This is a genomic window from Brevibacillus sp. MER 51, from assembly GCF_023714195.1.
In the GTDB taxonomy this organism is placed as follows: domain Bacteria; phylum Bacillota; class Bacilli; order Brevibacillales; family Brevibacillaceae; genus Brevibacillus.
The window spans coordinates 1-57,671 of record NZ_JAMAUS010000009.1 but is presented as its reverse complement, the minus strand read 5'-3'; the positions used below and the strand labels follow the sequence as shown (position 1 = coordinate 57,671).

Here is a 57,671-nt window from a genome sequence, read left to right as displayed (position 1 = left end):
AACAACCTGAACCGGATCATTCAACAATTCATCAAGGATCAGGTGGAAATCCGCTCCGTTGAAGAGCAAGCGCCGAATCTGGAGACTGTGTTCTTGACCTTAACCGGTCGAAACTTGCGAGACTAGAGGAGGGGCTTTGCCATGAACATATGGAATATCGCTGTAAAAGAAATCAAGTCCAGCCTTCGCGAAAAGAGAACGTTTATGTTTATGCTAGCGCTTCCCATCATTTTGATGCTGATATTAGGTTCCGCCCTTTCCAATGCCTTCGACGATACGAGGACCGTAGGAGACATGCGCTTGTTGTATAAAAGCAACGGGACGAATGCGCAAATGTCTGCGGCGTGGAACGCGTTTACCAAAGCATTGGGTGATAAAGGAGTGGAGGTCGCTCAAGTAAGTTCAGGCATGAACGGGCAGGAGGAAGTTCGTTCGGATCGCTATACGGGGTACGCAGTCGTCAGTGATATGGGGATTGAGTTTTATGGAAGCAGCAAGAATGCGATAGGAAGCAATATCCTTGCGGGGATGCTAACCGTTTTTGCAGATCGGTACTCGCTCGCATCCGCAGCTTATCAGGTAGATCCCGAATCTGCTTCGGCAATAGTCCAGGGGATTGGACATCGTGATGATTTTATTCATGAAACGACCTTGAATCCAAATAAAAAACCGGGGGCAATCGATTATTACGCGATTGCGATGACGACCATGATTGGGCTCTACTCGATGTATTCTGCGAGTTATTTGTTCACCAAGGAGCGGACGAACAAAACGTCCACACGGTTAATGGCAGCGCCTGTCAGCAAAGGTGTCATTTTTACCGGCAAAATTATCGGCAGTACGTTCGTCAATTTATTTTTCGTACTCGTCGTGTTCCTAGTCAGCAAGTTCGTGTTCCAAGCAGATTGGGGCAACCACTACGGAATGGTGATCCTCGTGCTTTTGACAGAGGTACTGCTTGCGGTCAGCCTGGGCCTGGGGATCAGCTTTCTTTTCAAAGGGGAAGGAGTAAGGGCAATCAACAATATTTTTACGCAAGTCGCCTCCTTTGTAGGCGGTGCCTATTTTCCCGTTGATCAATCGGCAGGTTTCTTCAGCCTCTTGGCCAAATTCTCTCCCCTTCACTGGGCAAATACAGGACTGCTGCAAATCATCTACACAGACAATCCAAGAGGCGCATGGTTTGCGATTGCGATGAACGTGAGCATCGCCACGGCGTTCATCATCATTTCTGTTATCACGATGCGCAGACGGGAGGGTGCTTTCGTATGAGTGAAATGCTATGGCTAATTAGGAAAACCCTGATGGAGACGTTTCGCAGTAAAAAAAGCTGGTTCACCTATTTGGGTTTGCCGATCGTTGGGGTTCTGCTTTCTCTTACCCTCTACAGCAATGCAGGCAGCGGCACGATTCATGTAGGAATTATCAATCAGGACGGGGACCAGGTGATCACGCAGGACACGATCCGTTTTATCGAGAAATTGGAATCTATCAAAGTCACAGTCATCGACGAACAAACGATGCGTGAACAAATCGTTTCCGGTGAGCTGGATAGCGGAATTGTTTTCGAGGCAGGGTATGCTGCCAGTGTTCGGAAAGGGGCGCCGGCACACTTGAATATTGTATCCGTAAAAGGTGAACAGGTTACTGCCTACGTGAAGGCCATGCTGCACAGTTATATCGGCAATCTTGCCGCGATTGGAAAAGCGGCACAGGCGGATGAGGCTAAGTTCACGAAGCTGTATACGGCATACCATGAGCAAAGCTACAAGCTAAATACGGCAATGCTTCAAGACACATCGAACGTGACGCGCATGACGAATCAATCGATTGGATTTCTCATTATGTTCATGATGTTTTCGGCTGTGAACATGTCGGAGATCATTTTAAAAGAAAAAGAGAATCGCACCTTTTTGCGACTCCTTTCTTCGCCGATGTCGGCTAGATCCTATGTATTCTCGAATATTATCGTCAGCATGTTTATTTTGCTGCTGCAAATCATTGTGACCTTGCTCGTCATGAAAAACGTCTTTGGCATAGATGCAGGCGTCTCGTATGGTCAAATGATTCTGCCGTTGTTCGTGTTTGCGCTGGGAGCAATCGCCCTTTCGCTGATGACCGTTGCCTTCGCGAAGAGTAGAGCAGGTGCTGGAGCGATTTCCAACCTGATCATTGTACCGACATGCCTACTGGCCGGCTGCTTCTTTCCAATGGAAATCATGCCGGATACCGTGCGCAAAATTTCAACATTCTTGCCCCAGCATTGGTTGCTCGATACGGTGAATAAGCTGCAACAAGGGTACAGTCTGGGGAGCTTGTATTTGCACATAGCTATTTTACTCGCATTCGCTATAGTTTTTGCCTTGATCGCCATTTATCGGTTTGGGCGGAATAACGATAGTAGGCAGTTTGTGTGAGAAAATAGGACTGTGGAACTGCAATTTGACAAGGGATAATCCGAAGTGTGTCGAAAGATGCATACTATGATAAAGCGAAGCAACCATAATCGGAGTCATTCAAAAGCACTCATAAGTAAGTATCTTTTGATTCTTCTCTTGTTTTTAGCATTTCTACTAGGGCTTCGGATGTTCTGGTTTTCGTTTCATACGTTTCCAGAGCATCCGCCTGTAGTTCAAGGGGTTCTTGATATGCGCGGGTGGGACTTCGAAAATTCCCCGTCCATTTCACTGGATGGGGAATGGGAGTTTTTCCCTAATTCGTTCGTCACGCATGAAGAATTCAAACAATCATCCAATGACGAGCGGCAATATGTTCAAGTGCCTGGCGATTGGAGCAGCGCTTTTTCCAGGGACTCTCCGTCACCGTATGGCTATGGAACATACCGTTTACGGATCTTGGTCGATCAACCACTAAATCAGCCATACACCTTATGGGTTCCGCAAGTGGAGGCATCTTCTACCGTAGAGGTTAACGGAGAGATATTAGCCAGAGTTGGAGTGCCTGCGACAACAGCGGAAGCGTACACGCCGCAGAAGGCATCCTTCACGGTTACATACAATGCAGGTGATGCAAAGGTCATTGAAGTGCTTGTCCGAACGGCCAACTACCATAATCCAATCGAAGGGGGCATCATCAGATCGATTTACTTCGGGTCGCAGGCAGCTATTGACACCGAACGTTGGTATTCTATCGGTTTCCAGATGGCAACCTTCCTCATCTTGTTGCTTCATGGCTTGTATGCCGGCATCCTGTATGTGTTGAATGCCCGCTACAAAGAGTTTCTCGTGTTTTTGCTGTTGCTTTCCTGCGTGGGGATAAAAGTTGTGTCGGATTATGACAATCTACTGTTACTTTGGATCCCGATCGATTATACATGGTCGATCAAGGTAGAAGTGCTCGCCTACATATGGCAGCCTTTGCTGATGATTTTATTGGTGAGAAGTCTATCTGATCAGGGGGAGAAAGAAAACTCTAGGCCGTTTAGGGCGTATCTTTCCGTGCTCAGTCTTTATTCGGCAGTCATCGTGCTGGGAACGGCACAATGGGTGTATATATTAGCCGGAACGCCATTTTTAGTCATTATTTATTTCGGCCCGTTGCTATTGTTTATTTTCAGAATCAGCCGCATGCTCATCCAAAACAAGCATGATGCTGTATTCTGGCTCATTGCTGCAACGAGTATTTTTTCCAATGTCATATGGTCGGCAATCATGGAATATCAAATCATCGATATCAAGTACGTGTTTTATCCGCTCGACCTGATTGCTGCTCTTGTCAGCTTCTCTGCCTATTGGTTCAAGCGATTCTTTCGCAATGCAGAGGAAAAAGTAAAGCTAACGGAGCAATTGAAGGAAGCGGACAAGCTCAAAGACCAGTTTCTTGCCCATACCTCGCATGAACTGAGAACGCCATTGCACGGTATCATGAACATCGCCCAGACTGTCGTCAACAATGAAAAGCATGTCATGGGTGGTCGGAGCACGCAGGATATGGAGCTCTTAATCACGATCAGTCGCAGAATGTCGCATTTGCTGGATGATTTGCTAGATGTCGTGCGTTTGCAGGACAAGCATATCGTGTTGCAGAAGAAGCCATTGCATATTCAATCAGTTGTTTCTGGAATCATCGGCATGCTTACTTACATGGTAGAAGGCAAGCCTGTTCAACTGAAAATGGACATACCAGAGTCCATCCCGCCAATCTTGGCAGATGAGAAGCGGCTAGTCCAGATTCTATTCAATCTTGTTCACAACGCACTGAAGTTCACGGAAGAAGGATCTGTCGTCGTTTCTGCTGAGAACGTAGACGGACAGGTGGCGATCTATGTATCCGATACAGGAATTGGGATGGATGAACATACCAAGGCACGTATATTTTTGCCGTATGAGCAGGGAGCTCAAGCAACGAACGGTGGCGGAGGAATCGGCCTCGGTCTTGCTATTTGTTCACAGCTGGTCGAGCTGCATGATAGCGAGCTAAGAGTCGACTCTGAACCGGGCAAAGGTTCGGTATTTAGCTTCTGGCTGCCCGTGATTAGTACAGATGAGATGAAAGCAGCAGAGAGCCAATATGTGGAGCAGATAGATAAGAACAATCAAGTGACGGCTATCAACCAGATGAGGCATAGCGAGGCTCCAGATGTCTTGGCTTTTCAGCAAACGGCAGCACATGCGTTTGTAGAAAGAAAGGCGAACATATTGGCGATTGATGACGATCCGGTTAACCTAAGGGTGCTGGATCGAATGCTCTCCTCCTCGCAATACCAAATCACGACGTGCACATCGCCAAGAGACGCGCTCGATCTGCTTTTTACAGAGCAGTGGGATTTGCTTATCATCGATGTCATGATGCCGCATATGTCAGGCTATGAGCTGACGCAAAGGGTCAGGGAGCATTTCTCTGTTTCTGAGCTGCCGATCTTGCTCTTAACGGCGCGCAGCCAGTCTGAGGATGTATACACCGGGTATTTGTCTGGTGCGAATGACTATGTTTGCAAACCAGTCGATGGCTTGGAGCTGAAATATCGCGTCTGGTCGTTGACGACGCTCAAGCAAACCGTCGATGAACGACTGCGTATGGAGGCTGCCTACTTGCAGGCGCAGATTCACCCGCACTTCTTGTTCAATACACTTAGCTCGATTATGGCGTTGAGTGACATTGATACGGAGAAGATGCGTAAACTCGGGGATGCGTTTACCGCCTTCTTGCATATCAGCTTTGACTTTTTGAATACAGGAAAACAAGTTGCACTCTCCCATGAGCTGGAGCTTGTCCAAGCCTATCTTTACATTGAAAAGGAACGATTTGGCGAGCGGTTACAGGTCGTGTGGGAGGTTGAGCCTGATATCGATTTGTTGATCCCGCCACTGACCATTCAGCCGTTGGTGGAGAATGCAATCAACCATGGTCTTCTTACCCGAATAGAGGGTGGAACTCTCCATATACGCATTGTCCGGCAAAAAAATGCCACCCTTTTTGAGGTGAAGGATGATGGTATAGGAATGGAGGAGGAGACTGTAAGGCAAATTCTCGATTTGTCTAAGAAGGAAAGAGGCGGAATCGGAGTGTCCAATACGAATCGGAGACTGACGCAAATGTACGGGAAGGGCTTGCGTATTACGAGCAATCCGGGAGAAGGAACGACGGTTTCCTTTTTCATACCGGATCGGACACAATAGCGAGAGTTGCTGTTTTGCACCCTGCATCACTGTTAATGGTGAAGCAGGGTGCTTTTTCGCGTTTTCTATACAGAGGAACGCCATTCACCCGCCCCTACATTCTGCGGAATTACAATAGTTACAGTCATAGTCACCAAACCGATTACCATATATGGCACATCTACTACAATGGTAACAACAAAAAGCCCCGCTCGGATTATTCGGATTCAAATCATTACATTCATCTCTAAGATGATTACTTAGGTCTCTGCGACGCTCCAGATAAGGTCCATATTGTACCAAGCGTCCCAAGACTTTTTTGAGCCTTTTCGATTTTTTTCTTTTCAAGAATGCCCCCATCCTTTCATGACAATCTAACACAGAATATGCCATGTTTTTTTCATTGATTGGACATTGCGGCTACTTCCGTAGAAAGGTGGGGTGAAAATTGTGGGGAAATCGTAAGAGATTGAAAAACGACATTAATGTCGTTTATAATGATCTCACCAACAAAAACGACATCAATGTACATTTTGTTCAAAGGAGGCAACCTCAAACCCCATGGCCCCAAAAGTAAGCGACGAATACAAAACCAAAAAGAAAATCGAACTGCTGCAAGCGGCAAAGCGTGTGTTCATCACAAAAGGCTACACACGGGCCACCATGCAAGACATCATGGACGAGGCTGGCGTATCACGAGGAGCCTTGTACGCCTACTTTGATAACCTGGAGCACCTATATTTGGAGCTGCTGCAATTCAAGGATCAACAGGATGCACAATTTTTCGCGCCTGTTTCTGGTGAAAGGTCTTGGCAGCAAATCACCAAATGGGTTAACAAGCAACAGGGCGAGATCGAGAAAATCGATCAAACACTGTCCAAAGCCAACTCAGAGTTTTTCCTGTCACTGAAGGATCAGCAGAAGCAACAGAGCTATCCATATATCACGACTCGCTATGAAAAAATGGTCGACGTGTTGACAGCTTTCTTCGCGCATGGGACAGCGACAGGTGAGTTTAAGCCACAGCTACCACCTGAGGTGATCGCTCGCTATTTCATCTCGGTTATCGATGGATTAATGCTGGATACCGCGCATTTGGGCCCAGACAAAACGAAGGTGCCCGAGCAGATGGAAGCATTGTTGTTTTCATTGAGAGCGATGCTGGGACCGACTCAATAAGGAGGGGTTCGAATGATGTTTCAAACAGAGAGAATTTATTTGAGAAAAATGACGGGGGAGGACGTGGACGTCTACCACAGGTGGAGAAATGACGAAGAAGTCATGCGGACAACGAATCCGTCTATGGACGTCTACACGTGGGAAGATACGAACGGTTTTGTGAACCAGGTCATTCTGCATGCAAGCTCCTCGAAGAGCTATATGATCGTAGACAGCCAAACCCATCAACCGATCGGGATTACCTCTCTCATCCAGATCGACCTGAAAAACCGCAATGCGGAGTGCATCATCGATATTGGGGAGAAGGAGTATTGGGGAAAAGGGTATGGACGAGAAGCGCTGAAGCTGCTGCTGGATTATGCATTCTTGGAAATGAATCTGCATCGGGTATCGCTGCGTGTTTTTTCTTTTAACGAAAGGGCGGTCAAGCTGTATGAGAGGCTCGGATTCAAGCAGGAGGGGATCTCGCGGCAGTTTTTGTTTCGAGAGGGGAAATGGCATGATATTGTCCACATGGGAATTTTGCAGCAGGAATATATCGCGTGAAAAAGAGGCTGGCGGTACGATGTGTACCACCAGCCTTTTGCATATGAAAAGCCCTTATTTTCCGGAGTAAATCGGTACTTCCCACTCTACATTTTTGTGTTCAACCATTCGTTTCTCGGATGAAATGATCAATTGCTTTGGCAGGGTTGTGAGGTTTTCCAAGAAAACCTTACCTCCAAAAATCGCCCGATCATTTTCAAACTCAGTCTTATCGATTAAGTACTGGATGTCTTCGTACTTTTTCCCGGTCTCGTCTGTAATGGTCCAGTATTGGTAGGGACCCATAGCGGCAGCATCTGGAGCGAGAGTTGCCTCGAATGCCAGGTGGTAGCCTTCCAATTTCGTGGTAGTTCCATCGTCGTTCACGCGGTAATGGCCGTCATAGCCTTCAACATCAACAACCGCGTTTGGATCCTTTTGATCTTTTTTGAAAGTAAACTGATCTCCCTGGTCTTCCGCTGTGATGACTTCTTTCTTCTCGAGGCGATTGGTGTCCAATTTCGCGTTTAAAGTAGCCGCTTCCTCTGTATAAACAGATCTGAGCTTGAAGGTGAGATTTTGGCTTTCGTCAATGGGATAGAAGTAATGGAAGTCTCTTGCTCCACTTTCGGTGGATTGGGTATGCTCCCATTTCACATCCCTGGTCACATTACTTCTTTTATTGGCTTCATGAATAACCGCAGTCGAATCCCAAGCAGCGACCACTGTGCCCTTGTCGTTCACCAGCTCATAGCTGTATGCGTTATTCTCGTTAGCAGCAAGGGCTCGATCAATGACCATCTCCACTCCGCTTGGCGCAAACGTAATTTGTTTGACGTTCAGCTTGAGTCCTTGCGGGGTCGTGTAGGCTTTGTTAATTTCATGGGTCTTCATTGCTGCTTTTGCTTTTTTCATATCTACAGGTACGGACAGCTTCCAGTTCCCCTTGATGCTGTCCAGTTGCTTGATGTTAAACTCTACGATCAGCTCGTCAGGCACCTTGTTTAGATCATCAAAATAGCTTCGTAGCTCGCGATCCAAGATCATAACACCATTATCGACAAACATGGAATGATCCCATTGTTTATTGGGGTATTGAGCATTTTTTTCCTTAGAGGGTATAAGGATGTTTCCTTGTTTGTCTTTGATGATGATAAGTGGCTCTTTGGTAGATCTACTCACCATTTCCGACATAAAGCTGTCTAATGCCTTTCCGTTCTTGTCTTTTAAAGAAGCTGCTATGCTAATCCGCAGCGGGTCAGCCATCACTTCATGCACGGCAAAAGTGAGGCCTTGATCGGTCGTGCTAACATCAACGGACTGCGCGAATCCATTCTTGGCTGCTTGAGCAATTCCTTTGTCCGCTAATTCTTGCAAAAAGCTATTGCTTACAGGTGCTACAGGATCAGCCTTGCCTATTGGGCTGTTCGTAAAAGCAGCATGGACATAACTGGCAAAGGTCGGGGAGACGAGCATTCCTCCCGTTACGATGATGGTTAATGCAGCGGCGGCAATCGTCATTCTTTTCATGATCGTGATACTCCTTTTTTTCCACGCAGGTGGTTGGTGTGAAGGGGTAGCAGGGTTCAATACTCTCACGGGATGAGGCGAGAGCATCTGAATAATCTTTTGATCCATATTTGCTGAGAGAGAATCTTCCCATATCGTTTCTTCTGTTTGGTGCAGCTCATCGATCCATTGCTCCAGCTGGTGCTGGCAGTGTGTGCAATGATCGAGATGACTTTCGATATTTTGTTTGTTCACTGGTGATAAACGATCTTCCATGTAGGCGATCAGCTGTCTTTGCGTAAGGCAGTTCAAAGCGGGGTACCCCCTTTTTTCTCCGGCTTGCTTAGCTGGTCTCGCAGCTTTTTCCTGGCATAGGAGAGGCGCATTCTGACAGTATCTACGGACAAAGATAGTTTGTTGCCGATCTCTCGGTAGCTTAGGTGCTGGAGATAATGTAAATCGAGAAGCGTCCTGTGGTTTTTGTCCAGTGTCATCATCTGCTGTCGCAAAGCATGACGCTGTTCTTTTTCCAAATAATCTTCCTCCGGGATCGGACATTCGTCTTTGACCTCGATATCTATCTCCGTTACGGAAGGCATCCGTTTTCGCTTCCGCAGCTCGTCAATCCCGCGATTAATTGCGATTCGATACAGCCAGGCAGAAAAGGAGTACTGGGGTTTATAGTCTGGCAGACTGTAGTACGCCTTGATAAAAACCTCCTGCACCATGTCTTCGGCATCATGAGAATGGTGGAGCGTACGCTGGAGAATCGAAGCGATTTTTCCCTTGTATTTATTGACGATCAGAGCATAAGCCTCTTTATTTCCCTGAAGAACCTCCGCAATGACCTCTCGATCGTCCTGCATGTTTGTTACCTCCTTGCAAAAAGGTGCTGCGCAGCTTTCCTTTTTGTGAAAAACGTCTCGACGTTTTTCGATTGTGGTCAAACAAAACGGACAAAACCGTTTTGCTGTTCACTACTATAGACGATGAGGAGAGGGGACCCCTCTCAAACTTTTTTCATGTTTTTTTCAAAATGGCATAGGAAGAGGATGCCTCTCTTCGTTTGATAGAAGGGCATCCTCTTGATCTGTCACGTAAGCCGCGAAAACTTAAATGGAGCAGGAAATGTACATAATTTTGCAGTAATACTATAAGCATAGATGCTTCGAATTTCGTAAAGGAGTATATGACCTTGAGCCAAAACAACCATTCCATCGCGGTGATCTCCGACATACACAGCAACGCTTATGCATTGGAGGCCGTGCTGCACGACATTGATTCCCGCGGTATTCAAACCATCGTGAACCTGGGCGATACGTTGTTTGGACCGCTTGATCCGATCAAAACGGCAGAGCTCTTAATGGAGCGATCTTCTATTACCCACATCATGGGTAATTGTGACAGATATTTACTGGAAGAGCAAATGGAGTCCATCACGTTCGAATACGTGAAGCCACTGCTGACACAAGAAATTCTTAGTTGGATCGGGGCATTCGAAAAGCAGTGGACGTTGGATGATCTCTTGTTTTGTCACGGCACACCTTTTGCCGATGATGTGTACTTATTGGAGAGTGTCGCTCCATATGGAATCGAAGACAAAAGCGCAAATTCCTTAATGATCGAGCTTACTGGCATTCAGCAGCAGGTCATTTTTTGCGGACACTCACATGTGCCCAAATCCGTATGGCTGCCAGATGGCAAGCTCGTGGTAAATCCGGGGAGCGTAGGGCTGCCAGCGTATTTTGAGGAAGCGCCGTACCCGCATTCGATGGAATCGAAGACACCCCATGCCAAGTACGTCACGGTAAAAAAACAAGGCGGCTCGTGGTTGGTTGAGCATGTATTGGTTCCGTATGACTTCGAGAAGGCAGCGAGAAGAGCAGAAGAAAACGGACGCAGAGACTATGCCTATGCGATCCGAACGGGAAGAGCAGAGCTATAGGGTGTCGACCGTCGAGCAGCCAGATATTCTTGCAGATTAACCCCATGAAAAAAAGGAAGAGGACAAGTGCCCTCTTCCTTTTCCTATTAAGCCTTTCCTGCTTTGCCCTCCGGCTTCTGTCCCATCTTCCCACTACGCAGTGGAATTTCCTTCAGGAACAGCGCGATGATGACCGCGATTCCTGCTACAATCGCCCCAGTCAAAAACGTAGTCGTAATTCCATAGCTCATCGCTTCCCGGATCATATCCAGCATGTGAGTAAACAGCGGCTGCAAATCCGGTGGCAGACTAGCCAGCGTGGCTTCAATTTTCGGCTGATCCAACAAATTTTGCGGATTCGTAAAGAGCGACAGCTTCTCTGCCAGGGCAGGATCAGCTGCTGCGGGATTGTTCACCTGACCCATGGCTCCCGACAGTTGCGTCATTTTCGCAGACATGCTGGCACTCATGACGGTTCCCATGACAGCAATTCCAATGGTCCCACCGAGGTTACGGAAAAGCTGCGACGTTGCTGTGGCGACACCCAATTGCTGCGGTGCGACTGCATTTTGCACCGTCAAAGAGAAGACTGGCATCGCAATCCCGATCCCCAACCCGAGAATGATCATGTAGATCACGAGCAAGTAAATCGGTGTGGTTGGCGACATGAAATACATCAGCACCATGCCCAAGGTCATGACGAGAAGTCCTCCCAGCGCCATCTTTTTATATTTTCCCGTCTTGGTCATGATTTGTCCGGCGATTGCAGAGGTCGCGAGCATGGCAATCGACATCGGCATCGCCACATAACCAGCCATCGTCGGCGAGATGCCTTTGACCCCTTGGACAAAGAATGGCACATAAATGATAGCGCCCATCATCCCCGCGTTGAGGAAGAATCCGACCAGATTGGAGACAGTGAAAATACTGTTTTTGAACAAGCCCAGCGGAAGAACAGGAGTCTTTACTTTCCTCTCAATCATAATAAACACGATCAACGCAATGATTGTGGCGGCAAACAAACCAATAATTTGCCACGAGCCCCAGGCGTGTTTGCCCGGGCCATTACCTGCCCATGAGAAGGCGAGCAGCATCGGTACGATGGTGAGCGTCAAGAACAGCGAGCCGAAGTAGTCGACAGACTCTCCTTCTTGCTTCGGTACTCTTGGGAAATGAATCATGATCAACAGAAAGGCAATCACGCCAATCGGCAAGAAGATCCAGAACACCCAGTGCCAGTCGAGATGGTCGACGATATAGCCGCCCATCAGAGGACCAAGCACACTGGATACGCCGAAGACGGCACTCATAATTCCGCCCCATTTGGCACGCTCGCGGGGTTCGTACAAATCACCCATGGCGGTAAAAGCAGTGGACATGATGATCCCTGCACCAGCCCCTTGAATGCCACGATACGTAATCAGTTGAAAAATATCGGTAGAAAACCCGGACAACAAGGCCCCGATACTAAACAACGCGATACCCGTCAAAATAAACGGTTTTCTTCCGTATATATCGGAGAGCTTCCCAACCAGCACAGAAGCGACGGTTGAGGTCAGCAAATAAATCGTAATCGCCCACGAATAGTAATCCATGCCTCCCAGCTTCGAAATAATACGCGGCATGGCAACCCCGATAATGGTCTGGTTGATCGCGGCGAAAAACATAGCCGTAATAATCGCGATCATAATCGTTACTTTCTTTTTCTCTGTCAGCTGTTGCAATCTTGATTCTCCTCTCTTTGTTGATCTATATTCTTCAGAACCTGGTGATAGATGCGGACTAAATGTTGTTTGTCTTCATCAGACACGCCTGCAAAAAACTGTTCAATGGTATTTCTCACGATGATTTTATATTTCCGCAGGATTTCTCTTCCTTCATCGGTTATGTCCAGTTGCACGACGCGGCGATCCGTACTGTCACGATTTCTGGTGGCATAGCCGCAAGCAATCAATTTATCAGCGAGACTCGTAACGGCTCCGGGGGTAATATTCATTCGTTCTGCAATAGAAGATGCCTTCTGCGGGCCGCTCATATCTAGGATTCGCAAAAGCATCGCTTGTGATCCTGATACGAGTGGGTCCAAACGCTTGTGTGACTCAGCCGAAACCTTTCGCTGGAGTTGTATATAAAGTTCTTCAAAATTGACTTGGCTTTGCATCGTACCCTCTCCTGTTTTCATTGCTTAATTATATACGGTGTTAAATGTTTACCCCCTAAAACATTTATGAGTATACATCGATTCATGAAGGAGAGTCAAATTAACCTTTTACCAATTTGACCAATTCAAGTGGTCATTATGTGATCAATTTCGTCATAAATCGGGGAAAAATACTATTTTTCGACCGGATTTCATGGAATTTTCAGAGTTGCGATGCTACAATCAGTTTTGGCATTCTTTTCATCTTAGATAAATAGATAGGTGGGATCTTAACGTGTTTGGAAAAAAATTAACCAGCGCCTTACTCGCCACAGCGCTGATGAGCCCGATGTCGGCTTTTGCCGCCCAAGAGACAAAACAGCCAGCAGATGTCGTGTTAACGAACGGCGCGGTTTACACAGTGGACAATAAGAACAGCTGGGCGGAGGCCGTGGCTATTCGCGGTGATAAAATTGTCTTTGTCGGTGCAGATGAATATGCGAAAGCACACATCGGCAAGGATACGAAAGTAATCGATCTGAAGGGCCAAATGGTATTGCCGGGCTTTATTGACAGTCATACGCATGCAAGCAAAACGACGGGACTCATTTACTCCATTGATTTGTTTGACGGAGGCTCTGTCGAGGAGTACGTTGCGACCATCGAGAAATTCGTCAAAGAGCATCCAAATGAACCAGCATTGCAAGGACGGGGCTGGAGCAATCCGGTAGTGCCTGGTATTGGTCCGCGCAAGGAAGTTTTGGATAAAATCGTGCCTATGACTCCAATCGCGTTGACCTCCGATGATGGACATTCTTTGTGGGTGAACTCGGCAGCATTGAAGCTGGCCGGAATCAAGAAGGACACACCAAACCCTGAGGGTGGCATTATCGAGCGCGATCCGAAAACAGGAGAACCATCTGGAACGTTGCGTGAAAGCGCAATGAATCTGGTGCTGTCAAAAATCGGCGGATACACCGTCCAGCAATACAAGTCCGGGATTGAAGCCTACCAGGAAAAAGCAGTTGAACGCGGTGTAACGACAGTGCGCGACCCGGATATGCTGCGCTATCCGAACGTATTGGAAGCGTACGAGGAGCTCGCGAAAGAGGACAAGCTGACCATCCGCTTCCGCAATGCGTTGACAGCGAATCCGGAAAAAGGACCTGAGCAGATCGCAGAATTCGTAAAAATCCGTGAGCGTAATCAAAATCAAAATCCGCTATTCCAGGTCAACGCCGTCAAAATCTTTTTGGATGGAGTCGTAGAAGGCGCCACAGCTTACTTGGAAAAGCCGTATGTCCATAAGGAAACAAACGGAGAATTAATCTGGAAGCCAGAGGTTTACAATCAAACCGCTGCCGCAGTAGACAAGGCAGGCTTCCAATTGCACATCCATTCTATCGGGGATGCTTCTACCCGCATTGCACTGGACGGTATGGAGCTCGCTGAGAAACAAAATGGCAAGCACGATGCTCGCCACTCGCTCGTTCACTTGCAACTGGTCAATGAGTCAGACATCGAGCGCTTCAAAAAGCTGGGTGCAGTCGGAATCGTGCAGCCATTCTGGTTTATGCAGGAAGAGGGCTACTACGATGAGATCGAAGTACCGTACTTGGGTCACGAACGCGCAGAAAAAGAATACCCGATGAAGAGCTTCCTGAAAAAAGGGGTGCATGTAGCTTCTTCGTCTGACTACATCGTAACGCCGGAATTCAATCCACTGCATGGCATTCAACAAGGCATTACCCGGATCGAGGAGGGTGTAACCGATCCGAGCAAAATTGCCAACCCAGACGAGCGGGCGACGCTTGCAGAAATGATCGCCAGCTTCACGATTGATGGTGCTTACGCCAACCACGTGGATGACATCACAGGCTCGATCGAAGTCGGCAAGAAGGCAGATCTCATCGTGCTCGATAAAAATTTGTTTAAAATTCCGGCCACTCAAATCAAAGATGCGAAAGTCGTGCTGACCTTGGTTGAAGGGAAGGAAGTCTATCGTCAGAAGGAAGCAAAGTAAGAGGGGAAAAACGGCTGTCCTAGTTGAGGCTGCTGTAAAAGTGGTGTTTTTGATAGAATACACGCTAGATAACACCCCCATTGTCAAGTTCGATCATGAAGAAGACTATGAAATAATGAGTAAACAGCAAGTCAGTGAGTACGCAGAAAAGATTGCTGATAACTTGGTGATGTTCTTACAGAATGAGTTGAAGGAGAGGGATTAGGGATTACGAACTTCTCTCCCAAAAATACATAACGGGAAGGGAGAGGATTCACCCCTGCTTTTAGGGAATCATTCATACGATTCAGATTCAAGCAAATACTGGAGGTGTCCGATTTGACCCAAACGGAAGGAATCAAAACGATCAAACTGGAGATGAACGCGGGAGGCAATCCATTCGTCGTCCACACCGCAGTGCTATGGGATGAAAATGAAGCCATTCTTGTGGATACAGGCATCTCCGGACAATTGGAGCTGATTCAGAACGTACTGGAGCAAGAAGCGATTCCCTTTGAAAAGTTGACGAAAATCATCATTACCCATCAAGACCGGGATCATATCGGCAGCCTGCCTGAAATAGTAGCAGCAAAGGAAGGAAGCGTACAGGTGGTTGCTCACGAGGTAGCGATTCCGTATCTGGCTGGAGAAACACCCTTGATCAAAAGTGGGGTACTGGCCCCTCCGGTAAAAGTGGATCATGCCGTACAGGATGGCGATGTTCTCCCTTACTGTGGCGGTATCCAGGTGATTTATACGCCCGGTCATTCCCCGGATCACATCTCTTTGTATCATATTCCGAGCAAGACGTTGATTTCAGGAGACGCCCTCACAGCACAAGATGGGGTACTGATGCCCTTCAATCCCGAATTTACGCCTGATCAACCGACAGCTCTGCAATCGATCCGCAAACTGCTCGAGTTCGATATAGAGACAGTGATTGCCTATCATGGTGGCGTTTGTACAGGGGGTATCAAACAACGGTTAGCAGAGATCGTAGCAAAGGAGGGCCTGAATTCAGATGAACATCCGCAGAGGTAAAGGACAAGAAGCAAGCGAACTGAGCAAGCTAGCCTATCGCTCCAAAGCTTATTGGGGATACAGTGATGAATTCATGGAGGCCTGTCGCGAAGATCTGACGCTATCATCTGCCTATATCGAGACACAGGAAGTATATGTGTTAGAGGATGAGGGCAGCATCAAAGGCTTCATGAGTTTGGAAAAGGATGCAGAGCAGGAGCAGTGGCTATTAGGCTTTTTGTTCCTGGAACCGGAGGCAGTAGGAAAAGGTTATGGAAAGGCTCTGTGGCAGCATATGGTGGAGGTGGCACAAAAGCTGGATATCCCAGTCATCACCATCCACAGCGACCCGTACGCAGAACCGTTTTACTTGTCGAGAGGGGCAAAGCGAGTAGGAGAAATCGCGTCTACCGTGTTCCCAGGAAGAGTATTGCCGCTGTTGGAAGTGGAGATCGGAAAGTTACAGAGTATGGAATAGCTGCAGTCTATTCCAATCAGTTATCAACGCTCAAGCATGCTTTACATGCTTGGGCTTTTTTGTTTCCTTCCCTATTTCACGATTTTATACCGGATCGCCTTGGCAACTGCTTGTGTACGATCTTCTACGCCCATTTTTTGCAAGATCCGATGGATATGCGTCTTGACGGTTCCCCCTGAGATGAGTAAGTGCTGCGCAATTTGATCGTTGCGTTTGCCGTAGGATAGCTGCTCAAGTACGTCCCGCTCTCGATCAGTCAACTGATCAAGCATGACAAGGGGTGGAAGCGAGTCACAGTCAGCATCAGAGTCAGGTTCGTGATTCTTTTGTTGAAACTGTAGAACCTCCGCCAGAGCCTTGGCAGCTGTAGCCGTGTAAAACAGTGCCTCTCCCTGATGGGCCCTGCGAATGAGGTCCAACATATCCTGTGAATCGGAATCCTTTAGCATATAGCCGACAGCACCAGCACGAATACCGTCTACAATGTAATCGTACGTGTCAAATGTTGTGAGGATTAAAACTTTTATCGAAGGATGGAGTCGAGTGATTTCTCGTGTTGCATCGATTCCTGACATATTCGGCATTTGTACATCCATTAAGACTACATCAGGAATGATTTCTCCTACGATCTTCACGGCTTCTTCCCCATTGGAAGCTTCCCCGCTTACTTCCATATCCTTTTGCATACTGATGACATATCCCAATCCTTGACGGATCATCGTTTGGTCATCGACCAGGACCACACGAATGGTCTCTTTTTTGTTTTGATTTTCCACGCTGGCATTCCTCCTTATATACTGCTATTTGCTTTTCAAAGCGGAAAGCTGATGTCAATTTGAAAGCCGTGGGGCTCTCGAATGGAATAGGAAAGGTCCCCGTTTAGTTGCTTGGTTTGTTCTGCGATACCTGTTAAACCTGCGCCCAGCTTGATTTGATGATGATTCGTCATACTCCCATTGTCCCAAATAGCCAGGAATAGATAGTTTTGTTTTTTTTCAATCGTTATGAAAATTTCTGTTGCATCAGAATGTCGTATGGAATTGGTAATCGCTTCTTGGAGAATCCGGTAAAGCGTAATGGTCATCTGCTGAGAGAGAGGAATGTCTGGATTGGGACTGATCAGCTGCATTTTGATGTCGGTATGCTGTTGGGCTCGTGATAAGAGTATGCGCAGCGGTGTGATTCCCAGAGAAGATTTGTCTGCAGCCAATGTATGTACAGACGAGCGTATATCATCGAGGCTTTGCTTGGATACCGTAAGCATGTCTCGGACAGCCTCCTGTGCGTCACTCGGTCCTCCTTGCAGCATGTATTTCAAAGCATTCAATTGAACGATTAACGATGTGAGACTGTGCCCCAAGGCGTCGTGAACATCGCGGGCGATTCTGGTCCTCTCTTCGAGGACAGCGGCACGAAGTGTATTCACAGAGGCCTCTTGAAGTTCAGAATGAGCTTCCTGGAGTTCAACATGCGCCTCTTGCAATTGTTTTAGATGCTGTTGACTCGATTCCTTTGCTTGATTTTGAAGAGATAATCCTCGTGCGCCGATATACCATCCGATATAGGCCACGACATAGCCGATTACTTCCTCAAAAATATTGCCTTTATAAAAGTACATGTAAGAAAAAGAGCATGTGCCAAAAAAAATCGCATAGTACAATCCGCGGCGTTCAAGAATGTGATAACCAATAAAAGCTACCAATGGCAAGGATAGACCGATCTCTTCTCCTACATATAGAACTTTTATAAATGACACAGTACCAAGAACGATAATGGCGATGTCTTTTTGAAGTGGTTTCCAATTCTTTTTGGGTCTGAGAAACATCAGCAAGAAGCAGAAGATGATGATCAGAGAGATGATAAATGGAATGGTGGGTTCATGCATGTAAGCTGTTGGAATGAGAAAAAATGAGATCAATACAAAAAAACAAATGAGCAGGAAACGGGAGCGTAAAGATGCAGTTGAAGCGTTCAAGAAGACAACCTCCTTTCTTGGAATACGTACCCATTATAGTTTCATTTTAGCATGCGCTGTCGTCTATCTCCGGGTGTACGGTCTTCTATCTCTGGATAGATAAAATCAAATTCCACAATTTGACTGCCCGATAGACTTCGGGGACGAATCGTATAAGTACAATTTGATCTGTGGAGGGGAACACCCCAAACGATAGTCCGAAAAATAGACAATGGGTAGGAGGCTTTTATGAACGAACTGTTTCAGTTAGCGAAGATTCTAAGAGAAACGAGCACCGTATTTTCCACTCTTTCCATGCAAGCATTGGATTCAAGTGATATCACCTGGCAACAAGTTCTTATTCTGGAGCAAATCGCGATCAGCCCGAAAACAATGGGAGAAATCAGCAAGGCGATTGATCTTTCCTATAGTACGACCTCAGGCTTAATCGGTCGGTTGGAACAGATGAACTTGGTGCGCAGATTTCGTGATAAATCGGATCGGAGAATTGTGTGGGCAGCATTGACGGACCGTGTGCCAGCGAATTGGACGTGTCAAGAAGGAAGTGCTTGCACATCTGCTTCGCTGCATTCCTTGCGCGAGCTTATTTTGGAGAAAGAAATACTGAGCTGATACGCTGAGCTCCCTACAAAAGAAGAGGTGAGAAAATTTTGAATATATCCGAACTGTCCATTAAACGTCCGGTCACGATGATTATGATATCCATAGCCATCTTCATTTTTGGTTTGGTTACCTTTCCTCGCTTGGCTATTGAATTGATGCCATCGCTGACTTCACCGGTCGCCGTAGTTGTTACCTCTGTTGAGGGGGCGGCTCCAGCCGAGGTAGAAAAGCTCGTTACCAAACCGATCGAAAATGCATTAGGCACGGTTCCGAATTTAGACAAGGTCACATCAACCTCTGTGAACGGCTCCTCCTCGGTCATCCTCCATTTCAAGTGGGGAACAGACATGGATCAAGCCACACTGAATATGCGAGATAAAGTAGATTTGGTCCGAGGGAGCTTGCCTGAATCAGCTGGTTCACCAAGGGTTTTGAAATTTGATCCGACAAGCCAGCCGATCATTGATCTGGCTGTAACTGGCGATCAAGATGTCAACAAACTGAAAAAAATCGCGGATGATGTAATTAAGGCCCGCTTGGAACGAATTAACGGTGTTGCTTCTGTCACTGTCACCGGTGGGCAAGAGCGAATTGTCGATATCATCGTGGACCCAGCCAAACTAGCCGCCTATGGATTGACATTGGATCAAATAAAGGCAGCACTTGAAAACAGCAATGTATCCGGATCAGCTGGTGCGATTCGGGAAGGTGACGCAAAAACCAGTATTCGCGTGCAAGGAGAATTCACCAATGTGGACACCATTGCACTCACGCCGATTTCTGTCGGTGGGAGCTTCATCCGACTGAGTGATATTGCCAACGTAACAGACACCATCAAAGAAGTGACCAATCTGAGCTACATTGATGGAAAGCCAAGCTTGGGAATTTCCGTGATGAAAGGCACAGGCGGCAATACGATCAAAATCGCAAAAGACGTAAAGGCTGAGCTGGAGAAGATTAATAGCACGCTTCCAGCAAATGTAGAAACAAGTATCGTTCTCGATACCTCTACCTATATCCAGAGTTCCGTTGACAACACGATAGTACATGCTCTTGCAGGTGGTGCCATTGGCGTACTCATGCTGTTCTTCTTCTTGGGCAGTCTGTCGTCTATGCTCATTGCGGTTATTGTCCTGCCTGTATCGATCATATCAACCTTCCTCTTGATGTATATGACAGGTCAAACAATCAACCTGATTTCCCTTGCTGGTCTCACGCTCGGATTGGGATCATTAGTGGACTTCGCGGTTGTTATGCTGGAGAACATTTTCCGTCAGCGGGAACAAGGTAAGGGCATGATGGAAGCGGCATTGGTCGGTTCCAAAGAGGTAGGAACCGCGGTAATGGCATCCGCATTGGCACAAATTTGCGTATTCTTACCGATTGCGCTGACAGAGGGGATTGTTGCTGAGCTTTTCGCACCATTAGCGTTGACGGTCGTTTTCTCACACATCGCAGCACTCGTTTTCACTTTCTTACTGGTTCCGATGATGAGTGCTCGGATGTTAAAAACGGTACCGGAGCATACGAATCACGAAAACTATCGCGGCTTCAATCCACTAATCTGGTTTAATATCGGATTCCATAAAGTGGAGAAGGGTTATCAAAGGTTGCTCAAATGGGCATTGGGTCATCGGAAAACGGTGATCGGATCTGCTTTTGCCATGTTGATTGGCTCATTGATGTTAGTTCCCTCTCTCGGAGCAGGTTTTTTCCCAGATATGGACCAAGGGTTAATCCAGGTAGAGATCAAGCTGCCAAAGGGTACTGTCTTGACGGAAACAGAAAAAGTAATGAAGCAAGTAGAAGAAGTGGTCAATCAAGTGCCAGAAAAGAAATTGGTCAAGTCCTCAGTCGGGGGTAGCGACGGTATTTCAGAGAGCGGTGCATCTACTTCTCATAACGCAACGATCGAACTTCACGTAGGAGAGATTTCTACGAGACAGCGATCGACAGAGGAAATTGCTGTGGGCCTGCAAGAGCAAGTCAAGCATATTGCAGGTGCAGATATCAAGGTGAAATCCCTTTCCGGTGGTATGGGGGGCGGAGCAGCCATCTCGATTGAAATTCGCGGAGATGATCTGGACGTCTTAACGGAACTGAGCGAGATTGTGAAAGGAGAAATAGCCAAGGTACCGGGAACGATCAACGTATCTACCAGTGTTCAGGAAATGAGTCAGGAGTTCGATGTGAAGGTCAATACAGAGAAGGCGAGCTTGTATGGAGTGACAACAAATGAAATCCTTTCTGCTGTGCGAACTTCTTTCCAAGGTCAAACGGTTACCCAGTATCGTACGGGCGAAGATGAAATTGATATCAATCTCAAACTGCCAGAAGATTATAAGGAAGATATCAATTACTTGAAGAATCTGCGCATTTCCACGCCAACAGGCGCTCAAATCAGCCTCACTTCCGTGGCGACCATTAGCAAAGTCGATGTACCACCATCGATTGAGCGCAAAAACATGACGCGCGAAGTGACAGTCACGAGCGATTTGATTGGGGATAACCTGCAAGCGGCCGCGACGGAAGTTACGAATATCATCAATAAGCTGAATGTTCCGGACGGATATACCATCGAAATAGGCGGGCAGAGCGAGGATATGGGAAATTCTTTTGTGAATCTGGGTCTCGCGATTATCTTGTCTGTCGTGCTTGTGTACATGGTCATGGCTGCTCAGTTTGAATCGCTTTTCAGTCCATTTATTATCATGTTCTCGGTTCCTCCGAGCCTTACCGGGGTCATACTGGGGCTTTTGTTTACAGGCACGCCTATTACCGTATCTGTTTTGATCGGGTACATTTTGCTGATCGGTCTGGTCGTGAACAATGCGATTGTGCTAATCGACTTGATCAATCAGTTGCGTGCAAAAGGTTGGGAGCTACATGAAGCGATTTTACATGCAGGACCTGCTCGTCTGCGTCCAATTTTGATGACAACTCTCACAACCATTATGGCCATTGCTCCTCTATCGGTTGCTGCCGGGTCTGGTTTGGAACTGCAAGCGCCAATGGCTACTACCGTCATGTATGGTTTGATTTTCTCCACCATGATCACACTCGTACTCGTACCTGTGGTTACTGTATGGTTTGATGAGATGGGACAAAAGAGACGCAACAAACGCAAGCAAAAGCAGGAAAAGAAAAGCCTTACCACTTTGGAATCGACAAATGCATAAGAAAAGAGGAGGAACCATTCATGATCATAAATAAAAGAATCGCGATTGTGGCGCTACTTTCCCTTACCTTGATCACAGGCTGCGCAAGTCAGGAGGAGGCCGCGACGACTGCTGCCCCACCAGCAGAAACGGTTACCCCTGTACAGGTTGCAACGGTGGCACAAGGCATGGTCACTTCTGAGGCTGGACTCACTGCAAAATTGGCACCGAGTGAGGAAGTCCAAATGTCACCAAAAACCGGTGGGAAAATTGCGTCTCTGCCCGTAAAGCTGGGTCAGGCTGTAACAAAAGGACAATTATTGTTTACACTTGATACGAATGAGCTCTCTAACAGCGTAAGAGAACAAGAAGCAGCTCTCCGTGTGGCAAAAGCGAACTTAACCCAAGCAGGCAGTACTTCTAACCAAAGCTTGGTGGAAGCACAAAATGATTTGACGGAAGCAGAACGAGCGCTTGCTGACGCCAAACTGAATCAACAACGTAATCAGAAGCTGCTCGCAGAGGGAGCGATTGCTACTGAGAAAATGGAAGAGGCTAATACAACGCTCACAAAAGCCCAAATTTCCTATGACAATGCCAAGCAGAAGCTGCAAAGCGCGAAACAAAAAACGGGTGTGCAAGTATCGGCGGCAAGTGTAACGGAGTCCGAGGTCAGGCTGCAAAACGCTCGTGAGCAATTGGCAAATGCAAAGGTTGTCTCCCCCATCGACGGATTTGTCGCAAGCGTGACTGGGGCAGTGGGACAGATGGCAGGCCAGCAACCTATTGTGACCGTCGTCAAAACGAATCCACTTGTGGTCAAAGCGAATTTGTCCGAAGCAGATGTGACGAAAGTAAAAGTAGGAGCAGTCGTCAAAGTAAACGTGCAGTCTACAGGCAAAACGATTGATGCAAATGTAACGGCGATTAGTCCTGTCATGGATTCGCAGCTCAAGGCCTATCCAGTAGAAATCACGATCCCGAATGCTTCCAATGAATTGAAATCCGATATGGTCGTGAATGTTACCTTCCCGCAAAGCTCAGGAGGAGCGAAGTCACTGGTCATTCCTCGCAAGGCCGTATTTGAGCGTGAAGGCAGACAATACGTGTTCAAGCTGGAAGGGGAAGCAGCCAAGCAAGTGGAAGTGTCGACGGGCAACTCGACAAGCGAGTTGATTGAAGTAGTGTCCGGCCTAGCGAATGGAGATAAAGTCGTGGTAAAAGGTCAGACGCTGCTTGTGGATGGCGGAAAGGTGAGTATTCAAGAGTAGTAAACAGGAAAGAAAATGAGGCGGAGCAGATCCGCCTTTTTTTTGTTATGAAATGGAAAGAAAATCTACTCTACCAAAAATGCCAAACAGAGTATAATTTTAGCTATGATTAATTTCGACATCAAAGAAATGAAGGGACAAGGAGTCATATATGATTATATCCGCCAAACTATCCAAAGGAATGGCACTGCTCATGACAGTCGTGCTCGTCTCTGGATGCTCGATGTTTGCGAGCAAAGAAGAATCCACTGAGCGCCTGAAGATAGAGAAGAAACAGAAAATTACTCGATACACGGGTGAAAAAAGCAAGGTGCTACCTTATGTATACACGGGGCGCAAGGAACTGGCTCTGACGTTTAACGGCATGGGCGACGATAAAATGATGAAAAGTCTTTTGGAGCAGCTAGATGCTCATAAAATAAAAGCTACCTTTTTTCTCCCTGGTATGCGTGTCGCCGAGGAGCCAAACATCGCCAAGGACATTTTGGCCCGCGGTCATGAAATCCAAAACAACACATTGAATCAATTGGATATGAGCAAGCTCAGCTACGAGCAAATATATCGAGAGATTCAGTTGAGTAATGAGGTAATCAAACGCGAGACGGGTATTTCACCTCGCTATGTGAGGACCAAATCTGGCGATGTGACAGATGACGTTCGTTTGGCAGCCGCCCATCTCGGGATGGAAGCGGTCGTCAGCTACAACATCAACCCGAAGGACCGTGATTTGCAAAAAGACGCCAAAACCATTGGAGATTACATAACACGCTACATGTCCAGAGGCAGCATTATCTCACTCAATACAGACATCAATCCTGAGGTGATCCCAGCCATTCCGATGATCGCCAAGGCAGCAGCGGATATCGGCTATCAGTTTGTCCCGCTCAGTGAGATGGTGAAAAACGGCGGTGAACGCAAGCCGCTGGAACAAATTCCAGGCTTTGACGCAGCAAAATTGAACCCGCAATTTGAAAATGCCGAGTACGAGATCATCTCTCAGGTCGACACAAATAAAAAACAGATCGCGCTAACCTTTGATGACTGGGGAAGCGACAAAACCGTAACGAAACTATTGGACATTTTGGCAGAGCACAATGTAAAAGCGACGTTCTTCTTGCGGGCAAAAGGGGTGGAGAACAATCCGAATTTGGCGAGAGCGATGGTAGAAAGTGGCCATGATGTGGCCAACCATTCGTATAGCCATCCGGTCATAACGACGCTGACACCAGAAGAATTGCAAAAGGACGTGGTCAAAGCACATCAAGTCATTACCGAAGCGATCCAACAGCAGCCTGTCATGCTGTTCCGTCCGCCGACTGGCGTAGTAGACGATCACACAGCCAAAGTGATAGCAGCTACGGGATACAAGGTCATTGCGTTGTACGATGTCACCACATTGGATTGGGACAAGAAAAACAGCGCCCAAGATATTGTAAATGGCGTCATGAGCAGAACGAAAAATGGCAGTGTCATTTTGCTGCATATGCTCGATGACATCCACACGATTGAGGCACTCCCGGTTGTACTGGAAAGCCTGAAAAGCAAAGGCTACACCTTTGTAAAGATGGACGATATGCTTAAACAAAGCCGCTTTGGCAACTAATCTCTTTCTCAGAAAGGGATTTTTTTTTTTGCCTTTTTCGCAAAGCTGGGGGCGATTGACAGTAAAAATACTCTTTGTTATAGTTTTGTCGATAATGATAATCAATATCGATATAATTATTACTTACACCTATCTTACAAACGTACATAAGGGAGGCCCATCATGCTTACGAACAAAACAGTCAAAGCTGTCCTTGCTGTCATTTTTGTGTTCTCGCTTTTTTTGACGGCATGCGGTGGAGCAAATACGGCAACGCAAGCACCCGCCACGGATTCTGCTTCCAAGCCAGCTGACAAGTCAACAGAAGCCCCTACGGTAAACAAAATGCGCAGTATCGAAACACCAAAAGGGACCATTCAAATTCCTGACAAGCCACAACGTATTGTGACGGACTACTACGCAGGCGAGCTGATTGCAGTAGGTGGAAATGTAATCGGTGCAGAGACGGAAGCTTTCAAAAGCCCGTTTACCGTGGAACAATTAAAAAACGCGCAGGACGTAGGTAGCCCGCGGATCAATGTGGAGAAAACGTTAGAGCTCACTCCTGACCTTATCGTCGTCATGTATGATGACAATTATGAAGCCTTGTCCAAAATCGCTCCAACCGTTTATCTCCCGTATGGTACGGCGACAAACATTTACGATACGGTCAAATTGTTCGGAGAAGTGGTTGGCGATAAAGAAAAGGCAGACAAGTTCATTGCAGATTTTGACAAGAAGGCTGCCTGGGGTCGCGAAAAGCTGAAAGGCATCGTGGATGAGAACGCGACGGTTGGTCTCTACGAGCTGACGAACAAAGGAGATTTGTGGATTTTCGGCGATCACGCAGGTCGCGGTGGTCAAACCGTGTACAATGCATTGAAGCTGAAAATGCCGCACGCAAACAAATCCAAAGAGCAAACCGTACAGCTGTCCATGGAAACCTTGCCGGAATACGCTGCGGATTACATGTTCGTTACTTTCTACAATCCGGAAAAAAATAGCGAAGCCTTGAAAACCTTACAGAAGTCCGCTGTCTGGAATGCCACCCCTGCGGCGAAAAACAATCAGATTTTCTACAACGACTACGATACATTCTATCGCTATGACCCAATTGCGATCACAGCACATATCGATATGTTCGTAGATATGCTGATCAAAAGGCATGAAGAGAACAAGAGCAAAAAATAGATCACAAGAAAAGGTCATCCCTCGCCGGATGACTTTTTTTCGTCTCACGTAATAAACCTTACAAAATGTAAAGAAAACTGTAAGGAACATCAATAGCTCCTATTCTGGAATTTGGTTACAGTTGATAGCGACAGAAACAACGAGCGCTAGCCAATAGATAGAATGGAGGAACGTAGAATGAGTACTGCTGTACTAGAAGTGAAAGACGTTCAAAAAATATATGGGACAAAAGGTGAAAGCCAATCGCATGCCTTAAAAGGCGTATCGATGACCATAGCCAAAGGTGAATTCGTAGGAATCATGGGGCCATCCGGTTCGGGTAAAACAACTCTGCTCAACGTGATTTCTACACTGGATCGTCCAACAGAAGGCTTTATTGAAATTGCGGGAACGAACATTACACAGATGAAGCGTAATCAGCTCGCAGATTTTCGCTCACAAAAGCTCGGCTTCATTTTTCAAGATTTCAACCTGCTAGAGAATTTGTCCGTGTATGAGAACATTGCATTGCCACTGTCTCTGCAAGGAGTCCCTTCCAAAGAGATCAGCACCAAAGTAAGTAACGTAGCACAAACACTCGGGATCGAAGAGATTTTGCAAAAATATCCGGTTCAAATTTCCGGGGGACAAAAACAGCGGGCCGCAGCAGCACGCGCACTTGTGCATGATCCTGCGATTTTGCTGGCGGACGAACCGACGGGCGCTCTCGACTCGAAGAATGCAAAAAGCTTGCTGGAAACGATGACAGATTTGAACGAGAACCACCAGGTATCCATCATGATGGTTACGCATGACGCCTTTTCCGCGAGCTATTGCAAACGGATCTTGTTCATTCAGGACGGCAAACTGTACACCGAGATTCAACGTACGGGGGATCGTCAGCAATTTTTCAAACAAATTCTGGATGTACTGGCCGAGCTAGGTGCATCACATGATGTACGCTAGGAGGTAACGTTTCATGCTTTTCAAGCTATCCTTGTCCAGTATGCGGAAGATGATGAAGGACTATCTGGTTCTGCTCGTGGGTCTGGTCATCTCCATTTCGATTTTTTACATGTTCCAGACGCTTGCCCTCAATTCCGATTACACGAAGAACAACGCGATGATCTCTTCGATTCAGATCGTTTTCAATGTAGGGGCATTCCTGCTGGCGTTTATCACGATTTTTTATATCTTCTATGCCAACTCATTCCTACTCTCACTGCGGCGCAAAGAGCTTGGAATGTACATGGTCTTGGGGGCGAAGAAGGGGAAAATCAGCCAGATTTTGTTCCTGGAAACATTGACGATGGGGATCATTTCCCTGGTGATCGGTAGTCTGGTTGGTATTGCACTTGCAAGCGGCATCGGCGTCTTGCTCATGAACCTGCTGGAGATTTCTACGGATGGGTACTATCCTTTTTATCTGCCAGCCGTTTGGATGACATGGGGATTCTTCCTCATCCTGTTTATCATCACATCCACGATCAATGCGACTCGTTTGGCTCGTGCTACTGAGCTCGCTCTCATCCGTGCCGAGCAACAAAATGACCAAATCAAATCAAAAGGAATCGGAGCCGTTTTGGTAGCCATCCTTGGCGTGATCCTGTTGGCTCTGGGCTATACATGCTTGCACTTGATTATGTACCTGCAAGCTCTCGGCTTTATCGTAGGCGCTATTTCATGCACAGTCGGGACGTACTTGATATTCATCTCGCTGTTGCCAGTGCTTGTACAGGCTTTGAAGAAAAATAAAAAGCTGAATGATAGCAAGCTGAACGCATTCACTTTTGCTCAGCTGCGTTTTCGGGTGAACAACCTGACCAAAATCCTTGGTACAGTAGCCATGCTGATCGGGCTTGGTGTCGGTGCGATGGCAGGGGGCTTGGCCTTCCAGCAAAACGTCAATTTGTTTACCTCGGTATTCCATGTGTATGACATGAATCTGCATGATCCGGTAGAAGCGGATTATGAAGCACTGAAAAAAATGAACGTCCTAACGCAAAATACGTATCGATACAAAGTCGACGACAAGGCGTATTACTACTTGAAGGAAGACTTGCTGGCAAATCCGCTGCTGATTTCCACGAACAGCATTCAAAATTACTCTGCTGACAACAAGCCAAAACTTGTGACAGATCCGCTTCCAAAAGAGACGTATATCGTTAGTTCGTCAAAAGATGACAAAGGTAAGTACGATGCTGTTCCTGAGGATTGGGACAAAGCGATATTCACCAATTTTATCAACTACCAGATGATTGAGGGCAAATCTGTTTTGGTTGTGGATCAGGCGACGTATGAGAAAACCGCTGGAAGTGAACATAAGGTTCTCCTTGCCCAGGTTGACGACTATTTGAAATACACGCACGAATTAAAAGAAATGGATGAACGTCAAAAGCAGTTGATTGGGTCTATCGCAAATGTGGAAGCGAAAGACGTATACACTTCTTCCAAATACAGTACGTATGCGGGGATGTATATTTTCACAAGCGGAACGATGTTTATGGGCTTCTTCCTCGGAATTGCTTTCCTGGCGATGATGGCGAGCTGCCTGATGTTCAAAATCTTGTCCGGTGCTTCCCGTGACAAAGATCGTTACAGTATGCTGAGAAAAATCGGCGTACGTCGATCGTTGCTCGTAGGTTCGATCTATAAAGAGCTGTTCATGGTATTCATTTTCCCGGCGATTATCGGTCTGATGCACGTATTGATCGGTATGGAGATGTTCTCGTTCATCCTTTTGGACCCGTATCTGAACATTTGGATTCCGACGCTGATTTTCGTTGTGATCTATGCGATTTACTATTACATCACGGTTCAGCTTTATCGTGGAATTGTGTTGCCGAAAGAAGCGTAAGGAATCAATCCTCCTCATTTGAGGGGGATTTTTTTGTCTTGTAAAACGGAGCTGATGTGGGGGAAGAAGCGCATTTCCAGTCTACGCTTCGGCCTCCGCCCCGCTGTGGGTTGGTCTGTCCGCTCCGGGCTGAATGGCGGGAGCCGCTTCAAAAGTAGCAGTTTCGATGAGGTATTCGCAGAGTTGAAGCTAAAAGCACTCCCTCCATTCAACCCTCCGCTTTGTCGGGCTCCAGAGGCGCTTGGACTGGAAATACGCTTCTTCTACGGAGCTATTGTTAAAAACGGAGAGCCGCTTCAAGAAGCGTTCTTCAAATCAAAACAGTTTGGAAAGCCAAAAATAATGAACACATCCCGCTGTTGACAAGGATAATGATAATCATTATCATAATCAATGGTCGATTGGAAATCATGACCATCATGCAACATCTTTTCTCATTCGAAGTAACACCTAGAAAAGTAAGGGGGAATTTTTTCATGCGTCTTATGAAATTACCAGTGATGCTTGTATTTTTGTCTGCGATGCTGCTACTCGCTGCTTGCGGCAATGCAGGGTCATCTGCACAATCTGGTTCCAACCAAGCTGCTACAGCTCAGCCTGACGCGGCGAAGCCGGCTGAAGAGCAAGTGCGCACAGTGAAGCACATGATGGGAGAGTCGACTATCAAAGGCACTCCAAAGCGTATCGTTGCATTGGAATGGAGCTCAGCAGAGCATTTGTTGGCTCTTGGTATTCAGCCTGTAGGGATTGCAGATATTCCAAATATGAAAAAATGGGTCAAACTCCCGGTGGAGATTGCTCCAGAAGTAGTGGATGTAGGGAGTCGTACTTCCCCAAACCTGGAATCGATCATGATGTTGAAGCCAGATTTGATTATCGGTATTAAAAGAAACGTGGAAGCCAATTACGACGAAATGAGTAAAATTGCTCCAACGATTGCTTTTGATACGAATCCTGCTGAAGGTCAGGGATCACAGTATGATCGAATGATCGAGATCTTCAAGCAAATTGCGGATATTACGGGTAAAAATGCTGAAGCCGAAGCCGCTTTGAAAGACCTCGACAAGACTTATGCGGAAGCAAAAGAAAAGCTGACCAAGGCTGGTGCAGATAAAGTTCCATTCGTCCTTGCGATGGGGTACAGCAGTCAAAATGCGGTAGAATTCCGTTTGTCTACGGACAACTCTACAGCAGCAAGCATCTTGATTCATATCGGTCTGACAAATAAGTATAAGCCCAAGAAATTTGAGCAAACAGGAATGACACTGGCAGATGTGGAGGCACTTCCAGCGTTGCAGGATGCGAATTTCCTCCATATCATTCAAAATGATGACAATGTGATTGAGAATCAATTGAAGAACAACCCGGTTTGGAACGGCCTTACTTTTGTGAAAGAAAATCGCGTCTATGCTCTGGGCGGAGATCTGTGGCCGTATGGTGGTACCATGTCTGCAAAGATTCTCGCGAATAAAGCTGTTGATCTGTTGGCAAAATAATGAGTTTAGGCAAAAGTAAAATGTTTACACGATCTGACATCACTCCAGCCACTTCCTCACAAAGAGGGGGCTGGAGATTGTTCTTGATGGTAGGGAGTGGACTGGTCGCTCTGTTGGTGCTTACATTTGTCAGTTTGACACAGGGAATGGCAGACATTTCTCTGCGTTCTGTTGTACAGGCCATTATTGCTCCACAAGACATTTCCGATCACCATATGATTCAAGGTGTGAGACTTCCGAGAACGGTCATGGGGCTTTTGTCTGGTGCAGCATTGGCGATTGCCGGAGCTTTGATGCAGACAGTGACACGAAACCCGCTCGCTTCTGAAACGACACTGGGCGTAAATGCAGGTGCTTATTTCTTCGTGGTGTTCGGGATGGTTTTCTGGCCATCATTCTTGCATGACCATCCGCTTCCATTTGCGATGGCGGGCGGAATACTCGCAGCTGTTACCGTATATTTCATGTCTGGCGGGCAAAAAGGTACGCCTGTGCGTGTGGCTTTGTCCGGGATGATTGTCACCTTGGTGTACTCCTCCTTGACGAGTGCCATCATCTTGTTTAACGAAGAAACGACAAATGGCATTTTCCTCTGGGGCTCAGGCTCCTTGAAGCAAAATGACTGGTCGGGTGTAGAATTCAGTTGGCCTTGGATTGTAGCGGGGATTTTGGTCAGCTTTTTCATGGCCAGGCAGCTTGATGTACTTAGCCTTAATGAAGAAACGGCGAAATCCTTGGGGCAAAAGGTAGCAAAAACACGGCTTTTCACCATGTTTATTGCGATCCTGGTTACGTGCGTCAGTGTCAGTGTGGTCGGGCCAATCGGTTTTATCGGACTCGTCGCTCCGCATCTGGTGCGATTGTCAGGCATCACCCGGCATAGATGGCTGCTGCCGCTATGTGCCATCTGGGGGGCAGCGTTACTTGTGGCTTCTGATACGATTGCACGTATGTTTATCAATCATTATGGTGAACTTCCGGCAGGAGCCATCACGGCTGCTATCGGTGGCCCGTGGTTGATCTGGCTGGCTTTGCGTGTTTCGCGCAGCATGAGTGCTGGTACTGGAGGCTCGATGAGTGTCGGTGGAGCACAACGCAAAGTTTCGTATCCGTTGATTGTGTGCATTCTTGCTGTGTTGCTCGTGGTCGTTTGGATGATCAGCTTGTCTAGCGGAAACATGTACCTGCCGTGGACAGAGATCATCGCCATTTTCATGGGACAAGGAAACGAGATGTACAGTCAATTGGTGTTTGAGCTTCGGATGCCGCGACTGTTGACAGCGATGTTGGCAGGCGTGGCACTCGCGATCAGCGGAAGTCTCATGCAGAGTGCAGTACGTAATCCACTGGCTGATCCGCAGATTGTCGGTGTCACGAGCGGTGCGGGTGTAGGGGCGATTATCGTGCTCCTCGTGTTTCCTCAACTGTCGGCTTGGATGCCGCTAGGGGCCGTGGCAGGTGGGATCATCTCTGCTGCGATTGTGTACGCGGTCTCTTGGAGAAGAGGGCTCAATCCAATCATCTTGACGCTTGTAGGTATTGCGGTTTCTGCCGCAGGTGCCGCCTTGATCAATATCTTGATCGTACATTCCATGATTCTGGCAGCGCCCGCACTTACTTGGCTGGCAGGAAGTACATATGGGCGGGGATGGATGGAAGTAGGCCGCCTTTTGCCTGCGATCCTCGTTTTAGCACCGATCGCATGGTGGCTGGGACGTCGGGTGGACCTTTTGTCATTTAACGACGAGAGCTCGACTGGATTGGGGTTAAAGGTGCGGATGACGAGGTTGTCTGTGGCAGTCATCGCAGTGTTGCTCGCTTCAGCCGCAGTTGCCAGTGTCGGAGCCGTAGGATTTATCGGTCTTCTCGCTCCGCATGCAGCCCGTATGCTGGTTGGACCGCATCATCGCCGTGCAGTTGTCGTCTCAGCCATGCTTGGAGCTGTATTGCTGGCTGCTTCTGATTTGTTGGGAAGAACCGTCATGATCCCGAAAGATATTCCGGCGGGAGTAGTGGTGGCGTTGCTAGGCGCGCCCTATCTGTTCTTGCTGATGTTTCGTTCAAATCGTTCCTCACAATAGACGTAGGCAAGGCAAGTACTTGCCAAATACAGAGATCTCCAACATGATAAAAGTAGAACAGGCTGATTCTTGCAATCAGCTTGTCTACTTTTTCTTGCTATTTTCCGGTGATAGAAGGATGTGAGTCTGTTGACGATTAATCAAGATTATCCTGGCTTTTTGATGACCGCCTTTCGCAAACAGCGATTGAAAAACTTTCACCTGCGTCAGGTGGAGATAAACACCCATGTCCTATGCTATGTGGCAGAAGGACGTGCCGAGATGACAGTTGATGGTCAAAAGCGGGTGCTCGACGCCGGAAAGCTCTTGTTGTTTAGCCCGACGACAAAGATAGAAGAATTGCGGTGCCAATCAGGACCGTTGCACATATACAGGCTGCATTACGCGGAAACGAGACACGATCAGCACGAGAGCGCTCCCGAGAGGAAAGAAATCGAGGTTATGGCTGTCTCTACTCCCGCTTCATTTCTGACGGTATTGGAGGAACTCTCGCAATTGACACGGAAGCGGGACTACTCTTCTTTTTTGCGGAGCCAAGCGCTGCTATACGAGCTGCTTGGTATTGTTCATGATGAACAGAAAAAGAATGAGGAAAAAGGCATTGGAGCGATTGAGGAGACCATCGCTTACATGCAAAAACACTACCGTGAGTCATTGGAATTGGGAAGCTTGCCAAAACTGGCGGGGTTGACCCCCAGCTCTTATTGCCGTGCTTTCAAACGTGCGACGGGAATGACACCTGGGGAGTATTTGACTGGGCTGCGTATGGAGCATGCCAAGGAGCTGCTTGCCCATTCTGGAGGAAGTGTGAAGGATGTAGCTCGTAACGTGGGTTATGCCGATGAGCTGTATTTTAGTAGACTCTTCAAAAAACGCGAAGGATTGTCGCCGCAAATTTATATGAAGCAAGGTGACCAGCGGGTAGTCGTGGTCAGCAAGCTGTTCTTGCAGGATCATTTCCTCGCGATGGGAATTCAGCCGATTGCAGCCCCCTCCTTCCCGAACTACTTTGAAACGAGGACGGGCTTTCCTTCTTATTTGCAGCAAAAGCTGCGCGGGACAAAAGCACTGAATGCAGAGCGGTTGATTGATCCGAAAGAGATTTTGACTTTGTCGCCTGATGTGATTGTCAAAATGAATTTTTTTCACAATCGGGAGGCAAGAGACTGGGAGAAAATAAAAGGAACGGTCTTCTTTGACGGCTATCCGAACTGGATTGACTACCAAAAGAGATTGGCGACGCTTTTCAAGAAAGAGAGTCTGGCAGAGAAAATCATCAAGCACATCGACATAGTGGAAAAACAAGCAAGGGATGCACTGTTACCGGTTACGCGCGCGGGTGAATGGACGATGATTCGCGTCCTTGCAGATGAGGTGCGCCTGTATGGTGTAGAGGGGCACGCCCTCGCTGACTTGTTTTATCACAAGCTTGGGTTTGCGCCTGATCAGAATGTGAATCACGCAGCCTATAAACCAAATGCGCTCAACGATCTGATCGAATTGAACCCGGAGAGAATTATCGTGTTCTGGAGTGAACGGGAGCATGTGGCAGCGTTGTGGAACAACCCGCAGTGGAGAGAGATGCGTGCGGTGCGGGAAAACAAAGTGTACCATCCCGCCAATCACGAATGGGACCCATGGGGACCGTTTGGCAGAGAGCATACAATTCAAAGGAGCACAGCGTATTTTCTCCAGGTCGCACAGGGATAATCTGGTCCATGGCAATTGGACAATCACGTCCATAGAAAAGGAAGAGGAGTCTCTATATACTATCAATTGATAATTGTTATCACTAAGTTGATAAGCAGAAGTGGGGGCATTCTCGATATGAAAAGTCAGACCAGTTTACGTACCATGCGCCACCTCATGACCAGCTTCTTCGCGCTTTGCTTGCTGGTTGTCCTTGCCGGTTGCGGAGGCAATGCCAATCAAGCTCAACAGACGCCAGCTGCATCGGGCACGACGACTGAGGCTACTCCGGCACCAGCACCAACCGATTCCATTGAAGTACGTGAAGTGAAACACGCAATGGGTACCACTCCGATTAAGGGAACACCAGAACGCGTAGTTATTTTAACGAATGAAGGTACGGAGGCTTTGCTAGCACTTGGCGTTAAGCCAATCGCTGCTGTACAGTCCTGGGATGAAGATCCTTGGTATCCTCACATCAAAGATCAGATGACAGGCGTAGAAGTGTTGGGCTTCGAAGACCAGCCAAATCTCGAAGCGATTGTAAGCCTGAGCCCTGATTTGATCATCGGAAACAAAGTACGTCATGAAAAGATTTACGATCAACTGTCCAAAATCGCTCCAACCGTATTCTCCGAAGAGCTGTCCGGTAGATGGAAAAGCAACTTCACGCTCTATGCTGAAGCACTGAACAAAAAGGCGGAAGGCGAGCAAGTCCTGAAAGAATTCGACGACCGCGTAGCTGCTGTGAAAGCAAAGCTGGGTCCTAAAGCTTCTACCAAAGTATCCGTAGCGAAATTCTCCAAAAAAGGTGTACAAATTTATCAAAAAGATACATTTAGCGGTGTGCTGCTCGATCAGCTGGGACTTGCACGTCCAGCTTCCCAGGACGTTAATAACTTTGCAGAAATGATCAGTGAAGAAGGCATGTCCGCTATGGACGGGGACATCCTGTTCTACTGGGTAACGGAGCCAACAAAAGAATCTCAAGACATTGCGAACAACGCAAAAAAATGGATGGAAAGCCCAGTCTTCCAATCCCTGAATGTGTCGAAGACCAATCAAGTTTACCAGGTAGACGAAACGGTCTGGAACAAAGCAGGCGGCATCAAGGCAGCGAATTTGCTACTTGAAGATATCGTGAAGCGCCTCGATTTGAAGTAAGAAGAGTACGGAGTCAAAGCCAAAGACCTCATCCGAAGTATGGATGGGGTCTTTTCTTGGCATAATATGGGATGCCCCGCTTGGTTTACGCACCCTAAATTTCCCAGTCATTTGTTCAACTATGACATTTGTCATGTCTCCGACTTGACGTTTATGACTACAGCGGCCAGACGCTATTTTCTACAATAAAGATAGAATATTGCGTCCGGCGAATTTACATGTCCCTGTACGCTTCGATCGAGGAGGAAACAATTGATGCATCAAGCCAACATTGCCGAGTTGAAAAAGAATGTTGCCCCCTTTGAAAAATCAGACATGAAAAAGAGTATCCGACAGCTAATCAATACGCTAGTTCCGCTGATTCTTCTCTGGTACGGAGCTTATCTCAGCTTATCTGTGTCCTATTGGCTGACGCTGCCTATCGTCATTGTTGCAGCTGGCTTCGTCATCCGTACCTTCATCATTTGCCACGACTGCTGCCACCAATCCTTTTTCAGAAATCGTCGGGCGAATGACATTGTGGGGACAATTACTGGGGTACTTACCCTCGTGCCGTATGAACAGTGGAAAAATAGTCACAATATTCACCATGCAACGAGTAGCAACCTCGACAAACGAGGCGTAGGCGATCTGTGGATGATGACTGTCAATGAATATCTCGAAGCTTCTATCTGGGGTAAAATGGCTTATCGGCTGTATCGGAATCCGATCGTCATGTTTGGTTTGGGTCCTATCTTTGTCTTTTTGCTCCAATATCGTTTTAATGTAAAGCGAGCTCGGCGTAAAGAGCGGTTGAATACGTATTTGACGAATGTGCTGCTGGTCGGTCTTTATGGGCTCTTAATCTGGGCGGTTGGCTGGCAAGCATTCCTGCTGATTCAAGGTCCGATCTTTTTTGTCTCGGGATTATTTGGGATTTGGCTGTTTTATGTGCAGCATACGTATGAGGATTCGTACTTTGAGAACGAAGAAGAGTGGAGCTACGTGAAAGCAGCAGTAGAAGGAAGCTCTTACTACAAGCTGCCGAAGGTTTTGCAATGGATCACAGGCAATATTGGCTTTCACCACGTCCATCACTTAAGCCCACGCGTACCGAACTACAACCTGGAACAAGCACATAACGATACACCGCCGCTTCAGAAGGCGACAACGATTACACTGGCGGCCAGCGTGCAGTGCCTGCGTTTTCATTTGTGGGATGAGAGCAACAAGCGTTTTGTGAGCTTCAAAGGCATCAAGCGATTGTCTGCTGCTCGATCTGAAGCGATCATGGATGCACTCCAAGGCTCCAAACCGAGTTTGGAAGGAAAATAAGCCTGCCATAAACCCTTGATTTCCGATACACTTGAGAGAGTGCCGAAGAAAAGGTGGGCAAGCATGCAAAAGCAGAAGTGGTATCACATTCTTCAAAAAAATACGGGCTTGAGCCCTTATGTGTGGGTTGTCTTCTACATCCTGCCATTCTATTTCATCTTCCGGTCATCCTCGACGTACGAAGCGGTGATCGGAATCATCATGATCATTCTGTTTTTTATTTGCTATGTATTCTCCTTTCTGTCGAAGGGCTGGCTGATTTATTTTTGGACGGGTGTGCAGATCATCATATCCATCGCGATGACCTTGATGTTCGGCTATGTGTATTTCTCGCTCTTTCTGGCGTTTTTTATCGGGAATATCGAGAACAAGATCGGCTTTGTTACGCTGTACACGGTTCATTTGATTAGCACCGCCATATCGGTCAACATCGGCTTTTTCACCAAAAACGCGCAATTGATTAGCCAGCTTCCGTTTGTTTTGGTTAGCATGGTTGCTGTCATTCTCTTGCCCGTGACTACGTACAACTGGAATAAGCGAGAGAAGCTGCAAGGAGAGCTGGAGCATGCGAACAAGCGGATTTCAGAGCTGGTCAAGCTCGAGGAACGCCAACGCATTGCCCGCGACCTGCACGATACGTTGGGGCAGAAGCTCTCCCTGATTGGGTTGAAAAGCGATTTGGCGAACAAGCTGATCAACAAAAATCCTGCTCTGGCGAGAACAGAGCTGGAGGAGATCAGGCAAACAGCGCGAATCGCTTTGAAGGAAGTACGGGAAATGGTCACGCAAATGCGTGGGACGCGGCTAGAGGATGAGATGTTTCGAATCAAGCAAATTTTCAAGGCAGCGGATATTGAATTCGTGTTGGAAGGTAACACGAATCTGACCAACACTTCGCTGATGACAGAAAACGTGTTGTGCATGTGCCTGAAAGAAGCGGTCAACAATATTGTGAAGCATAGCAACGCCACTGCCTGTTCCATTGTCATTGAACCCGCTCGTACCGATCTCGTTGTAAGCGTAACGGATAATGGCATCGGAATGGCGGAGGAATTGGTTTACCGAGGCAACGGTTTGCGTGGAATGAAGGAACGGCTGGAATTTGTCAACGGAAGCATGGAAATCCAGTCCTCCGTGTCTGGAACACAGCTAGTGATTCGGGTACCCAACATCTTCAAACAACCGGAACAGGAGGCGGGAAGATGATTCGCATTGTCATTGCAGAGGACCAGCGGATGCTCTTGGGAGCCCTTGCTTCCCTGCTCGATTTGGAAGAGGATATGAAGGTCGTCGGAAAAGCAAGTAATGGTGAGGATGCGGTCAAGCTCGTGCATCAGCATCAGCCCGACATTTGCATTATGGATATCGAAATGCCAGTCAAAAGCGGATTGGACGCTGCCGAGGAATTGAAAGGTAGCGGGTGCAAGGTGATGATTCTTACAACCTTTGCTCGCCCAGGTTATTTCGAACGAGCACTGAAGGCAGGCGCAAACGGCTACTTGCTCAAGGACAGTCCGAGCGAAGAGCTGGCCAGCTCGATTCGCAGCATTATGGCTGGGCGGCGGATCTATGCGCCTGAGCTGATCGATGAGGCGTATGGGCAGGAGAATCCGCTGACGGAGCGGGAAAAGGAAGTCCTGCTTTTGGTCGCTGACGGGAAGAACACCAAGGAGATTGCCAGTCAGCTGTACATTACGACAGGGACTGTGCGGAATTACATCTCCGTCATTCTCGACAAGCTCGGTGTGAGCAATCGGATCGAGGCGATTATGCATTCAAAGGAAAAAGGCTGGTTTAAGTAGCAGACCAGTTGAAGGAGGCCCTTTCTGTTTTGGCAGGAAGGGTTTCTTTTTTATGGGGTTATGATTGATGATCTGGTATATTTAATATGATTTCATCCACTATCGTATAGGAATGCTACTAGCATATTTTTTTATAGTTCCCATCTATAGTAAAGGGAGGCTTAAAGTGAATCCAGAAACCGATGACCCTAAACAAGTTGTTCTACAGGTTGGAGGGGTATTAAAAAAAATCCGTAAAGAGAAGCATTTGAGCCTGGAAGATTTATCAGAATTATCCGGTGTGAGCAAGCTGACACTTGGAAATATTGAGCGTGGAGAAACCAACCCAACAATCGGGGTGCTGTGGAAAATTTCGAAATGCTTATCTATCCCACTCTTGGCGTTATTCTCAACCGAAAACAGTGTGAATCTGTCCAGAGCCGGGAAGGGACTCAGAATTGCCGGGGATAATAAAGAGTGGGTCATTGAGCCAATCTTTCAAAACGTAAGCAATGAAATTGAAACGTATAGAGCTTATTTACAACCGAATAGCTCATACCATCCAGAGAAGCATCACCACAATACAACGGAAATTGCGACAGTAATGTCAGGAACCCTTTCCATCCATGTAAATAATGAGTCGTACACTTTGAACCAATATGATTCGATTAGTTTTTGTGCAGATGGCACACATTCCTATATAAATCAGTCTGACGAGCTTGTTGTGCTCCATATTATATTGAAATACGGGGTCTAAAAATCGATCCCCTGTATGTTCATAGACTACCACGACTATGACCCTTTATCGACCGAATGGTTGCTAGAGGGTTTTTGTTGTATTATAGTATATGTTATTGGTAGAAAAGTATATTATAATATATTTTTTCTTTGGTTTCGAATGAACTCCTGTATTCAATCTAATAGACAAAGAGGGAAAATAATGAGCACGCAAAAGATTAAATCAACTTCAAATGTTACTAGATCAGCAGTTTGGGTGGTTATTGTAGGGATCATATTTATTGCAGCTAATTTACGGGCCCCTTTAACCTCGGTGGGGCCTCTAGTTGGTCTTATTCGGGACGATGTTCATATTTCGAACACGCTGGCAGGTATGATTACCACGTTGCCCCTATTAGCTTTTGCACTTTTTTCTCCCATTGTTCCTAAATTAGGACGAAGGTTTGGCGTAGAAGTAATGATTCTAATTTCCATCCTCCTTCTTACTTTTGGGATTATTTTGCGTTCTCTCCCAGGAATCGCTACCTTATATATCGGTACTGCTGTTCTTGGGTTGGCAATATCCGTTTCTAATGTGTTGTTGCCTAGCCTTATAAAGCGGGAGTTTCCTGGACAAATTGGTTTAATGACTGGTGTATATTCCATTTCTATGAATATATTAGGGGCAATCGCATCTGGCATTAGTGTTCCCATTGCAGTTGGATTAGGAGTTGGATGGCAAGGGGCACTGGGAATATGGGGCATTCTTAGCGTGGTATCCGTATTATTTTGGTTACCTCAAATGAAACGCCGCACTAGGGAAACAGCCACCGTTCAAAATCAATCGGCGGATAGTGGTGTGAATTTATGGCGTTCCGCACTAGCGTGGCAAGTAACCTTGTTTATGGGACTTCAATCTACGTTTTTCTATGTACTGATTACATGGCTACCTGAAATCTTAAAACAGCAAGGAACAAGTTCAGATCAATCTGGTTGGTTCCTATCCATTATGCAGTTAGCCTTGCTTCCCTTTACTTTTATCGTTCCGATTATCGCGGGGCGTATGTCCAGTCAACGTTCATTAGTTACGATTACGGCACTTTTACTTTTCATGGGAACGCTTGGATTACTTTATGGAAGCGCGAATTTCATTGTTTGGTGGATCATCATGCTCGGAATTGGCGGAGGTTTTGCATTTAGTTTATCGATGATGTTTTTTGGTTTACGTACAGAGAATGCTCAACAGGCTGCAGAGCTATCCGGTATGGCTCAATCAGTTGGCTACCTACTTGCCGCAATAGGCCCGACCCTTTTCGGATATCTGCATGATGTAACGGATAGCTGGACGGTTCCCCTGCTACTTTTGGTCGGTGCGTCAATCTTGCTCTTTATATTTGGGCTAGGAGCAGCCAGAAATCGCTCTATTGGTTCAAAAGCGACGTAAGCAAACCATTTCACAGGTATGGTGCCTTATTGCGTTGTAAAAGGCGTAAGATCTTTTACTTTTCCAACGTATAAAAACAGTCATTCACCATCTTGCCAGCAATTTCAGTGCTTTCGGGCACGATTTTATCCAGCTTCATTCCAGCCTTCTCCAAAACACGGCGTGAAGCGGCATGCTCTTCGGAACAAACAGCCGTAAATTTTTTGAAGCCAAATGTATCTACTGCAAAATCAAATACGCGTCTGATTGATTCCGTTGCATAGCCTTTGCCTTTGAATCCGTCCAGGATGATGAAGCCGACTTCCGCAGTGAGGGTCTCTCGGTTACGGGTGCAGATACTAATCAAGCCAACGTCGCTACCGGAGTCGGTTTCACGTATGATCCAGGTCAGCCAGTGGTTCGATTCGAGACTCCACGGAGCGAGTTCTTTCTCAAAGTTACGGCGGATATCTTCGTCACTCATGGTTGCTCCGATATGCTCCATCAGTGTCGGGTTGGAATAGATGGAACGGATCAGCTCCCAATCGGGTAATGCCACTTTAGTGAGAGTCAGGCGTGCACTGAGAATTTGATTATTCATGGGGATTCTCCTTTGGGAATGGTAAGGAATATTCATAATCGTATACGCTGATGCATGAGAAGGAAAGGGGGGGATTACCAAGAGGCGGGCTGTTCATCAAAAAAAGCCGTCGATTTTTTCGAGAGCCAAAAGAGTGCCTTGTATGGTCTATTTTGTGGGCAATAGCGTTATCGACTATAGATGTTTCGAAGCTCATTGATGTCGTTTTGGGTAGGAGTAGTGATTCTCGTTAACCAAGAGTTATTCATGATGGAGTGATCCGACCTATGATTTAGTCGTAGTACATGGCCAATCTCATGAGTAGCCAAGGCTTCTAAATAAGCGGCGTTTCTGTTGCTTACTCTGTTCCATTGAATGACTGTGCCACCGGTAACTCTGGAGCCATTCGATTGCCACCAGCCAAATCCATCATACCCCCTTGCATAGCCTTCACCTAATGTAATGGGGGCGTTTTGTGTTGGTGTTAAGGAAACAATGCCTGTGTTGTTCCAGTTTTGTATGGCATTTTCATAGGCCTGTCTAAGAGCAGGGATATTCGTCGTAATGGTTACCTGATACGAAACCAAGACCTTGTTTTGATCGGTGGCAGGTGGGTTTCCGTTAATAAAAGCAGAAGCAACATAGTATTTCACGCCGTTTTTCTCGTAGAAGAACCATCTATTATCAGGGGAGCCTGTCCAATAGTCGGTTAGCGAGGTGCCTCGGGTCCAACCAGAAAATTGTACTCGGGTATTTGGTTGAAGACTGTCGATGATAGCAGCAGAAGTAGTCGGTCCGGTACGGATATTGACAGGGATCGGTGCGGATACACCGCTAAAATCCATGCGATATTCGGATTGATCCTGTGCGTTAGTCGGCGTAACAAAATATCCATTTACAAGAGTGACAAGAGTAATGGTGAGCAATAAAAGTTTACCCAATATTCGTTCTAGCATCATGAGGCTCCTTTCCAAATAAGAGTTTTCATTGTTCCCAGTACAGTTCTCTGTGGACCTCCTTCTCATTTTTTTGATTACAAAAACAATTCCATTCCTACTAGTCCATCTTTTTTGGTAGTTACGAAATAATTAACAATTTATACCATATTTAAACTAACAAAAAAGGAAAAAAGCTGATGTCGATTGAGTTTCGACGTCAGCTTGTGGACAGGATGCATGCCATGAGTCTAGCTATTGGGGAAGCGGTTTATCCTATTATTCTGATTAACCTATAGACGCTTGATCAGGTTCATTGTTCCCGATGACCTGACAACAATCCATCCGTCAGGAATAGGCGAGCCTAGCATCACCCATACCTCCTGACCAGAGGATGCGTTGTTCAGATTTTTAAGCAAGTTCATGGTTCCAGTACTTCTGATTACAACCCATCCGTCAGGCATAGGGGAGCCGAGCATTACCCAAACTTCCTGATTAGAAGAGGCGCTGTTCAGGTTTTTAAGCAGGTTCATGGTTCCGGTACTTCTAATCACGACCCATCCAGTTGGCATAGGGGAACCGAGCATTACCCAAACTTCGTAACCAGTCGGAGCGTTGTTCATATCTTTAATCAGGTTCATATTGCCGGAAGATCTGATGACGACCCATCCGGTTGGAATAGGCGAGCCGAGCATTACCCAGACTTCTTGACCAAATGCGGCATTTTTGATTAATGTTTTTGCGGAGGCTGGTGCCTTCTCCTGTGAAGGTAGAGCGGCCCCGTGAGCTGTTACGGCTAAACTTGGTACGGCGACGACTGAGCTTAATGTCAGGATGATCAAGGCTTTTTTAAACATGAACATCAACCTTTCATGACAGAGGTAATGTAGCTCTGAAATGCTCGTTGAGTGGATTCCTGATGTTGGTATATATACCATTTTATAGTAAGTTTGTTCCTTTTACTTTAGGAGATATTGTCGAATGGTAGACAATATAAAAAGCACCTCAAAAGGGTGCTTTCCGTTCACGAGAGATTTAACGCGGTCTGGATATTTTGCTGATCCAACTGAATCTGCTCGGTAACATTCCATGGATGATACCAGCCTCGCTCAATCATGTACAGGCTGATCCTTTCATGCAAATCGATTGCTTCTTCCAAGTGCTTGGTTAGTATTTCCTTAATTTCTGGGGTGCCTGTTTCCGTCAGTGCCATCGCATAGTTCCGCACACCGCTCTTTGCGGAGATGAGAAAGTCCATGGCGATTACTTGATCCGTCAGGCCACCCATACCAGCTAAGCTTTGAAGAATGCCAGTCATTTGTTGTCCCCCTATGAATTTGCTTTTGTCAGTAGAGAGCTCAGTTCCTGGAGCTGTCTGGTGGATACGAGAATATCGTCAGCCAACAGCTGTCCCAACGTCTCATCGGAAACCAGGCCTTGCATTGTCTTGGACTTGGTCATGCAAATGGTTTTAAAAGTGGCAATTTCGTGTAGTTCAAGCTGTTCATGCAATCCGTAACTCATCGCAGCAGCACCCTCCTTCTCATTTCATCAAGGCTTCAAAACGACTTTGATGCAATTGTCTGTTTTGGTATCAAATACTTCGTAACCACGCTTTGCTTCACTCAAGGGAATGACGTGCGTAATGATGTCGCCTGGATCGACTTTTCCGGTGGTAATGAGCTCGTACATATAGGGCATGTAGTGGATCACAGGAGCTTGTCCGGAACGTATGTTGACATTGCGTTGCATGATGTCTCCAAGAGGGAAGGCATTATAGCGCCCGCCGTAAACTCCGGTAATTTGGATTGTGCCGCCTTTGCGAACTGCTTGGGAAGCGATGACGATTGCTCCCATGGCGCCTCCTTGCAGCTTCAAACCACTCGCCAGAAACTCCAGATCGGACATTTTTCCATCCATACCAACAGCATCGATGACAACATCAGCGCCACCCTTCGTGATTTCTTTCAGGTAGTTACCGATATTTTCCTTTTGCTCAAAGTTAACGATTTCTACGTTGTTTGTACGCTTCGCATGTTGCAGGCGGTAATCGATATAATCAACCGCGATCACACGTTTTGCACCCTTCAGCCAACAAAACTTTTGGGCGAGGAGGCCTACGGGTCCGCAGCCCAGAACAATCACGGTATCTCCGTCCTTGACACCAGCGTTATCTACGCTCCAATAGGCAGTGGGCATAGCATCGGCAATCAAGCATAGCTTTTCATCTTCTACTTCGCAGTTTTCGGGTAGCTTGAAATGGGTAAAATTCGCAAAGGGCACCCGCAAATACTCCGCCTGTCCCCCAGGATAACCCCCAGTTGTGCCGGAATATCCGAAAAAACCACCTATATCGCCATTCTCGTTTGAATTGTCACATTGGCTTTCTAAATCGTTTTTACAATAAAAGCATTCGCCGCAAGCAATCGTAAATGGAATGATGACGCGGTCGCCCTTTTTCAGCTTGGTTACACCGGGGCCTACCTCTTCAACAATGCCCATTGGTTCGTGACCGATAATATAGTCCTCTTGCAAATTGGGGATCATGCCATGAATTAAATGGAGATCGGACCCGCAAATGGCGGTGCTTGTCAATTTCACGATCATATCATCGTGCTTTTCCAGCTTCGGATCGGGAACCTCTTTTACCAGTACGTTTTTAATGCCTTGATAGGTAACAGCTTTCATCGATGAGTTCCTCCATCATTGGTGTTCATCTGGTGTCCGATCGAACATGCCTTTTCGCGAAGTATCTTCTGGGAAGAGGTTCATTTGCCCGATTTGAATCGTTTCCAAGGCTGAGAGGTGGTCTAGTTGATATTGTTCATGAAGCTCGTAGGGATGGAACCATTTTTTACTGAGCATCAGTTCCGCGATTTCTTGATGGAGAGCAATTCCTTGGTGGAGCTGTTTCCGCAATATGGCTCTCGCTTCCGGAGTAACGGTTTCAGTCAGAGCGATGGCTGTGTTTCGGACGCCTTCTTTGGCACGGATGAGGAAGTCCATAGCAAAAGTCATATCTGCCTTCTCCGGCATGTTTAATGCATTTATGGGATCTTGATAATCGTTGTTCATCGGATTTTCACCTTCAGTTTATGATGGGGGTCGGACGAGTTTGCGGGATCGGTGCCTGAAAGGGTGCGTTCTTGTAAATAGCCTGAAGCTCTGCGATTGCTTGCAAGGATTGCTCTACATCTTTTTGCATCAATGCTCGTAAATCCTGATCGAATACGATGCCTTGCATCAGCTTGGATTTGGCGAGGCAGAGTGTTTTAAAGTTAAGTACTTCATGAATATCCAGTGATTCATGGGCAGCCAGCGTCTGTTTATTCATGTACCATCCTCCTTTTGGGCGTTTTAACAGTTTTATTCTGTCCTATGTACTTCCTGGTATTCGAAAGAAGTTTTCGGGCGAGGTGGATTTTTTTGAATAGTCTGGACGTTGGGAGGTGTGTGTGCTACAAATAAAGCTAAGTTAAATTTATAAAGCCATTGGAGAAATTAATATCATGCGTTACGGTAAACAAAGGAGAGACGAGCATGGCAAAAGAGGAATATGCGATTGGGCTGGATCTGGGTGGGACAAAAATATTGGCTGGCCTGGTGGACCGTACTGGTCGATTGATTGCACGAAAGCAACTGCCTACGTACGCGGAAGAGGGAGAAAAGGCAGTAATCGAAAGGGTGCTGTCCGCCACGCACGATGTCCTGTCAACAAGCGGCATCAATTCCGAAGAAGTATGCGGGGTTGGAATCGCTTCCGCTGGTGTGATTAACAGCGATAGTGGCGAGGTCATTTTTGCGAGCAATCTGGGCTGGCGAAATGTTCCGATTGGCACGTTGATTGGGCAAAAATTCGGATTGCCTGCTCGACTGTTCAATGATGCGAATGCTGCGGCGGTTGCGGAGTGGCTATGGGGTGCAGGTGTCGGTACACGAAATATGATTTACGTCACAGTCAGCACAGGGGTTGGGGCTGGAATCGTTAGCGACGGACGTTTGGTTTCAGGTAGAGATGGAAGTGCGGGTGAGTTCGGCCATATCTCAATCGATTGGAACGGACCGCCATGCCGCTGTGGTAATCGCGGATGCCTGGAAAACTACGCTTCTGGTACTGCTATCGAAAACGCCGCCCGTCAAAAATTGGCATCTACGAAGAAGTCCGGTACCAATCGAATCCTTGTTGAAAAGGGAGAGCTGTCGGCAAAAGAGATCAGTGAAGCTGCGCTCGCAGGAGATCCATTTTTCGCGCAAATCGTAAAGCAAGCCGGGTTTTATTTAGGCATAGGAGCAGCCAATCTGATCTATATGTTTAATCCGGAGGTCATTGTCTTTGGAGGCGGGGTTATGAACGCATCTGGATTAATGCTTCCAGAAATCGAAAAGAGTATGAGAGATAGATCCATCTCTGGATTGGCGAATGAAGTGCGGGTGGTCACAAGCCAAATCGGGGTGGAGGCCGGAGTGATGGGAGCGGCAGGGGGAGTTTTTGAATCCAATTTTTAATTGAAATCCGTATTGCAAAAATTAAAACAATTTTGTATCATCTTATTAATTACTCCACTGAAAAAAATAATTAACAAATGAGAACCAAGGAGGAAGACAGCATCATGGCAAAAGTGAGAGTTGCGGTGATTGGTGCAGGATCTATTTCAGACATGCACTTGCAATCGTACCAGCAAAACGAGCGTACAGAAATTCGTGCCGTCGTCGACTTCAACGAGGAGCGCGCTCGGGAAAAAGCTCAGAAGTACGGGGCCGAGACCTATTACAGCAAGCTTGAGGATGTTTTTGCAGATGAGCAGGTAGACGCAGTGAGTATTTGTACGTGGAACAACACGCACGCTGATATTGCCATTGCTGCCCTTAGGGCGGGTAAAGACGTGCTTTTGGAAAAGCCTTTAAGTACAACAGTTGAAAGCGCTCTCCTGATAGAAAAGGCCGTAAAAGAAAGTGGCAAGCTGCTCCAGGTGGGCTTTGTGAGAAGGTACGATACGAATGCGCAATTGCTCAAGCAGTTCATCGATGCGGGCGAGCTGGGCGAGATTTATTACGCGAAGGCATCCTGTCTGCGTCGCTTGGGAAACCCGGGAGGCTGGTTCGCTGACAAGGACAGATCTGGTGGAGGTCCGTTGATCGATCTCGGGGTACATGTCATTGATCTGTGCTGGTATTTGATGGGCTGCCCAAAAGTAACGACCGTCAGTGGCAATACATACAACAAGCTGGGCAATCGCGCCAACGTCAAAAATCTTTCCTTTTACAAAGCCGCTGACTACGACCCTTCCCAAAACACTGTCGAGGATATGGCCAATGCACTCATTCGCTTTGAAAACGGAGCGTCTCTTTTCGTGGATGTGAGCTATACACTGCATGCAAAAAAAGACGAGCTGGCCGTCAAGCTGTACGGAGACAAGGGAGGCGCAGAGGTAGAGCCAGAGCTGTCCATCATTGCAGAAAAGCATGACACGATCCTGAATATCAGCCCGCAGATGGATAAATTATCGTTTGATTTCAAGCGAGGCTTCCAAAATGAGATCGATCACTTTATCGCATGTATATTGGGTGAAAAAGAAACGCTTAGCCCAGTGCAGGACGGTGTGGAGATGATGAAGATTCTGTGCGGTATTTACGAATCAGCTGCGACCGGAAGAGAAATCGTATTTACCCGATAACCGGCAGGCTAGACCTATCCATGGACATCCAGATAACACCCATAGAGTACATGAAGACAAGGGGGAAAAGAAAATGAAAAAAGCATCGTTTTTGCGAACCGCATCCGTCTTACTTTTTTCAGTGGCTTTACTTTTCGGATGTTCCAGTGGCGGTGGCAATGGTAGTGGAACTCCTGCAGCTTCCAATGGGGGGACAACGACGGGAGCGCCGCAAAAGGATCAGATGGTCATCGCCGTAAACGAAAACTTCATCACGATGGACCCGCAAAATACAGGGGATGCACTGTCATCAGGTGTCCAAAGCGCGATGTTCGAAGGGCTTTTGATTTACGACAAGGATTTGAAGCTCATGCCGGGTTTATCGACTGAATATTCGGTGAATGAAGATGCGACAGAGTACACCTTCAAGCTCCGGCAAAATGTAAAGTTCCATGACGGCACACCTTTCAATGCCGAAGCAGTCAAAATCAACTTCGACCGGATGAGTAACAAAGACAACAACCTGAGAGCTTATCGGAACTACAAATACATCAAGTCCACAGAGATTGTCGACGAGCACACAGTAAAAGTGACGCTGAACCAGCCGTTTTCCGCGATGATCAACAAGTTCACGACCGGAATCATCAGCCCGGCGGCTCTGGAGAAGTACGGCAAAGACATTACCAAAAATCCAGTCGGTACAGGTCCATATAAATTCGTGGAATGGGTACAGGGTGACCATCTGACGGTAGAGCTTAATCCGGATCACTGGAACAAGGGAGCTGCCAAGGTCGGTAAAATCGTCTACAAACCCGTTCCTGAAAACGGTTCCCGCGTAGCCATGCTGAAAACGGGTGAAGCCGATGTCATCTACCCGTTGCCAGAGCAGCAAGTAGAGACACTGAACGGTGAAGAGGGAGTAAAGGTAGAGCGCACACCTTCCACTATCACCCGCTATGTTTCGATCAATATGCTGAAAAAGCCGTTTGATGATCCGCGCGTTCGCCAAGCTATCAACCATGCAGTCGATAAAAACGCGTTCATTAAAGTCGTGAAATCCGGGTATGGCGCACAACTGGAATCCGTAATGTCCCCGACGATTGCCCACTATGCCAAGCAAGGCGCGTATGAATACAACATCGAAAAAGCGAAGCAGCTTTTGAAAGAAGCAGGCTACGAGAACGGCTTCACTACCGATATCTGGGGCAATACAAACTCGGATACGATGAAGGGCATGCAATTTATTCAGCAGCAATTGCAAAAGGTCGGCATCACCGTTGAAGTGAAATCGATGGAGGAAGCCACGCTATCCGATGAAATCTACGGCATCAAGTCGCCAGAAGAAGCGAAGATGAACATGTGGTACGTAAGCTGGTCCTCTGCTGATCCAGACAATGCGATGCGTTCGTTGTTTAGCAGCGAGAACTTCCCGCCTGCGGGAGCAAACACGGCTTTCTACAAAAATGACCTTGTCGACCAAAGCATCAAGGAAGCGACACAATCGTCAGACCAAGACAAGCAAAAGCAATTGTATGGCGTCGTGCAAGAAAATGTGTTTAAAGATGCACCATGGATTTTCCTCGCAGTCGATGAAATCTTGTACGGAAAACGCGCGAACGTGAACGGTGTTTATATCACACCAAGTGGCGGCATCTATGTAAGGGAAGCGGCGTTCCAATAATACTTGAAGCAGCGTTCGGGCATTGTCTGCCGCTGGGCGCTGCTTTTCTTTTAGGAGGAACCGTACCATGTTCCGTTATATCGTGAAGAGACTCATCGAGATCATCCCGATTATTTTTGTTGTGTCGTTGCTCATTTTCTTCTTTATCCATCTGGTTCCGGGTGATCCTGTTCGCTTGGCGGCGGGAAAAGAAGCGACCTTGGAAGAGATCGAGCGGGTGCGTCAGGAGCTGGGCTTGGATAAGCCATTGCTTACCCAGTACGTCAATTACATGCAAAACCTGCTGACAGGAAATTTGGGACACTCCTTGAAGACGGGGCTTCCTATTAGTGATATGTTTGAAAACCGTTTTTCCGTAACGATGACGTTGACATTTATGAGCCTGGGTTGGGCCTTGGTGCTCGGATTGCTGATTGGGACGATCTCTGCTGTTTTCCGCAATAAATGGCCGGATTACGTAGGAATGCTGACGGCGATATCCGGTATTTCCTTGCCTGGATTTTGGCTGGGGCTCATTCTCATACAGGTTTTTTCTGTCACGTTGGGCTGGTTTCCCACAGGTGGGGTCGAGAGCTGGAAGAGCTACGTGCTTCCTTCGTTAACCTTGGGAGCAGGAATCATGTCGATGCTGGCTCGTTTTACACGTTCCTCCCTGCTCGAAACATTAAAGGAAGATTTTATTCGAACAGGTCGGGCAAAAGGGTTGAAGGAATCTGTAGTCGTTCGCAAGCACGCCCTGAAAAACTCGATGATTCCGGTCGTGACCATCGCCGGATTGCAATTCGGCTTTCTCTTGGGCGGATCGGTTGTCGTGGAGACGGTGTTTAGCATTCCGGGTATGGGGCGTCTGTTGATCGATTCCATTGCTTTTCGCGATTATCCGGTCGTACAGGCAGTCATCCTGTTGTTTTCACTGGAGTTCATTCTCGTGAATCTGCTGGTAGATATTTTGTACAAGGCACTGAATCCGAAAATCCGTTATGACAGCTAATGGCAAGGAGGTGACGTAAATGGAGGTAGTAAAAGAAATCGGGCATAACGTAGCGGTTTCCAACAAAAAGAAATCAAGAGCCCGCGAGTTTTGGAAGAAGTGGAAGAAGCAAAAGACAGCTTTCTGGGCGGGGTTTTTTATCTTGTTTTTGTTTGTCATCGCGTTGTTTGGCCCGTGGATCGCGCCTTATGATCCGTACGAGCCGAACTATGATGTGACGTTGCAGACTCCTTCCATGCAGCATTGGGCAGGGACAGATGAATACGGTCGAGATATTTTGAGCCGTATCATCGTAGGAACGGGAATCTCTCTTGGCGTCAGCTTTTCTTCTGTGCTGGTCGGTGCAGTGGTTGGAACGGTATTCGGTTTGATTAGCGGATATTACGGCGGGTGGATGGATCGCCTCATCATGCGGTGGAGTGACGTCATGTTCGCCTTTCCTGATTTGCTGCTGGCAATCGCCATCGTTGCAATTCTCGGTCCGGGATTAACGAATGTCGTCGTAGCGGTAGCGGTGTTCAGTATTCCATCGTTTGCGCGTTTGATCCGGGGCAATACATTGGCTGCCAAGGAAGCGGTGTTTGTAGAAGCGGCGCGGTCCATGGGGGCAAAAAGCAGCCGAATTATGTTTCGTCACATCTTTCCAGAGACCGTCTCCAGTATGATCGTCTTTTTTTCCATGCGAATCGGTACCTCGATCTTGGCAGCATCCAGTCTCAGCTTTCTCGGTCTGGGAGCCGCGCCCGAGAGTCCCGACTGGGGGGCGATGCTCAGTATGGGTCGTGACTATCTCGCCACTTCTCCTCATGTGGTCATCATTCCAGGGATTGCGATCTTTTTGACCGTGCTGGCGTTTAACCTGGTTGGGGACGGCCTGCGCGATATTTTGGACCCGAAAACGAAGAACTAAACGAGGGAGATGGGGCAGATGAGTGAGAACATCATGGAAGTAAAGCATCTGCAGACGCAATTTACGAGAGAAAACCAGAAGACAGTCGTCCTCGACCATGTCAGCTTTCATATAAAAAAAGGCGAGGTGCTTGGACTGGTTGGCGAATCGGGCTGCGGCAAGAGCGTGACCTCCTTGTCGATCATGCGCCTGTTCAAGGACACGACTGGTGAGATTACCAATGGCGAGATTGTTTACAACGGTACGAATTTGCTCTCGATTTCGGAGAGTGATATGCGCCGTATTCGCGGAAAAGAAATCTCGATGATTTTTCAGGAGCCGATGACCTCGCTCAACCCGGTGATGAAAATCGGAGAGCAATTAATGGAAGCCATTCGTTTGCATCTCGGCTATTCCGACCAAAAGGCGCGAGAACAAGCAGTGAGCATGCTGACAAAGGTGGGGATTCCGCGCCCGAGCGAAATCATGGGTGAGTATCCGCATCAGCTCTCAGGCGGTATGCGGCAGCGCATTATGATTGCGATGGCGATGTCCTGCAATCCTAACCTGTTGATTGCCGATGAGCCAACGACGGCACTCGATGTCACGATTCAAGCACAAATCCTCGACGTAATGAAGCAGCTTCAGGCTGACGAGCATATGTCGATGCTATTGATCACGCATGATCTGGGCGTCGTGGCAGAGATGTGCAACCGTGTCGTGGTCATGTACGCAGGGCGTGTCGTGGAGGAAGCATCTGTTTACGACTTGTTCGACGAACCCAAGCATCCGTATACAAAAGGCTTGATCGGCTCCGTCCCCAAAATCGGGCAAAAGCGCGTTCGGCTGGATTCGGTTCCGGGCAACGTACCGACACCAAACAATATGCCGAAGGGCTGCAAATTCGCTCCGCGCTGCAAGGATGTCATGTCTGTCTGTTGGGAAAAGGAGCCCGCCATAACGACGGTGGGAGAGGAACGTTCTTGTCGCTGCTGGCTCTATCAAGAGGAAGGTAGGGATGTTTATGTCTAACTCACTGGTCGTGGTAGACGGTATTAAAAAAACGTTCCCGATTGATAGCGGTCTGTTTAGCAGCAAAAAAAGCGTAAAGGCAGTGAATCACGTTTCGTTTGAGATCAGGGAAGGCGAGACGTTCAGTTTGGTCGGAGAGAGTGGCTGTGGCAAGTCGACGACAGGGCGCTTGGTTACACGGCTTTTGCTGCCAGATGAGGGCAAGATTTGGATCAATGGCGAGGAAATCTCCAAGATGAACGAAACAAAGCTGCGGGAAGTGCGCAAGCAGGTACAGATGGTTTTTCAGGACCCGTACGCCTCACTGAATCCGCGGATGAAAATTCGCGATGTGGTAGCAGAGCCTCTTCGCATTCATACGAAGCTGTCTGCCCAAGAGCGTGATCGGATTGTCGCAGAAATGCTCGAGGTCGTCGGGCTCTCCAGCTATCATGCGGAGAAATTCGCCCATGAATTCAGCGGAGGGCAACGGCAGCGCATCGGAATCGCTCGCGCCTTGATTTTGAAGCCGAAGCTAATCGTCGCGGATGAGCCAGTCTCTGCTCTCGATGTGTCGATTCAATCGCAAATCTTGAATTTGCTAAAAGATTTGCAGGAAGAATTTCATTTGACCTATTTGTTTATTTCCCACGATTTGAGCGTGGTGGAGCATATTAGCGACAAGATCGGCGTGATGTATTTGGGGAGTCTCGTAGAATCCGGCCCGAAGGAAACGATTTTTGCCAATCCCCGGCATCCATATACAAAAGCGCTGCTCTCTTCAGTTCCGATTCCTGATCCGCGGGCGAAGCGGGAGAGGATCATTTTGCAGGGAGATGTGCCGAGCCCGGTGAATCCGCCGTCAGGTTGTCTGTTTCATACGCGATGTCCGTTCGTGATGGATATATGCAAGACGACATCTCCAGCATTGAGGGAAGCGGCAGACGGAGATCATTTTGTCGCTTGCCATTTGTGACTTGAATAAAAGGGATGGTTACATGCGTAGGACGGGTGATTTAAAGCTGATCCAGGAACTGAATCGCTCCATCATATTCGATACGATCCGTCATTACGGGCCTATTTCCCGGAGTGAAATAGCGAAGCGGAACAAACTGAGTCCTACTACCGTGACCTCAGCTGTCAGTGAGTTGATTCGTGACGCGTTCGTATCCGAGGTGGGAACAGGGGAGTCAAATGGCGGACGCAAACCGATATTGATCCAGTTTTCTCCTGATAGCCGTTTTCTGATAGGCATCTCGATCTCTGGCTCGAAGATTACGATTGCCGAAATGAATCTGGAAGCCGCGGTCAAACGAAAGGAAGTTCACTCGATCAAGCCGTACCAAGGGGAGAGTATCCTTGCTTTTTTGCTGGAGGTTATTGAGCAATTTTTGCGTGGAGCCGCGAGTCTGGAGACATGTATGGGAATCTCGATCGTCACTCAAGGTATCGTGGACTCGGTTCATGGAGTGATTCGCTACAATACGAAGCTCCGCTTGCAGAACGCTCCTGTTAAAGAAATGATCGAGCGGAGGTTCCGGCTGAAAACCTGGCTGGATAACGACACGAATGCGTATTTGCTAGCCGAGAAGACCATCGGGGATTTCAGTCATTATCAAAACATGCTGTACGTCACGATTGGGGATGGATTGGGAGCCAGTATTTTGATGAACGGTGCCATCTACAGGGGCTTTAAAGGCGGGGCCGGCGAGTTCGGTCACATCACGATTGATCGGGCAGGTGTGCGGTGCGACTGCGGAAATGTTGGCTGTCTGGAAAATTACGTGAGCTGGCCAACCATTTACTCCAAGCTCGTCACCTCGCTTGCGAAAGGAAAAGCGAGCCGCATCTCTGATTTGGTGGAGCAGGATGTTGGCCGGATTACTCCTGCGGTGTTTCGTCAGGCGTTGGCAGAGCAGGACCCGCTTGCCGTCAGCATTTTGGAGGAAACCGCTTCTTATTTGGCTTCGGGGTTGGTTAATCTGATTCATTTGTTCAATCCGGAGGTTATTATTCTAGGCGGTGAGATTGCCTTCGAAAATGAGCTGTTGATCGCCAAAGTAAAAGACTACGTGGGGGAATATGCGCATGGAATCCTGACGGAGGAACTGGAGATTCGGCCGAATTCGTTGGGCGAAAATGTAGAGGTCGCAGGAGCTGCCGCTGTTTTATTGCAGGATACCTTTCAGTTTTCGCTATAAGAGAGGGAGCGGGATCATGGTAAAAGTTGTAGTCGCAGGGGAAGCGGGAACAAGCGTCAAAGAATCGCAGGCTTGGCTTCGGATCAAAGAGGCAGAGATTGTAGGTGTGGCCGACAGCTTGTCTTCTTTGCGCGAAATCTTGCAGGGAACAAAAGTGGATATCGTGGATATTGGCTGGGTTGCGGACAGCGCTGACCCATGGGTGACGCTTGCGGCCCAGGCGGGAAAGCATATTTTATGCGCAGACGGTACTGCTCTGGGGCGTGGAGGAATCAGTTTGTGCGATCAGTATGATATCGTGCTGCAATTCGCCAATACACTGCGTTTTGCTCCGGAATACGAGCAAGCACAGGAGCAAATAAAGAATGAGGCAGTAGGCAAAGCAGGCGTCATTCGCTTGCGAAGAGGTGCTCCTCCATCATCCCCGAATGCCGACAAATGCATTTTTCAAGCGCTTGGAATAGGTGAATTCGACTGGCTGCGTTGGACGTTCGGCGAGGTTGAGCGAGTGATGGCGCGAGAGGTCAAGCACATAAATGAGTCAGGACAGATCGTCCATTATGCGTTGGTCATGCTTCGAATGGCAGGCGGGGCAATTGCGCATGTAGAGCTATCTTGGGCCGAGGAGACAGAACATGGTTCCTTTGAGCTTACCGGTGATCAAGGTATGATTGCCCATGATAGCCGGGAAAGCATCCCCATTCGCTGGAGTCGGGGAGAGCAGTTTCTTTCGACAACATTCCTACGGATGGATCTGATGCAGCGACAGCGGGAGCATTTCGTTCGCTGTGTACAGAAACAGGAAGTACCACGTCTGCATTCTCGTGATCTGCTCGCGGCTCTCGATATCGCTTCGGCGGCGAGAGAATCGGTCAGGACGGGACAACCTGTAAGTCTCATTCTTGGAGGTGGCGAGGGATGAAGGTAGGAATTATCAGCTTCGCCCATATGCATGCCCATAGCTACGCTACTTATTTGCAGAAGCATCCGGATGCGCAGCTGATAGCAGTCTGGGATGATGATTCTCGCCGTGGAGAGGAAGTGGCCACTGCCTACCAGCTTGATTTTTATCAAGATCTGCATGCCTTTTTGCAATCCGGTATCGACGCGGTCATTGTTTGCTCGGAAAATGCCAAGCACAAGGAGCACGTGATTGCGGCAGCGCGAGCGAAAAAGCACATTCTCTGCGAAAAACCAATTGCCACCGAGATTGCGGATGCACGCGAAATGATTCAGGTTTGCAAAGAGGAAGATGTCATGCTCCAGGTTGCCTATCCTGTCCGATTTGCACCCGTGATGGAAAGTGTCAAGCAGATCGTTCAGTCGGGTGCTCTTGGAGACATTCTCGCCATCGATGGCACGAACCACGGACAAATGCCAGGTGGCTGGTTCATTGAAAAGGAGCTGTCTGGCGGTGGGGCAGCGACGGATCACATCGTCCATCTGATGGACCTCGTCCGCTGGATGCTCCAGGACGAAGTAAAAAGCGTCTACGCTGAGCTGGACACACGTTTTTACGAGTTGGAGGTAGAGGATTGTGGACTGGTTTTTGTGGAAATGGAGTCTGGCGTAATTGTTGGAATCGATCCGAGCTGGTCGAGGCCGAAGACGTTCCCGACGTGGGGAGATGTGACGATGCGGATTGTCGGCATCAAAGGGACGTTGGACGTCGATGTCTTCAAGCAACACGCGCTCTATTACAATGACCGCGATTCGAAGCTGCAAAATCTGCCTTGGGCTGTGGATATGGATGAACGGCTTATATCTGATTTTGTGCAAAATGTCATGGAAAGCCGACCTCCGTCTATTACAGGAGAGGATGGACTGCGGACGCTAGAAGTGGTGAAGGCAGCCTATGAATCTCATCGTCTGAAGCAAGCCGTGACTATCAACAAGGTGCATTTCTCATCATGATGAGCTGTAGCCTTTCTATACAAATAAATCAAACGAGGTGGAACGGATGAAAATTGGATTGAGCACTTACAGTCTACTGACAGCAATCCGAGCTGGGGAAATGGATGTACTGGATGTCGTGCAATGGATCGCGGATAACGGCGGTGAACACATGGAAATTGTGCCATACGGTTTTACACTAGTTGATAACTACGAATTGGCAGACGCTGTTCGGGATAAGGCAAAAGCGGTAGGGATTGAGCTATCCAACTACTCGATGCCGACCAACTTCATTCAACCAGACGAAGAAGCCTTCGAAGCAGAAGTCGCACGTGTAAAAACACATGTCGATCTGCTGCACCGCATGGGTATCAAGCATATGCGCCACGACGTGTCTGCTTTTACTGTTCCCGTAGAGGAGACGACGATCGAATACTTTGAAAAGCATTTGGCTGAGATGGTTGAGGGCAGCCGTAGAATCGCTGATTATGCCGCTCAATTCGGAATAACGACGACAATCGAGAATCACGGCTGGCTGGTGCAGGCAAGTGATCGTGTGCAGCGTGTCTTGCATGAGGTCAATCGCCCGAATTTCAAAACAACGCTGGATATCGGAAACTTCATGTGCGTGGACGAAGCTTCGCTGGTTGGTGTGCAAAAAAATCTGCCTTATGCTTCGCTCGTCCATTTTAAAGATTTCTACTTCCGTCCGTCCTACCATGACCCAGGCGCTGGCAAATGGTTCAAGACCGTCAATGGCAACTTCCTGCGTGGAGCGATAGTCGGACAAGGCGACATCAACATACGCGAAGTCGTCAAGCTGGTCAAGCAGTCCGGCTATGATGGGTATATCACAGTTGAGTTCGAAGGCATGGAGGAGTGTCGAGAAGGTTCCAAGATCGGGATGGACAACCTGCGACGTTTTTGGGACGAGGCGTAAAACGGTAGTGGAAAAACGGCATTTGGGGAGCCCTGAACTGCCGTTTTTTCTTTGGGCCAAAAATAAAACACCTCTCCCTTATGAGGAGAGGTGTCAGGCTGTCGAGAAAGTCGACAGCCATTTTTATTTTACTTAATTTTAAAGCGACACCGCGTTAATTTGTTATAATTCTTATAATTACATTTTATAGTAGGTGATAATTGTGCTTACCTCCAATGAT

At 47.5% G+C, this 57,671-nt stretch carries 52 protein-coding genes (1 of these 52 running past the window's edge); 38 read left to right on the top strand and 14 right to left on the bottom strand.

Translation table 11 applies throughout. From position 1 onward, the window contains the following. The 6 genes from M3630_RS19515 to M3630_RS19490 form a co-directional block, all read left to right on the top strand. Positions 1-126, top strand: the 3' portion of a protein-coding gene (locus M3630_RS19515) for an ABC transporter ATP-binding protein (RefSeq protein ID WP_173610568.1). 813 nt of this gene lie to the left of the window's left edge; 126 of the gene's 939 nt are visible here — the last part of the coding sequence; its start codon lies off the left edge, out of view; the stop codon is at positions 124-126. A 15-nt stretch (positions 127-141) separates the two neighbouring features. Further along, entirely contained in the window at positions 142-1,272 is a 1,131-nt protein-coding gene (locus M3630_RS19510; RefSeq protein WP_251253192.1) for an ABC transporter permease, read from the top strand. Then, positions 1,269-2,417: an ABC transporter permease gene (locus M3630_RS19505; RefSeq protein ID WP_251253191.1), complete on the top strand. Its 1,149-nt coding sequence runs from the start codon at positions 1,269-1,271 to the stop codon at positions 2,415-2,417. The genes M3630_RS19510 and M3630_RS19505 overlap by 4 nt, the downstream gene beginning before the upstream one ends. Positions 2,418-2,474: 57 nt before the next feature. Continuing rightward, on the top strand, positions 2,475-5,639 hold the full coding sequence (locus M3630_RS19500) for a hybrid sensor histidine kinase/response regulator (protein ID WP_251253190.1): 3,165 nt from the start codon (positions 2,475-2,477) through the stop codon (positions 5,637-5,639). Positions 5,640-6,179: 540 nt separating this feature from the next. Continuing rightward, the gene (locus M3630_RS19495) at positions 6,180-6,797 is read left to right on the top strand and encodes a TetR/AcrR family transcriptional regulator (protein ID WP_251253189.1); all 618 of its coding nucleotides are present in this window, start codon (positions 6,180-6,182) and stop codon (positions 6,795-6,797) included. Positions 6,798-6,809: 12 nt separating this feature from the next. Further along, a complete protein-coding gene (locus M3630_RS19490) occupies positions 6,810-7,343 on the top strand; it encodes a GNAT family N-acetyltransferase (protein ID WP_251253188.1) in 534 nt (177 codons plus the stop codon). Between the two features lie 54 nt (positions 7,344-7,397). Here the strand turns inward: M3630_RS19490 and M3630_RS19485 are convergent, their stop codons facing one another. Both M3630_RS19485 and M3630_RS19480 read right to left on the bottom strand, forming a co-directional pair. Further along, positions 7,398-9,143 carry a DUF4179 domain-containing protein gene (locus M3630_RS19485; protein ID WP_251253187.1) on the bottom strand — a complete coding sequence of 582 codons (1,746 nt, stop codon included), beginning with the start codon at positions 9,141-9,143 and terminating at the stop codon, positions 7,398-7,400. Then, positions 9,140-9,697, bottom strand: a complete 558-nt coding sequence (locus M3630_RS19480; RefSeq protein ID WP_251253186.1) for an RNA polymerase sigma factor — start codon at positions 9,695-9,697, stop codon at positions 9,140-9,142. Before M3630_RS19480 ends, M3630_RS19485 begins: the two co-directional genes overlap by 4 nt. A 323-nt stretch (positions 9,698-10,020) precedes the next feature. On the opposite strand from M3630_RS19480, the gene M3630_RS19475 reads away from it, so the two are divergent. Then, positions 10,021-10,776, top strand: coding sequence for a metallophosphoesterase family protein (locus tag M3630_RS19475; protein ID WP_251253185.1), 756 nt, complete (start codon positions 10,021-10,023; stop codon positions 10,774-10,776). An 86-nt stretch (positions 10,777-10,862) separates the two neighbouring features. On the opposite strand, the gene M3630_RS19470 is transcribed toward M3630_RS19475, so the two are convergent. Then, positions 10,863-12,479 (bottom strand): DHA2 family efflux MFS transporter permease subunit, encoded by a 1,617-nt coding sequence (locus tag M3630_RS19470; protein WP_251253184.1) that lies wholly within the window; start codon positions 12,477-12,479, stop codon positions 10,863-10,865. After that, positions 12,467-12,916 carry a MarR family winged helix-turn-helix transcriptional regulator gene (locus tag M3630_RS19465; RefSeq protein ID WP_229087946.1) on the bottom strand — a complete coding sequence of 150 codons (450 nt, stop codon included), beginning with the start codon at positions 12,914-12,916 and terminating at the stop codon, positions 12,467-12,469. The genes M3630_RS19470 and M3630_RS19465 overlap by 13 nt, the downstream gene beginning before the upstream one ends. A gap of 274 nt (positions 12,917-13,190) precedes the next feature. Here M3630_RS19465 and M3630_RS19460 point away from each other — a divergent pair, with 274 nt between their 5' ends. From M3630_RS19460 to M3630_RS19450, 3 genes are all read left to right on the top strand, one after another. Continuing rightward, on the top strand, positions 13,191-14,918 hold the full coding sequence (locus M3630_RS19460; protein ID WP_251253183.1) for an amidohydrolase: 1,728 nt from the start codon (positions 13,191-13,193) through the stop codon (positions 14,916-14,918). Between the two features lie 318 nt (positions 14,919-15,236). Continuing rightward, positions 15,237-15,938, top strand: a complete 702-nt coding sequence (locus tag M3630_RS19455; protein WP_251253182.1) for an MBL fold metallo-hydrolase — start codon at positions 15,237-15,239, stop codon at positions 15,936-15,938. Next, positions 15,919-16,395 (top strand): GNAT family N-acetyltransferase, encoded by a 477-nt coding sequence (locus tag M3630_RS19450; RefSeq protein WP_251253181.1) that lies wholly within the window; start codon positions 15,919-15,921, stop codon positions 16,393-16,395. The genes M3630_RS19455 and M3630_RS19450 overlap by 20 nt, the downstream gene beginning before the upstream one ends. 71 nt (positions 16,396-16,466) lie before the next feature. On the opposite strand, the gene M3630_RS19445 is transcribed toward M3630_RS19450, so the two are convergent. Continuing rightward, complete coding sequence (locus M3630_RS19445; protein ID WP_173610554.1) at positions 16,467-17,171, bottom strand: response regulator transcription factor; 705 nt, start codon at positions 17,169-17,171, stop codon at positions 16,467-16,469. A gap of 35 nt (positions 17,172-17,206) precedes the next feature. Beyond that, positions 17,207-18,370, bottom strand: coding sequence for a sensor histidine kinase (locus M3630_RS19440; protein WP_251253180.1), 1,164 nt, complete (start codon positions 18,368-18,370; stop codon positions 17,207-17,209). A gap of 228 nt (positions 18,371-18,598) precedes the next feature. Here M3630_RS19440 and M3630_RS19435 point away from each other — a divergent pair, with 228 nt between their 5' ends. The 17 genes from M3630_RS19435 to M3630_RS19355 all read left to right on the top strand — a co-directional run bounded on the left by M3630_RS19435 (position 18,599) and on the right by M3630_RS19355 (position 40,697). Continuing rightward, positions 18,599-18,982 (top strand): MarR family winged helix-turn-helix transcriptional regulator, encoded by a 384-nt coding sequence (locus M3630_RS19435; RefSeq protein ID WP_251253179.1) that lies wholly within the window; start codon positions 18,599-18,601, stop codon positions 18,980-18,982. A 38-nt stretch (positions 18,983-19,020) separates the two neighbouring features. Beyond that, the gene (locus M3630_RS19430) at positions 19,021-22,152 is read left to right on the top strand and encodes an efflux RND transporter permease subunit (protein WP_251253178.1); all 3,132 of its coding nucleotides are present in this window, start codon (positions 19,021-19,023) and stop codon (positions 22,150-22,152) included. Between the two features lie 20 nt (positions 22,153-22,172). After that, a complete protein-coding gene (locus M3630_RS19425; protein WP_251253177.1) occupies positions 22,173-23,402 on the top strand; it encodes an efflux RND transporter periplasmic adaptor subunit in 1,230 nt (409 codons plus the stop codon). A gap of 151 nt (positions 23,403-23,553) precedes the next feature. Continuing rightward, complete coding sequence (locus M3630_RS19420) at positions 23,554-25,005, top strand: polysaccharide deacetylase family protein (protein ID WP_251253176.1); 1,452 nt, start codon at positions 23,554-23,556, stop codon at positions 25,003-25,005. A gap of 162 nt (positions 25,006-25,167) precedes the next feature. Beyond that, positions 25,168-26,175 carry an ABC transporter substrate-binding protein gene (locus tag M3630_RS19415; RefSeq protein ID WP_251253175.1) on the top strand — a complete coding sequence of 336 codons (1,008 nt, stop codon included), beginning with the start codon at positions 25,168-25,170 and terminating at the stop codon, positions 26,173-26,175. A gap of 177 nt (positions 26,176-26,352) precedes the next feature. Further along, positions 26,353-27,120, top strand: a complete 768-nt coding sequence (locus tag M3630_RS19410; protein WP_173610547.1) for an ABC transporter ATP-binding protein — start codon at positions 26,353-26,355, stop codon at positions 27,118-27,120. 13 nt (positions 27,121-27,133) lie between these two features. Continuing rightward, positions 27,134-29,011, top strand: coding sequence for an FtsX-like permease family protein (locus tag M3630_RS19405; RefSeq protein WP_173610546.1), 1,878 nt, complete (start codon positions 27,134-27,136; stop codon positions 29,009-29,011). Positions 29,012-29,044: 33 nt separating this feature from the next. Next, entirely contained in the window at positions 29,045-29,374 is a 330-nt protein-coding gene (locus M3630_RS19400; RefSeq protein WP_251253174.1) for a hypothetical protein, read from the top strand. Between the two features lie 113 nt (positions 29,375-29,487). Beyond that, positions 29,488-30,507 (top strand): ABC transporter substrate-binding protein, encoded by a 1,020-nt coding sequence (locus tag M3630_RS19395; protein WP_221866864.1) that lies wholly within the window; start codon positions 29,488-29,490, stop codon positions 30,505-30,507. Then, on the top strand, positions 30,507-32,588 hold the full coding sequence (fhuB, locus tag M3630_RS19390) for a Fe(3+)-hydroxamate ABC transporter permease FhuB (protein ID WP_483298471.1): 2,082 nt from the start codon (positions 30,507-30,509) through the stop codon (positions 32,586-32,588). Before M3630_RS19395 ends, fhuB begins: the two co-directional genes overlap by 1 nt. 129 nt (positions 32,589-32,717) lie before the next feature. Next, positions 32,718-34,298 carry a helix-turn-helix domain-containing protein gene (locus M3630_RS19385; protein WP_251253173.1) on the top strand — a complete coding sequence of 527 codons (1,581 nt, stop codon included), beginning with the start codon at positions 32,718-32,720 and terminating at the stop codon, positions 34,296-34,298. A 117-nt stretch (positions 34,299-34,415) separates the two neighbouring features. Beyond that, the gene (locus M3630_RS19380) at positions 34,416-35,441 is read left to right on the top strand and encodes an ABC transporter substrate-binding protein (RefSeq protein WP_251253172.1); all 1,026 of its coding nucleotides are present in this window, start codon (positions 34,416-34,418) and stop codon (positions 35,439-35,441) included. A gap of 255 nt (positions 35,442-35,696) precedes the next feature. Beyond that, positions 35,697-36,755 (top strand): Delta(5) desaturase DesA, encoded by a 1,059-nt coding sequence (gene desA, locus M3630_RS19375; RefSeq protein WP_251253171.1) that lies wholly within the window; start codon positions 35,697-35,699, stop codon positions 36,753-36,755. Between the two features lie 63 nt (positions 36,756-36,818). Next, entirely contained in the window at positions 36,819-37,961 is a 1,143-nt protein-coding gene (locus tag M3630_RS19370; protein ID WP_173610540.1) for a sensor histidine kinase, read from the top strand. After that, positions 37,958-38,557, top strand: a complete 600-nt coding sequence (locus M3630_RS19365) for a response regulator transcription factor (protein WP_173610539.1) — start codon at positions 37,958-37,960, stop codon at positions 38,555-38,557. Before M3630_RS19370 ends, M3630_RS19365 begins: the two co-directional genes overlap by 4 nt. Positions 38,558-38,723: 166 nt before the next feature. Then, positions 38,724-39,293 (top strand): helix-turn-helix domain-containing protein, encoded by a 570-nt coding sequence (locus M3630_RS19360; RefSeq protein ID WP_251253170.1) that lies wholly within the window; start codon positions 38,724-38,726, stop codon positions 39,291-39,293. A gap of 183 nt (positions 39,294-39,476) precedes the next feature. Next, positions 39,477-40,697 carry a CynX/NimT family MFS transporter gene (locus M3630_RS19355; protein ID WP_251253169.1) on the top strand — a complete coding sequence of 407 codons (1,221 nt, stop codon included), beginning with the start codon at positions 39,477-39,479 and terminating at the stop codon, positions 40,695-40,697. A gap of 55 nt (positions 40,698-40,752) precedes the next feature. Here M3630_RS19355 and M3630_RS19350 read toward each other — a convergent pair whose 3' ends face one another. From M3630_RS19350 to M3630_RS19315, 8 genes are all read right to left on the bottom strand, one after another. Further along, positions 40,753-41,277, bottom strand: coding sequence for a GNAT family N-acetyltransferase (locus M3630_RS19350; RefSeq protein WP_221866870.1), 525 nt, complete (start codon positions 41,275-41,277; stop codon positions 40,753-40,755). Between the two features lie 167 nt (positions 41,278-41,444). After that, on the bottom strand, positions 41,445-42,215 hold the full coding sequence (locus M3630_RS19345; RefSeq protein WP_251253168.1) for a matrixin family metalloprotease: 771 nt from the start codon (positions 42,213-42,215) through the stop codon (positions 41,445-41,447). A 269-nt stretch (positions 42,216-42,484) separates the two neighbouring features. Further along, a complete protein-coding gene (locus M3630_RS19340) occupies positions 42,485-43,048 on the bottom strand; it encodes a hypothetical protein (RefSeq protein WP_251253167.1) in 564 nt (187 codons plus the stop codon). Positions 43,049-43,215: 167 nt separating this feature from the next. Continuing rightward, positions 43,216-43,509 carry a spore coat protein gene (locus M3630_RS19335; RefSeq protein ID WP_251253166.1) on the bottom strand — a complete coding sequence of 98 codons (294 nt, stop codon included), beginning with the start codon at positions 43,507-43,509 and terminating at the stop codon, positions 43,216-43,218. An 11-nt stretch (positions 43,510-43,520) separates the two neighbouring features. After that, the gene (locus tag M3630_RS19330; RefSeq protein WP_251253165.1) at positions 43,521-43,715 is read right to left on the bottom strand and encodes a hypothetical protein; all 195 of its coding nucleotides are present in this window, start codon (positions 43,713-43,715) and stop codon (positions 43,521-43,523) included. Between the two features lie 27 nt (positions 43,716-43,742). Continuing rightward, positions 43,743-44,879 (bottom strand): zinc-dependent alcohol dehydrogenase, encoded by a 1,137-nt coding sequence (locus tag M3630_RS19325; RefSeq protein WP_251253164.1) that lies wholly within the window; start codon positions 44,877-44,879, stop codon positions 43,743-43,745. A gap of 15 nt (positions 44,880-44,894) precedes the next feature. Beyond that, positions 44,895-45,266: a spore coat protein gene (locus M3630_RS19320; RefSeq protein WP_251253163.1), complete on the bottom strand. Its 372-nt coding sequence runs from the start codon at positions 45,264-45,266 to the stop codon at positions 44,895-44,897. 13 nt (positions 45,267-45,279) lie between these two features. Continuing rightward, complete coding sequence (locus tag M3630_RS19315; RefSeq protein ID WP_173610530.1) at positions 45,280-45,525, bottom strand: spore gernimation protein GerQ; 246 nt, start codon at positions 45,523-45,525, stop codon at positions 45,280-45,282. A 206-nt stretch (positions 45,526-45,731) separates the two neighbouring features. On the opposite strand from M3630_RS19315, the gene M3630_RS19310 reads away from it, so the two are divergent. From M3630_RS19310 to M3630_RS19260, 11 genes are all read left to right on the top strand, one after another. Further along, positions 45,732-46,697, top strand: a complete 966-nt coding sequence (locus tag M3630_RS19310) for an ROK family protein (RefSeq protein WP_251253162.1) — start codon at positions 45,732-45,734, stop codon at positions 46,695-46,697. 104 nt (positions 46,698-46,801) lie between these two features. Then, positions 46,802-47,866, top strand: a complete 1,065-nt coding sequence (locus tag M3630_RS19305; protein WP_251253161.1) for a Gfo/Idh/MocA family protein — start codon at positions 46,802-46,804, stop codon at positions 47,864-47,866. 73 nt (positions 47,867-47,939) lie between these two features. Next, the gene (locus tag M3630_RS19300; RefSeq protein ID WP_221866873.1) at positions 47,940-49,526 is read left to right on the top strand and encodes a glutathione ABC transporter substrate-binding protein; all 1,587 of its coding nucleotides are present in this window, start codon (positions 47,940-47,942) and stop codon (positions 49,524-49,526) included. A gap of 67 nt (positions 49,527-49,593) precedes the next feature. Then, positions 49,594-50,517: a nickel ABC transporter permease gene (gene nikB, locus M3630_RS19295; protein ID WP_173610526.1), complete on the top strand. Its 924-nt coding sequence runs from the start codon at positions 49,594-49,596 to the stop codon at positions 50,515-50,517. Between the two features lie 19 nt (positions 50,518-50,536). Then, entirely contained in the window at positions 50,537-51,427 is an 891-nt protein-coding gene (locus M3630_RS19290; protein ID WP_173610525.1) for an ABC transporter permease subunit, read from the top strand. Between the two features lie 18 nt (positions 51,428-51,445). Then, entirely contained in the window at positions 51,446-52,438 is a 993-nt protein-coding gene (locus tag M3630_RS19285) for an ABC transporter ATP-binding protein (RefSeq protein ID WP_251253160.1), read from the top strand. Continuing rightward, positions 52,431-53,393: an ABC transporter ATP-binding protein gene (locus tag M3630_RS19280; RefSeq protein ID WP_251253298.1), complete on the top strand. Its 963-nt coding sequence runs from the start codon at positions 52,431-52,433 to the stop codon at positions 53,391-53,393. Before M3630_RS19285 ends, M3630_RS19280 begins: the two co-directional genes overlap by 8 nt. Before the next feature lie 22 nt (positions 53,394-53,415). Further along, entirely contained in the window at positions 53,416-54,618 is a 1,203-nt protein-coding gene (locus M3630_RS19275) for an ROK family transcriptional regulator (protein ID WP_251253159.1), read from the top strand. A gap of 16 nt (positions 54,619-54,634) precedes the next feature. Further along, positions 54,635-55,540, top strand: coding sequence for a Gfo/Idh/MocA family protein (locus M3630_RS19270; protein WP_251253158.1), 906 nt, complete (start codon positions 54,635-54,637; stop codon positions 55,538-55,540). Continuing rightward, positions 55,537-56,532, top strand: coding sequence for a Gfo/Idh/MocA family protein (locus M3630_RS19265; protein ID WP_251253157.1), 996 nt, complete (start codon positions 55,537-55,539; stop codon positions 56,530-56,532). Before M3630_RS19270 ends, M3630_RS19265 begins: the two co-directional genes overlap by 4 nt. A gap of 46 nt (positions 56,533-56,578) precedes the next feature. Next, entirely contained in the window at positions 56,579-57,451 is an 873-nt protein-coding gene (locus M3630_RS19260) for a sugar phosphate isomerase/epimerase family protein (RefSeq protein ID WP_251253156.1), read from the top strand. Positions 57,452-57,671: the final 220 nt, after the last annotated feature.

Bases quoted from the DNA above. Each gene is read 5' to 3' on its own strand.
- M3630_RS19510 (WP_251253192.1), top strand. From the start codon at position 142: ATGAACATATGGAATATCGCTGTAAAAGAAATCAAGTCCAGCCTTCGC.
- M3630_RS19505 (WP_251253191.1), top strand. From the start codon at position 1,269: ATGAGTGAAATGCTATGGCTAATTAGGAAAACCCTGATGGAGACGTTT.
- M3630_RS19500 (WP_251253190.1), top strand. From the start codon at position 2,475: ATGCATACTATGATAAAGCGAAGCAACCATAATCGGAGTCATTCAAAA.
- M3630_RS19495 (WP_251253189.1), top strand. From the start codon at position 6,180: ATGGCCCCAAAAGTAAGCGACGAATACAAAACCAAAAAGAAAATCGAA.
- M3630_RS19490 (WP_251253188.1), top strand. From the start codon at position 6,810: ATGATGTTTCAAACAGAGAGAATTTATTTGAGAAAAATGACGGGGGAG.
- M3630_RS19480 (WP_251253186.1), bottom strand. From the start codon at position 9,697: ATGCAGGACGATCGAGAGGTCATTGCGGAGGTTCTTCAGGGAAATAAA.
- M3630_RS19475 (WP_251253185.1), top strand. From the start codon at position 10,021: ATGACCTTGAGCCAAAACAACCATTCCATCGCGGTGATCTCCGACATA.
- M3630_RS19465 (WP_229087946.1), bottom strand. From the start codon at position 12,916: ATGCAAAGCCAAGTCAATTTTGAAGAACTTTATATACAACTCCAGCGA.
- M3630_RS19450 (WP_251253181.1), top strand. From the start codon at position 15,919: ATGAACATCCGCAGAGGTAAAGGACAAGAAGCAAGCGAACTGAGCAAG.
- M3630_RS19435 (WP_251253179.1), top strand. From the start codon at position 18,599: ATGAACGAACTGTTTCAGTTAGCGAAGATTCTAAGAGAAACGAGCACC.
- M3630_RS19425 (WP_251253177.1), top strand. From the start codon at position 22,173: ATGATCATAAATAAAAGAATCGCGATTGTGGCGCTACTTTCCCTTACC.
- M3630_RS19420 (WP_251253176.1), top strand. From the start codon at position 23,554: ATGATTATATCCGCCAAACTATCCAAAGGAATGGCACTGCTCATGACA.
- M3630_RS19415 (WP_251253175.1), top strand. From the start codon at position 25,168: ATGCTTACGAACAAAACAGTCAAAGCTGTCCTTGCTGTCATTTTTGTG.
- M3630_RS19410 (WP_173610547.1), top strand. From the start codon at position 26,353: ATGAGTACTGCTGTACTAGAAGTGAAAGACGTTCAAAAAATATATGGG.
- M3630_RS19405 (WP_173610546.1), top strand. From the start codon at position 27,134: ATGCTTTTCAAGCTATCCTTGTCCAGTATGCGGAAGATGATGAAGGAC.
- M3630_RS19395 (WP_221866864.1), top strand. From the start codon at position 29,488: ATGCGTCTTATGAAATTACCAGTGATGCTTGTATTTTTGTCTGCGATG.
- fhuB (WP_483298471.1), top strand. From the start codon at position 30,507: ATGAGTTTAGGCAAAAGTAAAATGTTTACACGATCTGACATCACTCCA.
- M3630_RS19380 (WP_251253172.1), top strand. From the start codon at position 34,416: ATGAAAAGTCAGACCAGTTTACGTACCATGCGCCACCTCATGACCAGC.
- desA (WP_251253171.1), top strand. From the start codon at position 35,697: ATGCATCAAGCCAACATTGCCGAGTTGAAAAAGAATGTTGCCCCCTTT.
- M3630_RS19370 (WP_173610540.1), top strand. From the start codon at position 36,819: ATGCAAAAGCAGAAGTGGTATCACATTCTTCAAAAAAATACGGGCTTG.
- M3630_RS19365 (WP_173610539.1), top strand. From the start codon at position 37,958: ATGATTCGCATTGTCATTGCAGAGGACCAGCGGATGCTCTTGGGAGCC.
- M3630_RS19355 (WP_251253169.1), top strand. From the start codon at position 39,477: ATGAGCACGCAAAAGATTAAATCAACTTCAAATGTTACTAGATCAGCA.
- M3630_RS19350 (WP_221866870.1), bottom strand. From the start codon at position 41,277: ATGAATAATCAAATTCTCAGTGCACGCCTGACTCTCACTAAAGTGGCA.
- M3630_RS19345 (WP_251253168.1), bottom strand. From the start codon at position 42,215: ATGATGCTAGAACGAATATTGGGTAAACTTTTATTGCTCACCATTACT.
- M3630_RS19340 (WP_251253167.1), bottom strand. From the start codon at position 43,048: ATGTTTAAAAAAGCCTTGATCATCCTGACATTAAGCTCAGTCGTCGCC.
- M3630_RS19335 (WP_251253166.1), bottom strand. From the start codon at position 43,509: ATGACTGGCATTCTTCAAAGCTTAGCTGGTATGGGTGGCCTGACGGAT.
- M3630_RS19330 (WP_251253165.1), bottom strand. From the start codon at position 43,715: ATGAGTTACGGATTGCATGAACAGCTTGAACTACACGAAATTGCCACT.
- M3630_RS19325 (WP_251253164.1), bottom strand. From the start codon at position 44,879: ATGAAAGCTGTTACCTATCAAGGCATTAAAAACGTACTGGTAAAAGAG.
- M3630_RS19320 (WP_251253163.1), bottom strand. From the start codon at position 45,266: ATGAACAACGATTATCAAGATCCCATAAATGCATTAAACATGCCGGAG.
- M3630_RS19315 (WP_173610530.1), bottom strand. From the start codon at position 45,525: ATGAATAAACAGACGCTGGCTGCCCATGAATCACTGGATATTCATGAA.
- M3630_RS19310 (WP_251253162.1), top strand. From the start codon at position 45,732: ATGGCAAAAGAGGAATATGCGATTGGGCTGGATCTGGGTGGGACAAAA.
- M3630_RS19305 (WP_251253161.1), top strand. From the start codon at position 46,802: ATGGCAAAAGTGAGAGTTGCGGTGATTGGTGCAGGATCTATTTCAGAC.
- M3630_RS19300 (WP_221866873.1), top strand. From the start codon at position 47,940: ATGAAAAAAGCATCGTTTTTGCGAACCGCATCCGTCTTACTTTTTTCA.
- nikB (WP_173610526.1), top strand. From the start codon at position 49,594: ATGTTCCGTTATATCGTGAAGAGACTCATCGAGATCATCCCGATTATT.
- M3630_RS19290 (WP_173610525.1), top strand. From the start codon at position 50,537: ATGGAGGTAGTAAAAGAAATCGGGCATAACGTAGCGGTTTCCAACAAA.
- M3630_RS19285 (WP_251253160.1), top strand. From the start codon at position 51,446: ATGAGTGAGAACATCATGGAAGTAAAGCATCTGCAGACGCAATTTACG.
- M3630_RS19280 (WP_251253298.1), top strand. From the start codon at position 52,431: ATGTCTAACTCACTGGTCGTGGTAGACGGTATTAAAAAAACGTTCCCG.
- M3630_RS19275 (WP_251253159.1), top strand. From the start codon at position 53,416: ATGCGTAGGACGGGTGATTTAAAGCTGATCCAGGAACTGAATCGCTCC.
- M3630_RS19270 (WP_251253158.1), top strand. From the start codon at position 54,635: ATGGTAAAAGTTGTAGTCGCAGGGGAAGCGGGAACAAGCGTCAAAGAA.
- M3630_RS19265 (WP_251253157.1), top strand. From the start codon at position 55,537: ATGAAGGTAGGAATTATCAGCTTCGCCCATATGCATGCCCATAGCTAC.
- M3630_RS19260 (WP_251253156.1), top strand. From the start codon at position 56,579: ATGAAAATTGGATTGAGCACTTACAGTCTACTGACAGCAATCCGAGCT.